The following is a 57,671-nucleotide window of genomic DNA, read 5'->3' on the forward strand; positions in this document are numbered from 1 at the left end:
ACTGTATTAACAAAAGGAGCAAATTGATAAGGATATTTTCTGTAATCTTCTTCTGTAAATATGAATGGTTTAATTGAGGGAAGACTACCATGAAGTTTAACTATTCTTGGCTGGGGTTTACCTGGAATATCTTCTGGAACATAAATGACATTATATTTTCTTTCATGAATATTTCTAGCAGCCCTCTCTAGTAGAGTATCATAATTAGTTGTGAAAACATCAGCCCAAGGTAGATTTAAAAGTAGCTGATGTAGGTCGGTTGGCTCGTAGTATCCATCAGGTATTGATTCTATAATAATTTTGTCTAACTCTTGCCGACCAAAAGAAGCTTCAAATTCACTTGCAAGCTTTAAAGGCGACTTAAATTTTGATGTGATTTTTTGATTTCTACCATCAAGTTCTTTTATTAGTTTTTTCTTCAAGTCCTGCCAGAGAGGAAACTTTTTGCTACTCTTACTATTTCTACTTGCACTTCTACTAAAACCAGAACCTATCATAACAGTAGCATTGCTAAAGTTTTCCGAGGCCCACAACTTTTCCTTGATTTTATTTACGAATACTTCATCTTTAAAATTCTTCATGATTTTTTGATACAATTCAGGTTATACCTCCACAATCAAAATCTCCTCCTCACTCAACCGTACCACTCATAACCATCTCATCAATCTCTTTATCAGTTTGGGCGATTTGGGGTTTGAGATCGCCGGCTCTGGCTTATTCCCGGTTTAAGTACTCCATCCATTCGGCTTCTTTGTTTGCAAGGTGCCTCTCATTATCATCCATCCCCGACAAATACTTCTCCAATAATGTACACTGAAATAAAGCCTTGATCCTCAATCTCTTTGAACTCTCAAGGATTATAGAAAAAGCAGATCGGATTCGAAAGAAAAGAATACAGCAACCTGACAGCATACGAACAGAGAGAGTTCCTGTCAGCTTTGCGATGCACGAAGCCGAAAATGAAGAAGTTCGAGGAAAACCATTTAATCATCAACCGAACGCTGACAGGTCTTGCAGACGCTGTCAGGTTCTCCGATTAATTCCCCGCCTCAGAAGCATCCTTTTTATGGTCAAAATCTTCCACTTCGATGATGGTATCGAAACCGCGTTTGCTCAGATCCCAGTACAGATAGCCGAGGGCGAGTAATCCCGCAACAAGGCAGAGCGCGAAGTTGGTGTAATTTCCAAACAGGAAGTGGCCAAATCCGAAGAGCGACATGTATACCAAAACCACGCCGGCAATCCAGCTATAAAAAAGCGGCATCAGATCTCCGTCGGATGAAATATCCGGGTTTTCTGCGGCAAGAGGTTTCCAGCCCGGTCCACCGGGGCGAACTTTGCGATAGAACAGTCTTAATTTATTAGGATCGGTCGGTTTTGTGACGAAGGTGACTATCAACCAAATGACAGTGGTAATAGCTACAACGTAGTAAAGATTCATCGGGAACGGATCCTGGATTCCCGGTACGGGCACGCCCAGAAGAACTAAAACCACCAGAAAAATCGGCGTTAAGGATGCAGCCAGTTCACTCCATGCATTGATTCGCCACCAGTACCATCGCAGGATCAATACAAGACCGAGTCCACCGGAAGCTGTCAGAACCAATCCCCAAGCCTCGCGGATGGTGCTTAATTGTGTGGTTACTAAAAAAGCAAGAATAGCTAATATGAATGTCACAACCCTTGAAACGAATACATAATGTTTTTCATCGCCATCCTGCTTGATGAAACGCCGCCAGAAATCATTCACCAGATAAGACGTTCCCCAGTTGAGGTGGGCAGCAAACGTACTGGTAAAGGCGGCGAGAAAAGCTGCAAACAAGAGGCCAAGTAATCCGGGAGGAAGTACATCCCTCATCACCAAAACAAATCCTTCGCGGGAATCGGCAAGATCCGGATACAGAACAAGAGAAACCAGGGCAACAATAATCCACGGCCATGGACGCAGGCAGTAGTGCGCAATGTTAAACCACAGGGTGGAAAAGAGTGCATGTTTTTCGTCTTTGGCACTCATGATTCGCTGGGCTACATAACCACCACCACCGGGTTCTGCGCCGGGATACCAGCTGGACCACCACTGAACACCAAAGTAGGCGGCAAATGCCCCAAAGCTGAGTGAAAGTACAGCGACTCCTTCAGCCGTTTGTCCAATGGTTGGCAAAAACTGAAATGTTTCGGCCGGGAGCTTTTCCTGCAGGCCGGCAATACCGCCAATCTCGGGAATATTTACAGCATATACAGCCAGAACAATACATCCGCCGAGAGCAATGACAAACTGGAAGATATCCGTTACGGCAACTCCCCAAAGTCCGGAAATCAGGGAGAAAAATCCCACGAAAATAATCAGAAGACCCACCATCATCAGGGGGGCGCTGATATGAATCCCGATAATGTTGAATGATTCCTGGCCAAAGATCGTCATGCCCGGAAACAACACATTAAAAATGGATTCCATCGCGAGTGTTACCCAGCCCAAGATGATGATATTCATCAACAGCCCGAAGTAAATGGCTTTGATTCCGCGAAGCCATGCAGCTTGTGCACCGCTGTACCGAAGCTCAATAAATTCCACATCAGTTAAAACCCCGCTTCTTCGCCAGAGCCGTGCAAAGAAAAAGACGGTAAGCATCCCGCCCATCAAAAAATTCCACCAAAGCCAGTTTCCTGCAATTCCATCCAGCGCAACCATTTCGGTGACTGCAAGTGGCGTGTCGGCAGCAAACGTAGTTGCAACCATACTTGTACCGATAATCCACCAGGGCATATTTCGTCCCGAAAGGAAAAACTCGGTTGTATTTTTACCGGCCCTGGAATAAAAATAGAGCGCAATGGAAAGAGCAAAAACAAAGTAGGATGCAACAAGAATCCAGTCCAGAGTTGTGAGAGTAGAAACCATTTCTATGCTATATTGAGATTCATGGACGTCAAAGAATTCGCTGTCTGCGATTCAGTCATTTAACCCGAAAACATCATTTAATATGTCTTAATGACGTTAAAAAAACAATGACAGACATTCCCAAAACGAACAGGTTTGTTAGCGTACTTTTCTTAACACGTCATTATCTCGAAATATAGAATTCGGTGATTGCAATGCAAACGTGGAACCGTTTCCATTTTTCAACCACCCTCTGCTTTTTATAAAAGCCCAAAACATTCCTGTTTTATGATGATATAATGCCAAAATTTCGTTTATTGGATAAATTAATTGATATCCGAACAAGCTGGATGAGTATTAGAAAGTATCATATCGGTCTGACCCAATGGGGATTCAAAGATTGGGTCGGTAATTTTTTCAGTTCGGATGCCAAACCTGATCAATTTCTTGATCAATACTCTTCTGTATTCAACGCGGTTGAAGGAAACACCACGTTTTACCGAATACCAACCCCGGACAATATTCAAAAATGGAGCAGCCAGGTTCCCTCCGATTTTAAGTTCTGTTTCAAGTTTCCGAAAGAGATTACCCATCACAAAGAGTTGAAAAATGTAACCACGGAAGTTCTCTCATTCCTGGATCTTTTCAAGCCGATTCGCACCAATCTCGGCCCGTTTCACATACAGCTTGGGCCAAATTTCTCTTATGAACAGATGGGGAATCTTGAGAAACTGATTGAAGTGCTGCCGGCTCATCTGAGTTTTGCCGTAGAAGTACGGCATCACGACTTTTTTGATAAAGGGAAAAAGGAACGCCATCTGAATGATGTGCTCTCCAGTTATGGTGTGAACCGTGTGGTTTTCGATACCCGGCGGCTTCACGAAATTAAAAGTGATGATCCTTCCATTCTGAAAGCCAAAAAGAAAAAGCCGGTCACTCCTGTTCGGTTTGATTCCACAGGTGCCAATCCATTTATTCGGTATGTTGGCGGAAATGAGGTCATTCAAAATGAATCTCATTTGAAGGAGTGGGCCATTATTATTGCCAATTGGATTCGCGATGGTAAACATCCTTATATGTTTATTCACTCGCCGGATACACTTCACGCACCCACACTTGCAAGGTTTTTCCATCACGAACTTTCCAATCTCACAGAATTAAATCCGCTGCCGGATTGGCCGGTGGATAGAATCGACAAACAGCTGGGACTGTTTTAATGAATTGCCAAAAACACCTGTTTCACCTCTCTGCAAATGAACATTACCTGAACTGCTCTTATCTCTCGCCTCTGCTGAAAACTGTTGAAGAAGCCGGAATAAAAGGTCTCCGGGGCAAAAGACATCCGTGGAATTTGAAACCGGATGATTTTTTTGAAGATGCCAACAAAATCCGACAGGAATTTGCAAAGCTGATTCATGCCGATAATCCACAACAAATTGCCTTGATACCGGCAGTTTCCTATGGAATGTCGACCGTAGCAAAAAATCTTCCGGTTAAAAAGGGTGGAAATATTGTGGTTGCCGGAGAACAGTTTCCGAGCAATGTCTATCCCTGGATGAGTTTTTGCAACGATCACAATTGTACACTTAAAATTATCGAGGCACCAAAAGAAAGTGCTGAACGAGGCAAAATCTGGAACCAGCGAATTCTCGAAGCCATTTCTGATGATACCATTCTGGTTGCTTTGGGCAGCGTCCACTGGGCCGATGGAACCCGTTTTGATCTCGAAAATATCGGAAGCATTGCACGGGAAAAAAATGCATTCTTTGTGATTGACGGTACTCAATCCATCGGGGCCATGCCGTTTGATGTAAATAAAGTTCAACCCGATGCCTTAATCTGTGCCGGTTACAAATGGCTGATGGGGCCCTACGGAACGTCACTTGGGTATTTTGGTCCGCGGCTTCTGGATGGAAAACCTTTGGAAGAAGGCTGGATTGTACGAAAAAACAGCGAAAATTTTGGCGGACTTGTGGAGTATGAAGAGGAATACCAACCCGGCGCACTCCGGTTTGATATGGGAGAACGCAGCCAATTCATCAACCTTCCCATGATAGTGGAAGCCCTGAAACAGGTGAATGCCTGGACGCCGGAAGCCATTCAATCGTATTGTAAAAAGCTATGCTCCGGGGCCATCATCGAATTACGGGAAAACGGATTTCAAATTGAAGACGAAGAGTGGCGTGGACATCATATGTTTGGAATTCGTTTATCGAAAGGTTTGAGTATCGACGCTCTTAAAGAAAAACTTTCTGAGAATCACCTGCATGTATCTGTCAGAGGTTCTTCGGTTCGTGTTTCGCCCCATCTTTATAATGATGAAAAAGATGTTAAGGTTTTGAAATCAACGTTTCTCAGTCTCCGTCATTAAAAAAGCCGTCCCTTTTTTAAAGGGACGGCTGAAAAATTTATCCGGAGTTTTGGGGCTTACTCTTCAATAACGTCGCTGCTGATATGAACCACACCGTTACTCGCCGGGATGTCTCCTTCCGTAATTTCAACTCCCAAAGATGATTCAGCGTTTGATGCGGTAACTTCTCCTTTAAAAAGGTGCGAAATTACAACGCTCTGTAAGCTGTCGGGATTGGCTTTGAGTTCTTCGAGATTGGCATCCATATTTTCAAATGCCTGATCGGTTGGGGCAACTACAGTATATGGACCTTCCTGAGATACCACGTCGCTGAGGCCGGTTTCATTCAACAGGTTCGCAAATACGGTATGATTTTCACTGTTATTGATTACTTCAATAATTGTATTGTCTTGCGCTTGCAAATTGCTGATTCCTGCAAAAAGAAAGAGGGAGACGAATAATGATGTTATGACGGATAATCGCTTCTTGTTGAACATAATTTTAAAGCTTGATTTAAGATTCAATTCATTAATGATTTAGCTCGTCATCATTTCTTCTCCAAACAGGAATTCCAAATGGATGTTCCATGATTTATTTGAGGCACAGTTTCTATTCCAATCCATTTGCCTGTCAGGTGATGGTTTTACTTCGTACGCAATGACAATCTAAAATTTCCCGGATCATGAGCCTTATATCTTGAACCTTGTCCCTCTGTATCTCAACCGTAAAATTCCTTATCTTGTAAGTCTTTGCAATTTTTACAGAATATTTTTGAAATGTCTCAAACCGAAACAGCAACCAAAAAAAATAACATAGTCGAGGAGGCGAAAAAGCGGCGTACGTTCGCTATTATTTCGCACCCGGATGCGGGGAAAACCACGCTCACGGAAAAATTGCTTCTATACGGAGGGGCCATTCATGAAGCGGGCTCAATCCGCCAGAGAAAAGCGGCCCGATATGCAGCGTCCGACTGGATGGCCATTGAAAAGGAACGGGGAATTTCGGTCACTTCTTCTGTTCTCCGGTTTGAGAAAGACGGGATCAAATACAACTTGCTGGATACTCCCGGACACAAGGATTTTTCTGAGGATACGCTTCGAACGCTTGTTGCGGCCGACTCCGGCCTGATGGTCATTGACGTTGCCAAAGGCGTTGAGGAACAAACCGAAAAGCTGTTCGAAGTTTGTAAAATGCGGCAGGTTCCGGTAATCACCTTTGTAAACAAGTGCGACCGTCCGGGCATGGAACCTCTGGAAGTACTGAGCAACGTAGAGAACAAACTCGGCATTGAAGCAATCCCTGCAAGCTGGCCTGTGGGCTATGGACAAAAATTCCAGGGAATTTATGATCTGATCGGCGGAGAATTACATCTCTACAGGAAATCAAAACATGGCGCACAAAAGGCAGAGGCTGAAGTTTTTTCATCGCTTGAAGAAGGATTGGCAGAGAGCACCCTCTCCGGAGCGGAAAAAGAAGCACTCACCGAAGAGGTCCTTTTGATTGAAGATATGTTTGAAAGCATGGATCAGGATGCATTTAAGAAAGGAGAAGCTTCTCCCGTGTTTTTCGGATCGGCTCTTAACAACTTTGGGCTGGATGTTTTTCTGAACTATTTCCAAAACCTGGCCCCGAGTCCGCAGCCTTATGAGAATTCCGAAGAACAACAGCATGATCTTGAGCAACCGTTTAGCGGATTTGTATTTAAACTTCAGGCCAATATGAATCCGGATCACCGGGACTGTGCGGCTTTTGTGCGCGTAACTTCCGGAAAATTTGAGCGCGGATTGGAAGCAACCCATGCAGGAACCGGCAAAAAAGTACGCATGTCTACTCCACATACACTAATGGGAGACGAGCGCCACATCATGGAAGAAGCCTATCCCGGAGATATTGTATCGTTATTTAGCCCGGGATTTTTCCGAATCGGATCCACCCTTTACACCGATAAACCGGTGACTTTTAATGTGATTCCGCTCTTTACTCCCGAGCATTTTATGAAAGTATCGACGAAAGATCCTTTCAAAAGAAAACAGTTGCGTGAAGGTTTAAAACAGCTTTCTGAAGAAGGGGTGGTTCACGTATTTGAAGTTCCTCACGGCGTTGGAAATGAATTGCTTTTGGGAACCGTGGGAATCCTTCAGTTTGATGTCGTCACACACCGGATGCAGGCGGAGTATGGAGTTGAGCTTCATCAGCAAGCCGTCTCGTATCATTCTGCACGATGGCTGCCAAATGAGAGTGACGATATCATCGAAAAACTTGAGAAAAGTTACTCCACGCATATCACCAAAGATATGGAGGGAAATCCTATTGTTCTGTTTGAGAGCGCCTATGCTTTAAGCCAGGCTGAGGAGAAAGTAGGGGCGGAAAACCTGTTTAAGTATAAACAAGGGTAGACAAGATTCTGAGATCAGGAAAAAAGGTATTAAAGGTCCATCATTCAACTTCCACGACAATCGTATCCGGGCCGGCATCTTTATAGATGTGACAACCGTCATTTCCGATTACAAACTCTTCCCGGATACTAAACATCTCATTACTTCCTTCGACAAGAATCTTTGACTTTTCGCCGGAAATTTCATCCTTCAAACCATCATGAAAAATAGTATATCTGCCTTTCTCTGGTTGTCCGAGTGGTTTTCCTGTTTCACAATAACTTCCCATCGCTTCACAAATATTCAATACCCTTCCGGTTTCAAGATTTGTAATGGTCATTTGATCAAAAACAATTGGCTCTTCTTCGGAAGATAATACGGATATAACAATTATTCTCAATTCATCCGTACACACTCTTCCCATGGAACTTTGTCCGGAATCACATGAACTCAATAGAACGGGAACAAGTATCAGAAATAATATGAGATCTCGCCTTTTGAACATTTTTAAATCTCACTGATAATAAGTTTTCTCAAACTAAGTACATGACAGATACACATGCATCCCGGACGACACCTATATTTAATGCAAAAATTTCTGTCTTAAAAGACTCTCAGATTTATATCTCCGTCATCAGATCGAATCGTAACTTTCGCAGAACCTCCCATTAGCTTGAAAACAGAGTAATCTTCGTCATCACGAATATTTTCAAATTCTCTGGAGGTTGAAATATCTGAATCGTCGTGACGAATATCGAATTCACCGCCACCGCCGCTAATATTAAATGTGAAATCGGCGTCGTCAATATCAACCCGATAGGCTCCGTCATCATAAAGGTCAGAAGTTATTTCAATGTCACTGTCATCGGAATCCACATCTATTTCTGAAAAATTTCCATTATGGATTTGAATGTCGCCATCATCCGCTTGGATTCGTAATCGGCCATTTCCTCCGTCCAACACCAAATCTCCATCATCTAAAGAGAAAGAAAAATCATCGCCGTTGACGTCTGAAATCTGCGCATCGGAATCGTCTGCATCCATATGGATATAACCGTCGATTCCAGTAATTTGATATTCTCCGTCATCCCCTTTTATATCCAGATTCACATCGCGTGGGATTTCAATATCAATGGTGTACTCTTCATCACTCATACCAATCATTCCTGATGAGCCAAAATTCCTGTCTTTTTCACGAATGTCCAGGTTGCCGTTTCTTTCTTCAACAATCATTTCAAACTGATTGGACCGGCCAAATGTGATTCCCCGAACCGTCAGTTTGTAATGCACTACAACACGAATATCCTGTCTGTCGGAGCTGATGATTTGCACTTCGGCCTCATCACTTTGAAGGTGAATGGTGCCATCCGAAGCTATGAAATATGTTTGGTCTAAATTGAATTCATCCGTTTGTGCAACGGCGGTTGAAATCAGGCCGCCAATAGTCAGTGTAAGAGTGAATAGAATAGTTCTCAGCATAAGTTTTTTCCTTTTTTGATGTTGGTCACATTTAAATCGTACGAATGAATAAACCATATGTTTTACAGCTTATAAAAATGATGATTAAATCTTCTGAATTCGACGTTTATCTGTTGATTTTTAAACCACTTTACACCATTATTCATAAAGAGGTTAGGAGTTTTATCTCCTGATAGATATGTAAAGGATAAGTGAATGGCTTGAGTAGACGGAGCTGCTTACAAGGAAGGGGAGACATAATTGAATACATCATCTGCAAAAGTAAAACCTGTTGATGTTTTTACAGCCTTCAATTTGTTGCTCTTTTTGATGATGTGCTTCTTTGTGTATTATGACCGGTTTGACCGATATCGCGGCCCGGGAAATATCCACGAATTTTTTTTATATGCGTTTCTTCTTACAGCCGGCATTTTTTGGGGATGGAAATATTTCCGGCATTTGCAATTCCCGGTTCATATTCTTCTGCTTATTCAGGCGGGTGTTCTCTTGCATTTTGCAGGTGGTTTTATGCCGGTCGATGATGGACGGTTATACGATACATTTCTTTTTGATATTCGGTTCGACAAAATTGTCCATTTCGCAAATGCACTCTTCGGAACCTTACTTGCAAACCATCTTTTTAATGTAATCGGCATTCAAATTCCACAATTCAGGGGAATTGTTCTCATAATGCTTGTACTGGGATTTGGAGCCGTGATCGAGATTGTTGAATACCTGGTAATGCTTACCGTACCCAACTCTGGGGTTGGGGGATATGACAATAACATGACAGACCTGATTGCCAATTTTCTGGGAAGCGGATGCTTTGTTCTTGGCAGAAGTATAGCCTTGGCCTTTGCACCGGCCAGGAAATTCACCACAAAAAAAGCTACAACATGATTCATCGTCCTGTCCATCCTTATTGGGGTATTCTTGAAATCGGGCTGTTTATTGCCGGTTCTTATTTGATTATTTGGGTTTTTGGCCCTTCCATCGGATCAGAACCAGCCCTTGAGGTTTTATTTTTACTGTTATCCATACTCGGCACCATACTCGTTCTGTGGATGTCGCCGGTATTTCTTCATCATATTAAACCGGCCGATTGGGGAATAGATTTCTTCGGAAGCCAGGATAATAACCCCGGGGCCCTGAAAAATGCATGGCCGCCATACGCAGCTTTTACACTTTTTGGCGCAACTGTTCTAATCCTCTATACGGTTTTCTTTAAACCCGAGGCCATGGAAACCATCAACTTTAAAGCCATCGCTGTAAAACTGGCCGGGTACTTCTTGTATGGCGCAATCCAGGCGGCCATTTTTTTTGGATTTTTCCTGATGCGCATTCGTGCAATTGTTGCAACGTTTACCCGGCCTAACCAGGCTTTGCTACACCGGATTTTAGTGGTTTTTCTTACATCTGTTATTTTCTCTGCATTTCATACGCCAAATTTTCCACTCATGGCATGCACCTTCTTTACCGGTTTATTTTGGGCATGGATATTTTACCAACGGCCCAATCTTCTGTTGTTAGGATTGAGCCATGCCATACTCGGCACCATCCTGCACCGGGTCGTTCAAATGCACATGCGGGTCGGACCTTTTTACGATAATCCAGACCTTTATATTCTGCGGGAAATTGTACCAGGCCTCCGCCAGTTAATTGGCAATCTCTTTTAATGATTGACAGCAAGTTCGGGATAAGTAGATTAATAACATCGATTTGTGTGCAGTTTTGGCTGCTTCCTGGACGGAGTCGTCAATCCCCATTTCCACTTTACTCTTATCCCGACCTCAGGTTAATTACTCATCATCATTATACCGATCACTGAAAAGAGATACCTTTTTCTGCGAGCCGTCTTCGAAGTAAACTTCGTATCCAACAAGCCCAAACCGGTGGTTGGCAATATATTTGATCTTGGAAATTCCAGGCATCATTTGCCCCGTTTCTTCTACCTGAATTGTTTTGATAAGGAAAAATGACCACGAATAATCATCATCAGAAGATTTGTGAGTTACCTTTCGAACCAGGTTTGAACTGCTTCTTTTTAGTTCATAGGTGTCGCCCACTTTTCCATCATACTCTACAATAGTAAAAGGTTTTCCGTCTACCGTATAAGCCTGAATACCTTTGTCGGTAATCCGAAACTTTTTAGATCCGCTGACCTGATTGCCATTCACTTCAAGAAAACTTAGCTGTTGAGCGGCGTCCAGTATAACCGGGTCCGTTATTGTCGCGGTTAATTCTATTGTAGAAACACCTCCGCTGTTTTCTGTAACTTCAATTACTTCGTTAGACACCCCGGAAACTCCGGATACACTGAATGTATTCCCAACCGCCCCCATGGGTGTTGGATCTCCTCCAATCGGTTCTGTAGCGGACTTTGAATCATCCCCAAAAATTCCACAGGAAGAGAGCGAAACCATCAAAAAAACAGCTATGATAATTTGTATAGTTAGATTTGTTTTCATTATACCTCCGATTTAATGCATACCTTGCATTTGATTCTTATTTGATGTTGTTGTAGTCAAATTTCTTCGGAGTAGCTGGAAGGCGAGGATATAGGTAACCAGAAAGAGCAAAAATATGGTGGCAGAAACAACAATCATCGGCCATCCAAATATACTTACATAAAGAAAAACCCATATGATTGCTGTTGCGTAAGCCGAATAGAGGAGAGCTCTGCCGCGGAGTTTATCAAGTTCGATGGACTCTGTTTGCTCCCGGGAAAATGCAATAAACAGGAGGGCCACTATAACGAATGCAACAGACAATTCATCGAGAAGATTGGTCTGTGAAATTACAAACCATCGTGTTTCTGCATAAGACGTTGCGATAGCAAAAACCGGTACTTCAAAAAAAGATGGCCGACCACCAAAAAAATAAAGATAGGCTGATCCGAAACTCAATAAAATCAGTATATAGCCGGCATATCTGAATCGATAAGGTAAGAGAGGCAAAGGGCGATATAAACCAGAATCTTGAGCCACGTTTCTCACCGTTGTTCTTATTAATTAAAATAAAGAACAAGTGGATAAAGTGCTTCTGCTAGGCATGTTTTTTTTAAAGATTTTCCCTTAGAAAATTTTAATAATCTACAACTTAGCTCTATCTCATTTTGGTTTTTATCAACATTTGTGAGAAATGAAAACCTCAATCAACAAGGAAAAAATTATAGTAGCCTTTTTTCGGTTTATGCCCTTGCTCCATAAGCAGCGCCTCTCCCCTGAAATCGATCACTTCGCCACCCAAAAAACGTCTGGCTGCCTGGCGTGCCGGCCATCCCAGTTCATCAAAAATTGAAAATTTTTCGTGGTCTTTCGTTCGCAGAATCCGGATTGACTGTTCCCCGCCTATATCCACTTCTACAATTCGGCCAATATTCTTCCCAAACGCTTCGCTCTCTACTTTCTGGAGAATCCTGCTGACTTTATAGGATGTTATTTCCCCTTCCTGATTCACAATTCTGTAGCCAATTGTTTGATTATTTGTGGAAGCATCAGGAAGCATGAAATAAATCAGGTCCCAGTTGTCCGCATCCTGATGGCTCACAAACCGGTAACCGCTGTCCATGAGCTTTGTGGTGGTTTCATCCTGGAAAGTGTGATCCATATACGCTGTACCGGAAACGTTTTTTCTCACTTCATTCATTGCCACATATCCGCTCACTTCGGCATACGGAATATGAGTTACGATACCAATTTCTTCACCATTCACCTGGTACGAACCGTCACCCAACTGCACCCCATTTGCAATATTTGATAAATGCAGTTCAATATCATATAAATTATCATTCTTGCTGGTTCGAATTCGGATGGTAAGCTCGTTTGGCAGTTCTCCCCTGAAATAAAGCTCCCGCTCAGGGTTTGGTCGGAAAACATAATTCTCCCGATCCTGCTGAAGTTTGTCGAGAGAATATTCGCGTGAAAGTTGATATATTTCGTCGTCGAAATTAAACACCGAAACTTTTACACCCGTAACAGGTGATTTCAGGCTTCCAAAACCAACAGCAGAAAAAACGATGTGAACCGTCATTCCGTCGTTTAAATAGAACTGATAATTCCAAAACTCATTAAAATGGTTACCTCTCAGGGTTTGAGCCCAAATCCGTTCATTGTCAACGGCTTCGAGTTCGCCTTTTGGGTTAGAAATCTGTGCAGAAAGGGACTGGGGAACCAGCAGACAGATTAAAATTGCGGGTAAACTTTTTAGAAAATTACCGTATACATCAAACTTCATATGCATCTTTATCTTTGTATTATTCTAACAAAAGAACAGCATAATACGAGAGATTTATGAATTTGATATGACCTTATTTTAAATAATCGGTCTAAAACTGAACCAAAATTAGTCAATTAAGTGTTTTTCTTTACTGGCTTTATTAAATTTTTAATAATATGAATGAATCAATCAGATATATGATTTTGTTACACATATCCTGATTGATTGATTTTGTATTGCACTAATAGTATGTACTTCGGAGGCAACATGAAGAATGAGCACACCCAAATTGATGCAGTAATTGCCTGGGTGGATGGAAACGACCGAAACCATCATAAAAAAAGACTGGACACTTTTAGAAAAGTTTCTGAAAAAGAAGAACACAGTCTGCCCACCAGTTTCGACAATACCCGGTTCAGAGATAATGGAGAATTGAGGTATTGTATTTCCTCTATCATTAAATTTGCCCCGTGGATCCGAAATATATACGTAGTTACAGATAACCAGGTGCCCGGTTTTCTTACTCCTGAAATCCAGGATCGGTACAATATTCACATTGTAGATCATAAGGACATATTTGAATCCTACGAATGGGCTTTGCCAACCTTCAACACACGTTCTATTGAAACTGCTCTTTGGAGAATCCCGGGATTGGCGCCACGTTTTATCTATTTCAATGACGATTTTGTAATCACAAATCCCGTTACACCAGAAGATTTCTTTGTTGAAGGAAAAGTTGTTCTGAGGGGACATTGGGATCCCATCAGTACATACGGTCCGGGAAGATTGATGTTAAATGATGTGGGCAGTGTAGTGGCAAAAAATGTCTTGGGAATCACACGATCCATGCATCTTCTTTTGCAGATAAAGTCGGCCGAACTTGCCGGATTTTCCGAACAGTATTTCAGGATTCCACATGTTCCCCATCCCATTGTTACCGATACTTTAAAAACATTCTTCACTAAAAATCCTGAATTATTTGAAGAAAACATCCAGTATCGCTTTCGAAACAGGGACCAGTTTTCTGCCATATTTCTGGCTCATCATCTGGAAATAAAAGAAGATAATGCTGTTTTAAGAGATGCCGGTGATTCATTAATGCTCAACGGAGAGATTGATTTTTTACCTTTAATCAACCTGAAACTAAAAAAAATTAAAGGTGATCGTATTCTATTTGTATGTTTGCAAGGGCTGGAAAAGTTTAATAAGTATTATCGCCAAAAAATAGAATATGCTTTTGATTCCATGTTTGACGCCGGCAAAAAGGCAATCCGGTTATAGTGGTACTTTTTGAAAAGAATATTATTCTTTGACTACAATACGTGATTAAAAAAGAGAAACTACGCAAAATCTGGAAAGCCCTTATTGACAGCCCGCGTGCAAAAAAAGTACAGAAAATTGTACGAAGGGTAATCATAGCAGCACTTTTTGGAGTTATTGTATACCAGCTTTTCCTGATTGGCTGGCAAGAAGTGCTCAGATCATTGCCCACCGAGCCGCTTTTCTACATTCTCTTTCTCGTCTTGTATGTAACACTTCCCATTGCAGAAACTTTTATTTACCGTCAGGTTTGGGCCATTCCCAAAGTACAACTCTTTAAAACCGTACTCACAAAGAAAATCTATAATGATGAAATTGTGGGGTATTCAGGCGAGTTTTATCTTTTTATATGGGCACGAAAACATCTCAACAAGCGCGACAGCGTAATCCTGAAAAACCTTCGCGACAACAATATACTTTCCGTTGTAACTTCAAATTTTGTAGCTCTTAGCCTTATTGGAGCACTTGTTTTTACAGGCATAATCGACATCGGGGATCTGGTTCCAAATGTGAATTTTGTTTATGTAACCATCGCCCTGATAATTGCCATTCTACTTGTTATTCTATTTATACAATTCAGAAAGTATCTGTTTGATCTGCCGCTGAAAAAAGCATTCATCATCTTTTCTATTTACCTGTTTCGCTTTGTTCTGCATAACAGTTTGCTGGTTGTTCAATGGGCTGTCGTCATTCCTCAAACACCTCTTTCCACCTGGCTGATTTTCCTTGCCATTACTATTGTAGTTAACAGAATTCCATTTTTACCAAGCAGAGATCTTGTGTTTATGTGGGCCGGCATCGAACTTTCACGTGTACTGAATATGACGACGGCTTCTGTTGCGGGAATGCTGTTGGTATCGAGCGTGCTGAAAAAATGTACCAACCTGATCTTGTTGTTATTGCTCCCTTACTTTTCTGATGCGCCGGATATTAAACAGATGAGAGAACAGAAACAGATATCTAAAATCATTCAATCGGAAACAGATTAATAATAACAGATAGATTTCAACAAAGTCTGAAGTTCTAATCCCCGTTTCTCTTGAGATATTGCCACGCAATACCGAGCAAAAACAGGTAGGCGATCAGTGCAAACATAACCACCCAAAATCCTTCTGTGGGGTCGTCAAAATAATGAACGGGAGCGTTGATAAGGATCAAAAGGGGAAAGCCAAAAACCAATGCCAGGCCACTGCCATATACAAGGTTATAACTGGCAGGAGATTTCATCCCGGAATCTACAATTCGCAGTAAAACCAGGGCCGATTGAAGAGTTCCGGTCATATTCCCAAAAATTGTTGCGAACCGCTCAAACTCAAACTGCTGGAATGCGTCTTGCGTCAGGTACTGGATAACCCCCCAGGTTGCCAGCGTAACCATAATGGAAATCGCTAAAAGTGGCAGCCAGTATTGGGCTACAACAACCAAACTTATAGCAGCAACTGAAGCCACAATCATAAAATCCATAAAAAGATTGGAGCAGCGGGTCATAGTAGTGTCATCAATAATTCTGCTGGCATTGGTAGAATCGAGGATTTTCCGGACGAAGAGAGCTACGATAGCGGCAAAAATAAAATGAAATGACCAGAGCGTTGTTACTTCGTTTTCCGCTCCTACAGCGACTAATCCCCATTCCATCAACGTAACCACACCGTATGTCAGAATAAATGTAAACCCGATCAACGCGATGTGAAACGTGAACGACTCAATATTTTCTGAAGCCGTGGTAATTTTTTCCTCTTTGTTGGGTTTGGGATTTTCCAGTATCCCTTTTTTTACCTCATCCGGCAATTCATCACCGGCATTGATATATGCGGCTCGTCCCCGCCGAATACCTCTCCTCACCAACCAGATTCCCACCGTATAGGCAACCAGGAAACCTGCAGCGGAAAATGTTAAACCTACAATCCCCCCGCTTTCAAAGCCGAACTGTTCCCAATTTGTACCAATGGTATAAGCAATACCGGGATTCATTCCGAAGCCAAGAGGCGGCAACAAACCAATACCGGCAAAAAGATCGGGAAACAGGGAATAAATGAGCAGGAATGCTATAGCCAAGCCAACAATTGCCTGAACAAGATAAACAGCAATGAAAATCAGTCCAAACTTAACGGACGATAATCCCATTTTACTTTTGGGAGCCCTCAGCCCCAAAGCTATAAAAAGAAGGGCCAGCAAATGATAGACGTAGGTTCCAAGACGATCTGAAGTCAGATCAATCCATCCCAGCAGATTCGCACCAAGAATCAACCCAAACACACCCGCAAGTAAATTGGCAGGGATCAGGTATTTTTGCAGAATGCCGATTTTGCTTCTCAAATACGTAGAAACAACCAACAACACCCCCATCCAGGCAAAATCAAGGAAAAATGCTCCGGCAGAAATATCAAGCGTCCAAGAACTCATATTAGAGCGAAGTTACAGGATTTTCGCCTTTTTTCAATCGTTTGATATATAACTGCCATTGGAGTGCGCTCTGGCCTTCCAGATTTATCTGGATGATATCGTGAGGGCTCGTTACAGTAAGCTTGTGGTTTTGTTCAACGGACGTATAGTTGATTTGATCAAAAGGAAGTTCAAATTTTTGTGAACCGACCGATACAAAAAGACCGTTTGAGGTAAGTTTTACGTATCCGCGGTCAAGTTTCTGAAGACGCTGTTCCTGATCCAGTTTATTTACCTGAGAACCACTTTTTTCCAGCAAAATATTATCCTTAGAATCCGAAAAAACCATCGGCATTTCATTGATTTTGTTGAACAGATCAATGATCGAAACGGCCTCGCCCTCAGAATCTACCAATCGGGAGGCCGTATTCATTCGATAACGAAACTCAGATTCACGACTAAAAACACTCACGCCATCCGGCGAAAATATAGCGCCGTTTACCCCCGTATCGGGGCAACGGTATAAAAACCTTTGAATGCCGGCCGCCGGTTTGCTGCATTTGACAGGAATTGCCTCTTCCGGCGGATGGTACTCATCAAAGGTGATTAACTCACGGCAATGATTTGCAAAGGTCTCGTAATCGTCAAAATCGGATGAATGAACCGGATCTAAAAAACGGAGTTCCACGCTTCCACGGCGGAGATTGTCGGCCCAGCGCGGCCAGCTAAGGTACGAGCCGTGAATCTGGACTGGATGAACCGGGATTCTCATCTTCCAAAAAAGCTTGAGCGTCGTTTCGATCAGGGGTTTTGGTTTTCCATCCCAGCGCCGGCCACCTTCCGGAAAAATGACAATCATTCTTCTTTGATCAATCATTTTTATCACACTCCGAATACTTCCCGGCTCGGGTACATACTTGCTTGTAGGTACAATCCCGATCCCGTCCATAAAAATACGTGGGAGCATTTTATGAAACTGGTCGCGGGTCATAACCCCGGCGGTAGGCTCTTGCGTCATCCCCACGTTAATCATAAACGGATCAAAGTAATTCGCGTGATTTCCGTAGATAAAACAGGGGCCGGTTAACGGCATGTTTTCCGGATTTGTGATTCGGGGTTTGAAAAGAAATTTTGTTGTTGGGATGATAGTTCTTCGCATGAAAGCGAAGGCTTTATCCGAAAACCCCCGTTCATTTTTGTTGAAGGTGAAATCGTCGAGCATCCTTTATGGCAGACTTATTTCTGAGTTTTTTCTGTAGAAAATTGTTTCATAGCCAAAGGTAGTAAAAGATTGAGTGAAACGGCAGACGTTAGGCAGCAAACGTGAGACCGGTGCACTACTTTTTTACATATTTTTTTATCTGTACTAAAATCCCATTGATATTTTTCAAAATTTCATTGTTTGAAAATCTTATGACTGAGAAACCATATCTCTGGAACTCCTTTGTACGTTCACTATCATAGTATTGCGCACATCCTGTTCATAATATCTGTCATCTCCTGCCGAAGCCGTTTTGCGTATTTGAATGGATGTTGTTCAGCACCGGCGTGAAGTGGTAGTCTGATTGTTTTTTGCCTTTTCCGCCCTCACCCCACCCCCTCTCCCGCGGAAGAGGGGAAGTCTCTTTTTCATCGTTATTTGTCATAAAATCATTTCAAATTGAACCACTTCAAACATCAAAAGTATTCATAAGAATACCTTACGTTGGGAAAGGCAGAAACCCTCAATCAATCGTTGGATACGGGTCAATCGTCTCGATCGAACCGTCCGGATTGTGGGTCAGTTCCGTCATCTTGATGTTTCGGAGATGAGTTTGACCGCCGGAAAGCTCCGTATCATGATAAAAGAGATACCACTGTCCTTCAAACTCTGCAATTGAATGATGATTGGTCCAGCCGATGACCGGTTCGAGGATTACTCCCTGGTAAATAAATGGTCCATATGGATTGTCGCCCGTGGCGTAGACAATATAGTGAGTGTCTCCGGTGGAATAGGAGAGGTAGTATGTGCCATTATACTTGTGAACCCAGGCCGCTTCAAAAAAGCGACGATCATTGTCTCCGGCTGTGATTGGATCACCGTTTTCGTCTAAAATCATCACATCGCGTACGTCCTCATCGAAACTCAGCATATCATCGCTCATACGGGCAATTTTCGGCATGATGGCCGGCTCATCATCCGCCGGATAAACATCTTCTTCAATATATTCGCCGGATTCCCATCGCTGAAGTTGTCCGCCCCAGATTCCACCAAAGTACATGTAATATTCGTCATCATCATCCTGAAAAACAGCCGGATCCATACTGTAGCTTCCTTCAATCGGTTCTGGCTGCGGCTCAAACGGTCCGGTGGGAGAATCATCCGTTGCAGCGCCAATGTAGAATACTCCGTTCTCATCTTTAGCAGGAAAATAGAAATAGTAGGTATCTCCTTTTTTTGCTGCGTCCGGCGCCCACATCTGGCGGCTGGCCCACGGCACATCATCTACATGAAGAGCCAAACCATGATCGGTTACTTCTCCACCGATGGATTCCATCGAAAAGACATGATAATCTTTCATATCAAAATGGCTGCCCAAGTCGTCTTCAGGAATGCCAGATTCATAATCGTGAGAAGGATAGATATACAGTGTGCCATCGAAAACATGCGCCGAAGGGTCGGCCGTATACATATGATTGACTAGTGGTTCGGAAATGGCCTCAAGTGTATCGCTCATCACTGAACTTAGAATGCTGTCCGATTCAGCAGAAGAATCGGACATTTCACCATCAGATTCACTCTGGCAACCCCATGCTGTTACAAGAAAAGTTAAAACTAAAATGAAAAAATGCTTCCCAGATAAGCTATTTAACATAATGTTTGGCTTAGGTTTAAGGTTGAATGTTTAACATTCCGCATTTGTAATCAAAGAAATCATCACTCCCAATAGGTGATCCCGGAGGATTGTAAGGCGCCGGTGGAGTTGAGAATGTTTCGGGATCTTTCTGATACTGCTCAATTAATCCGAGGATATAATTATAATGGGCGTTCCAGACGGTATTGTCAAGTTCAAACACTCGTTCTGTTAGTGCCACTTGGAGGTTCTGAAGTACCATTTTAGCAACTGCTTTGGCATCCGGTGAAGCATTTTCATCCGATGCAAGCTCTACCAGGTTTCGGAAAACGGCTACATTCACAGCTCGCTGAATAGCTCCATAATACCCGCTTTCACGTTCTCCCAGAAGTGTGGCATCCAGAACGGACTCGGCTACTTCCATAAGTCCGGGATAACTGCTGTTTCGGGCAGATTGAGTCATTAAACGCGCGCTTCTTTCGGAGTTGAATATCATTGAAGCTGTGATATCTGTAGCTACTTCGGCCATAGCCATCGGATCGAGCATAGGGTTGCTGTATCCCCTGAAATGTTCTCTTGATGAAGGAGTTCCCACAGGTTGAGGTGGAATCAAATCCAAAACACCTTCGGGCAGTGCCAAAACCTCCGGCTGTAGTGTTTGTACAAGAGATTCAATCGCATTTCTCTGAAGTTCTGCATCTACAATTTCAGGATTGGATTGAGTATCTCCCCGAACTTTATACGCGTAATTCACTCCGCCAATCAGCTTTGAAACAGCCTCAACCTGATATCGATGATACAGATATATCGGCACGAGTCCATTTTCCAGATCTGACATCGGCCGCCCCATTTGAATGGCTTCTTCTCCAAAATTATTCAATGCCACACTCCGGATTTCAAGAATATGATCCATTTGGTCAATCACATCTGTACCATAATCCCATAAATGTGCTGAAGGATGAACACCGCTTTGAGGCCGGGCAGCCTCATCAGAAATATATAATAAATCCATACCGAGGGTTTCCTGAATCATCTCATTCAGGGCTTCTTCTTCATTCTCATCGCCCGAAAAATCCTGGTAGCCAAATGCAATCGTTCGCTTATCCCATTCACCAATGTCTGTATCGTAAGCATTTTCGAGACTAATTCTTCCGCCGTCCAGAATCTCTGCTTGTGGATGAGGATAATCCATTACGGAAGCATCATCATTTGTGCTGGCAGCAAAATTATGGGCGAGTCCAAGTGTATGCCCAACTTCATGAGCCGATAACTGGCGAATTCGTGCCAAAGCCATCTCCAGCATTCTGTCATCTGATTCAGCGCCTTCTTCATAAGCAGCAAGTAATCCTTCGGCAATCAGGTAATCCTGGCGAACCCGAAGAGATCCCAATAACACATTTCCTTTTATGATTTCGCCAGTTCTTGGATCCACAACGGACGAACCGTACGACCAGCCCCGGGTTGAACGATGCACCCAATTGATAACATTGTACCGGATATCGAGCGGGTGAGCATCATCCGGGAGAATTTCTACCTGGAAAGCATTTTCGTATCCAATGGCTTCAAATGCCTGGTTCCACCATCGTGCGCCATCCAGAAGAGCCGATCGAACCGGCTCAGGTGTTCCGTTATCCAGATAGTAAATAATTGGTTCGACCGGCTCACTGACTTCTGCTTCCGGATCTTTCTTTTCAAGCCGATGACGAACAATAAACTGTTTGTAAAACTCTCCACCGATTGGCGCACTATAATCCTGGTAGCCGATGGCAAAATAACCTGATCTCGGGTCGAACTTTCGGGGCTTATATTCATCATCCGGCAATTCAACAAAAGAATGATGTTGACGAACGGTAACAGCATTTGAGCTGGGAGTTACCGATCGAAGCCATCCACCGGCTCCGCTTCCGGTAAACGTGAGTGTTGCTTCAAACTCTGTATTTTTTGGAAAATTAAATGTACCGGGCAAATGCAAGGCTGATCGGGACTTGTCTATCGAATAACTTCCCTGGTTGCTCTGCCTGAGCCTGTCTGAAACGCCATGCGCGTCCTGCATTAAGAAATCTGTAAGATCGACGAGAATTCGTCCATCTTCCTGTGCGGCAGCATCAAACCCAAAAAGTACCGATTGTGCAAACGCTTCGTTGATCGACTTTTCTTCAAGAGGATTGTTCGAGGTTGCGCGATAATCATAATTTGGCTGAACAAGCAGAACTTTTGGTCCCACTTTTTCGAATTTCACAATTCGTGTATCTCCAAGCTGACTTCGGTCCAGGCCTATATCATTCGAACCAATTCCGGCAGCCAGTGAATTTACATAGATAAACTCCTGGTTGAGGTTGTCCACTTCCAACCAGATTTTTCCTTCGGCATCATCCCACCAGTAATCAAAAAAACCTTCGAATTTTTCCATCCCTTCTGTTTTTTCGGAGATGGTGGTTTGTGCGTGGAGCGTAATCAGGAAAAAAGTGCTGAAAAGTAGTGTAAGAAAAGAGATTAGTAGCGTTCGTTTCATTTCGATCATTCTGTTGATTTTCGTGATATTTGAAGAAACGAAATGTTGGCGGGATTTGGAAGTTGTTATTTCAATCTCTGGATTACACGTCAACCATCCATAAAAAAAGCCCCGCATTTTTCAATACGGGGCTTCAAATAGAGATGAAATTTTTATCTCGATAAAGACGCTTCCGTCTTGTGTTTCAGTATATCGACAATGGCCGCATGACCATTTCTTTTTGCAATTTCCAGGGATGTGAAACCCATAGCATTTTTTGCATTTTCATCCGCTCCTTTTGCGAGGAGTTGCTCAACCACAAAGGTCTGGCCATGTTCTGATGCTATCATCAAAGCAGTATTTCCGGCACTATTCTTTTTGTTCAAATCCGGGTTATGTGCAAGAAGAATTCTTACAATTCTGGGATTCCCGATTTTAGCAGCAACCATCAGGGGAGTATTTCCATCCTGATCAACCGTATCGACACTTGCACCTTCAGATAGCAGTACATTCAGGCTGACCAAATCAAGATTTGACACAGCATCAATCAAGTTATCCGTGAATTCGGATTCCGTTGCTTGTAGATCATCAACTTGTGGTGAGGCAGCAAAAGACAGTGTGCTTAATAATAGGGTTAATGTTATTGTTAATAGTGTTTTCATTGTAATTTGTAATCTGTTGACGTGTTTAAAAATTTCCTGATTTTTTGCCGAATTCTTTTTGCATCGGCATATTTTATTTACCCTTCTTATAACGATTCGGCTTTGGGCAGGTTGCACTTTTTAGCATCAAATTCATAATCCATAAATATTTACCCCACAGGAGCTAAAAGCTTTTTAAAGTAAGTTTTACGTACAGATTTTTACCCGGTTTACTTCGCTAATTGCCTTTATCTCTCTTAACAAATTTTTTTTCTTCTATTAATAATAAAGTGATAGTTGAAAACCTTTTTTTGTGAAAATTTCCGATGTTTTATTACATTCTATCAGATTACAAGAATACGTTGGCTTAGCAATTTCAAAGAGTATTTATTTACCATCTTAACAATAAAAACAAGAAACTCTTAGAACGTGAATAATCGTGTACTAATCGTTGAAGACTGCCATATTCAGTCTACGGTTGTAAAAAAAATGCTTGAGAGTGAGAATTTTGTTGTTACAGCCGTTTGCCGATCTGGCGAAGAGGTTCTTAATCAATTAAAAGTTGATGTACCGGATATTATTTTGATGGATATTTTCATCAATGGAAACATAAACGGTATTGAAACCATGAGGCTGGTTCGCGAGACGCATACAATGCCTGTAATTTTTATTACCGCTTTAACCAAATCCGAGCTGCATGATGAAGCTCTTTCATTAGCACCTTCAGATTTACTTACCAAGCCGATTTCAAAAGTAGATTTGTTAAACGCTATCACCAAGCTGCTGGATCAGGTCGTAGAAGCTTAGATTAGTTTTAAATATCCTATCCTGCCAGTTTCAACACTTCTGAAATAACCACCAGATAAAACTTTTTACCGGGAATTTCTCCATCGTTCCCGTCGTTGCATTCGGCGATGGTGTATTGAATCTGGATGCGCGAATTTGCTTAATTCCTGTAATTGCTCTTCCGTCAAAACTTCATCTACATCGTCCACAAATTCTGAATACATTTCCCGCAAAATTTGTGCTTCCTCTTCTTTATGCTCTGTCATTCGGCTGAACAGAGCCTGGAAATGTTCGGATTGAATTTCAAAAAAGGGCTCAATCTGATCATCCTGAAGATCTAATCTTTCAATCAAAAAGTTTCTCATACGCTGGGGCATTTCGCCTTCCATCTGAGAAGGAAAATCTCTGTTTGTTCCCGGACCGCGTTCAAAACTCTCGGCGGGTAACCGTGGAGTAATTGCCTCATTCAGAAAAAAACCTGAAGCACCTCCAACCAGGAAAATCACCACATAGGCCAATAATGCTTTACTTTTAATATTCATTTTTTTGAATTTTATTCACCAGATAAATCTTCCAAATAGAGTACATAATTTTCGGCAATTGAATTCTCATCCACCGGGTAGAAATATTCTTCTACAACTTCTTCGCTATCTACCTGTTCTTTTCCAAACGGGATGAGGGAAAACAGCGACGTAATCGCAAAAACAGCAAGCGAAGCAGCCAGGGCATACCTTCGGAACCAATTCAAGGAAATTACTTCAAACGAATCTGGTACATAAGAAAAATCACGAATGCTTTGTTTAATGTTTTGAATGGATCGGCCAAAGTTTTCCGTTTGCAAATCTGCCGGATATAACGTTGAAAGATCGGGTAACTTCATAATCGACTGGTAATCTTCATACAAATCCGGATGCTTATGAAGTTCATTTTCCAACTTTTCAATTTCACTGGCTGTCAGTACGCCATCGGAGGCGTCTACAATGAGACGTTCGAGTTCTTCTCTTTTCATGACTGATCAACCCCCATTTGTTTTAAAGTTATAGCTAACTGTTTTCGGGCACGGAACATTCTGTTTTTCAAGGTTTGTTCATTAACACCGGTTACGTCAGATATTTCCGGGTAGCTAAGCCCGTCAATCGATTTCATGATGACAATACTTTTTAGCATTTCCGGTAGTTGTGAGATGGCTTCTTTCAGCAGTTGCACATCCTCTTTCTTATTCTCTGTGCTGTAATCATCGGATTCAATCTCAAACTCTTCAACAGGAACAGAACTTCGGTTTGATTCATACTTACGTTTTCGAAACTCATCAATACACTTATTCCTGGCAATGGAATAGAGCCAGGTATACATATTTGATTTCGCTTCAAACTGATCCAGGTTTTTATATGCTTTGAGAAATGTATCCTGCAAAATATCCTCCGCTTCAATATCAGATCCTGCAAGGTAAGCACTCATGGATCGGTGGAGGCGAGGGTAGAGTTCTTCGATCTGTTTTTCAAACCAATCATTTCTGCTCATTCCTCAATTGCCTCCACGGTTTCCATCCGTACCACACGATCTATTCACGACCGGGTTACCTGCTCCACATTCGGTATCCCCGACCGTAATTTCCCTGGCCGCGATTCCCAAATCCAAACCCGAGGTTTTGACGCAGACTTTCATATTCATCAACAGTCAAAATATTTCGAAGCTGGTCATCGGTTTCTCTCATTTGCTGGAAGTGGTCAGTCCACAAATCCTGATTCATTTCTCCGGGATTCGTAATTCGCTGTCTGGCCCATTCCAAACGATTGTTACTTTGCGCATTCAGAAGATTTAAAACCTGTTCCGCTTTATCGCCTTCAATACCGGCTTCATTTACAATGTATTCATGTCGAAATGTACGAAATTCATAGGCTTTCTCTGTTTGCTCAATCATCTTGTTTTGGAGGATTTCTACCTGATCATCGGTAAGAATATCCAAAACCTCCTGTCTGCGTGCCAATCTTGCTTCAGCATTCGCCCCCCCAAATCCAAAATCCTGGTTTCTGAAACCCTGGCCGCGCGAACCTCTTCTATTATTCCGAAAATTACCGCGATCTCCGCGTCTCATCGACCGATCAGCCGGACGAAATTGGTTTCTGTGTTCAATTTGAAGTGCGATTAATTCACTCTTTTGATCATCTGTCAAATTCAGTTCGTCACCATATTGGATGATTAATTGCTGAACTCCCGGTGTGGCTAATCCCATCCGGTTCCCTGGCTGCGCAAATACTTGGTTTACAGCAGCTATAAACATAAAAACAATTAAGAGGATTGCTTTTTTCATGGTATTCACCTTTGTCTTAAGGTTGTTTGTTTCTCTTGATTATTAGACGGTGAATTTCCCAATCCGTTTGGTTCTGCTTTCAAAATTTTTTACACCCGATTTTCTTATGCTTCATTCCATCAATTCTGTACATTAAAAGTATATGCTAACGAAATTTATTTTCCATGAAATCCATTCATCTGCTTTTCCCGGGACTCCTCATTTCACTTTTACTGTTCTCAGCATGTTCAAATTCTGAAGAAATATCATCTGCCGACCAGGAAGAATGGATTGAACTCTTTAACGGTGAAAATCTTAACGGGTGGGATATTAAAATCACTCATCATGAGTTAAACGAGAATTATGCCAACACTTTCCGAGTAGAGAACGGACATCTCATTAACCGGTTTGACGGATATGAAGAGTTTGGCGGTCAATTCGGTCACATTTATTATCAGAAGCCTTTTTCATATTACAGGCTAATTACCGAATATCGATTCCCGGGCGAGCAAGTTGAAGGTGGACCGGGATGGGCATTTATGAACAATGGAATCATGTTTCATTCCCAGCCGGCAGACAGTGTTACGCTTGATCAGGAATTCCCAAATTCCATCGAATTTCAATTGCTTGGTGTTGAAAGCGATACGCTGGAGAGATCAAACGGAAATGTCTGCACCCCCGGAACTCATGTTGTGATTGATGGAGAGTTAATCACGAATCATTGCACCAGTTCAAACGGACCGACAAATCTCGGGAGTGAGTGGGTCACGGCTGAATTGATCGCTTATGGCGATTCATTGATTCAGCATAAAATCAATGGAGAGATTGTACTGGAATATACCCAGCCACAGCTGGATGACGGAACTCCTTTAACCGGCGGATATATTGCCTTTCAATCAGAAAGCCATCCCACGGAATTCAGATCCATTCGGCTCTTGAACCTGGAAGGATGTATGGATGAAAACGCCTCGAACTATAAAACGTACTATGTAAAATCAAAGCCCGAAAGTTGTAGTTACGATTAGATATCGTTTCCGTTTTCGAGCAGATCTTCAAGGAATTCTTTCAGAAGCACCGTGCTGTTATGCTTTTCATCTTTAGAAGCATAAACCAGTGTTACCGTTTCATTCATTTTGATGATTTCGAGAAGTTCTTCAATCTGTTCCGACCCAAAAAGCTCTTTACGATAACGCCCTTTGAACTCATCCCATTTTTCGTGATCGTGATCAAACCACTTTCTGAGATCCTGGCTGGGCGAAATTCCTTTCATCCATTGATCCAGATTTGCCCGATCTTTGGTAACTCCGCGCGGCCAGAGGCGTTCTGTAAGAATTCGAACTCCATCGGATTCTTCAGGTTCTTCATAAACGCGTTTGGTTTTGATTTTACTCATGATTGAAATGTTTTTCACAATTTTCACAACTTAATTAAACTTGCCGCTCATCTCCATTTTCAGCGCAAATGATGAAGCAATTTTAGCCGCCATCTCTTTTGCATAGTCAGCTTTTTTTCCTTCAAATAATTCATCAACTGTGGATTCAAAAAGTCCAAACCACAGCGAAAAATCATCTTTTTGAATAGGGAGAGGAATATGTTGACGAAACGGCCGCCCTTTGTATTGACCGGTTTGAAACAACAAGTTCGACCAAAAATCAACCATTATCGACAGATGCGTATTCCAGTCAACTTTGGCAACATCATTAAAAATGTACCCCATGCGTTCATTATCCCGCACTTTGCCATAAAATGTATGGACCAATTCCCGCACATCCGATTCATTGCTGATATCGTGCTTAGCCATCTCTTTCTTTACTTCGTCAATATTTTATTGAGCTGTCAGGCCTCGCTTGGCACCAGGTTAAATATTTCTGCCAATCGCAGCTTCTGTTCTTCTACTGTAGATTGGAGCGAATGCAGGTTTTCTCCTTCATAAGATGAACCTTTCGCAATCTCCATACAAAGCTCCATCCCGGCATCCAGATTTTTCTTCATTCGGAGAAGTTTCTTCCATTCCGCATCTTCCGGATCAGCCAGAATTGCCAGTTCATTGATATAATCCACATACATCGTAAGTTCTTTGGCAAACATGTGTGGACGCTCTTTTGGCACAAGAGATTCTCTTCGTCCATAGATATGATCAACCATCTCATCCAGTGAATATTCCCGGTTAAACCATGCAATATTTGGCCCCGGACAAATGGCCTGCCGACCGTACGATGGTTTCATAATTCCCAGCCGAATCATTGACCCCGTTCCAAGATTGGTGCAGAGACAGGTTTTATCCATCACCCTGTTTTTTTGATTTTCTTTTTCTTCATCAGAAATATCGCTCTCCTGGATAGAGTTGATTTTCAACAGTTGATACTCTGCAGATGCCGTACAGATAGGCTCTTCAGTAAATTCCGTATTTGAAACCAAAAAACCCTTCGGACATTTTGATCCGGGCTTGCCTTTTTCGACCAATTCCCGGGTATATTTTTCTGAACCTGTACCCCTCACATTATTAAATGGCACACCAAGCGGCGATACATTACTGAGATAGAGATCTTTCTCCGCAGCATTTGCGAGAACTTTGGAAGTCAATTCATCCACACAAGTTGCTTCCGGCACAAGCAAAAACGGACTTCCCCAGCCGGTGGCATCCATTCCGTACTCTTCCAATAAGCGGCGCATCTCGCCATTATTTCCAATTCCACCTTGTACGGTGATTTTTGGTGTCGTTTCTTCTTCGCTTAACTCGGGATATTCCCAACCTTGTGATTCATAAAAACTTTGAATCATTGGTTGAAAGGTTTCTTTTAGCTGGTTTCTCTTCTCACGAAATTCATTCAATAAAACCGGCAACAAATATCCGTCTGAGGCAAACGCATGGCCACCACAATTTAAGCCTGACTCAATTCTGAACTCAGCAACTTCAAGGCCTTTCTTCGCCAGGAATTTTCCTTGTATGAGTGCAGATCGAAAATCACTCACTTTTAAGATTATTTTTTTCTTGATGTCGCCCGTTTTATCTCTGTAAAAATCCTTGAATTCGGAAAGGTAGCTGTACAGCCGCGGATTAAAACCGGCAGAAAGCACCAGTGATGATGAAAGTTTACTGTTCGCATACCCCCGTAACGCCGAACTCGCGTCGCTGTATTCACTGCTTAACGGCTGACCGTCGTCACCCATTTTCAAAGCATCCACTTTCGCCATAATGTTCACATCAATGGAGCCGAGCGTCATTTTCCCTGTTATTTCCTTAATCAGGTTTTGGCGGACCGCTTGGTTTGTCAGCGATGCAATCTTGTCATAACTTTTTCGCAAGGGATTGCTTTCCGGCAACAGCCTAAAATATCGATCCTTCTCTGTGCCTTCCAGAAGTGACATTTTCTTCAGTTCATCAAATTTTTGGCCAACAATATCAGCCATAAGATTCAGATACGCCGTAATCCTTTCGGCACGTCCGTCTGCGGCAGATTTCGGAATATTCTGATAAGCAATGTTGTGTACCGAAGAATAATGCTGTCGGATTTTCTCGCAGAGCATGTCATCAACAACAGAAACAACCGAGTTAATTCCTAAATGAGCGATGCGAATGGGAGTGTCGATGGAGTGGCCGGTTCCCATGACCGGAATGTGAAAGAGATGTTGATTTTGGATCATAAAAAGAACCTTTCTGGTTATGGAAAAATATTCTTATTAAACGGATAAAATACTCTTAATTATAATAATATGATAGCAGTTTTTTGCGTTGACTGGATACAAACGGGGATCACATATGAAATTCACACAAAATCATTCTGATTTATTTCTGTAAAGGTAAAATTCATGGAAAATTCCGCGAGGGCTTCACAAAATATTCTCTTTGATTCTGTATTTTTTGGACTTCTGTGAATGATAAATTTAATTGGATGACTGAAAGAGATAAAAAGCACGTCCGTACCTGGTATTGGAGTGGTGCAGTTCTGATTTTTGTAATGGTAGTCATTGGCGGTATTACACGCCTCACGGGTTCCGGGCTCTCTATGACAGACTGGAACCCGATTATGGGGGCTATTCCTCCACTTTCCGAAGCTCAATGGGAAGAGGTGTTTGAACAGTACAAACAGTTTCCCGAGTATCGTGAAATAAATTACAACATGACCCTTCCGGATTTTAAAGCCATCTTTTTCTGGGAATATATTCATCGGCTTTTGGGCCGAATTATAGGATTGGTTTTCATCATTCCGTTTGCCTGGTTTGTCATCAAAAAGAAAGTAGATGCCAGAAATATCAAAAGGGGGATCATCCTTTTTGTACTTGGTTTGAGCCAGGGACTGCTTGGCTGGTTTATGGTGATGAGCGGTCTTGTGGATGTACCGGAAGTGAGTCATTATCGATTAGCGGCTCACCTTTTGCTGGCTTTTTCAATCTTTGGTTTTTGTGTTTGGTACGCCCAGGATTTAACTCCATCAACCAGCCCGCATGAAAAAACCGGTCATAAATTAAAAGGGTGGCTTTATCTGCTGATGGTATTGCTGGTTATTCAAATTATGTATGGTGCTTTTGTGGCAAATTTGCAGGCCGGTCATATCTACAATACTTTCCCAAAAATGTATCAACATTGGGCACCGCCGGAATTGTGGGTGATTAAACCTGTCATCCTGAATTTCTTTGAAAATATTGTCACCATTCAGTGGCTGCACCGTGTTTTTGGAACCCTGCTTGGACTGATGGTCATCGCCATCCTGATTCGAACATTTCTGCTTGATGCAAAATCTGTAACAAAACGCTGGAGTATTGCACTATTTACCATCGTTCTGGTACAATATCTGATTGGTATCTTTACACTGCTTTTACATGTACCCATCTGGCTGGGCGTTCTGCATCAAACCGTGGCTCTTGTTCTTTTTGGAGTCATTTTGGGTTTTCTGAACTATTTGAATCAGCCCGGTTCTCTTGGTGAATTGAATGCGTAAAACTAATTTTCAGTAGAAGTTTTTTTGTTCATAAATAATAGAAAGTGATATTGAAATTATTTAATTTAAGATAAAAGAGTCTCAATAATATAAATTTGATGTTATGCTATTATCCAAATCCTGTGTATACGGCCTTCGTGCTTCGTTATACCTCGCATCAAGAAAGAACGGTGAATTTATTCCAATCCGGAAAATGAGTGATAAGCTTGAAATCTCTTTCCATTTTTTAACCAAAATCCTCCAACAGTTAACCGCCCAGGAACTTCTTGAATCTTTCAAAGGCCCGAATGGTGGTGTTCGCCTGAAAAAACCGGGAACAGAGATTCGTCTGATGGATGTTGTACTGGCCATCGACGGGCCACAATTGCTCACCGAATGTGCACTCGGACTCCCAGGTTGCGGAACTAAAGATCCATGTCCACTACACGACAAATGGGCTGAAACCCGAGATGCCATTCGCGAAATGCTGGAAGACACCAGCCTTAAAGAGCTTGTCGAAAAAGGAAAAGCAGAAAATCTCCGGCTGACAACCGACGGGGGATTTGATATTCTTTTTGAAGATGATGAATAAAGATAATCTGCCAACAAACAGGCAACTTTTACAACTGATAAACAAGTACAATGTACCGGGGCCGAGGTACACCTCGTATCCAACGGCTGTTCAGTTTCAGAGTAATTTTAACCAATCTCTGCTTACTTCCGAATTTCGGTACCGGTCAAACAATCCGGCGTTTTACTCTCTTTATATTCATATTCCGTTTTGTTTCTCGCTCTGCTGGTACTGCGGCTGCACCAAGCTGATCACCAAAGACCAAAGCCGGGGTGATACCTATCTCGATTACCTGGAAAAAGAGATGGAATTGGTTTCAGAACACATCCATCCCGAATCGAGCCTGAGACAAATCCATTTTGGGGGCGGCACACCTACATTCCTGACTCCGGATCAACTGTTGAGACTCGGTGAGTTGATTCGCAAATATTTCAGACTTCACTCAACCTGTGAATTCAGTGTAGAAATTGATCCCAGAAAAGTAACGGAAGAACATGTTATTGCACTCACACAAATTGGGTGTAATCGCGCGTCACTTGGCGTGCAGGATACCAATCCGGAGGTTCAAAAAACCATTCACAGAATACAGCCCTTTGAACAAACAAAAAAAGTTACTGAAGACCTCAGAAAACACGGCATTCAGCATATCAATTTTGATTTGATTTACGGCCTTCCCAAGCAGACTTTACAAACCTTCCAAAAAACGTTGGACGATACTTTGAGTCTGAACCCGGATCGCCTTGCTATCTATAGCTATGCTCATATTCCTAAGGTTATGCCGGCCCAAAAATTGCTAAAAGTGGAGGACTTTCCATCCACGGAAGAGAAGTTTACCATGCTCTTAACAGCTATCGAGTATTTGCAGGAAAACGGGTACGAATATATTGGAATGGATCACTTTGCCAAAGAAGGAGACGAACTGAGTAAGGCGCTTCACGAAGGTTCTCTGCAAAGAAATTTCCAGGGGTACAGCACGCATGCTGACCTGGATATGATTGCTCTGGGAATGTCTGGCATCTCACAAAGTGGCCGTTTGTATTATCAAAATGAAAAAGACCTCAACGACTACTACTCTTCTTTGGATGAAGGAATACTTCCCATCAAAAAAGCGTATTCGTTGACGGATGAGGATAAAATCCGGCGGCAAATTGTTATGCAGATTATGTGCCGCGGAGAAATTAATTATGATGAATTCAATTCCAAAACCGGGATAAATCTTCAGAAAAATTACCCGGAAGAACTTGAACAGCTTTCAACATTCGAAGGCGACGGCTTCCTGATTAAAACTCCCAATGGATTTCATATTACCGAAACCGGTCGCCTGTTCCTGAGAAATATCGCCATGGTATTTGATGAACATTTACAAAGCGCTCGGCGAAAAGCATCCTATTCAAAAACGGTTTAGTTTTAATCTCCCTGTTTTTGTAGGAAATTTTTTGTACGATAACATGTTATAAGTTACACATGAATCAAACGACCACAAATACTCCCCTCGAACAGAAGCTGAAAAGCCGCAAAATCAAACCGACAGCAATGCGGTTATTGGTTTTGGACTATCTCGTGGAAAAAGATGAAGCCGTGAATCTTTCGGATTTGGAACATCATTTTTCACGATCGGACCGTACTACTCTTTATCGCACGCTGAAAACTTTTGAAGAGCACGGGCTCGTCCACGAAATTCATGACTTGAGCGGAAGTACCAAGTATGCACTTTGTGCTGATGATTGCAGCTGTACCTATCCTAAAGATATACATGTACATTTTTACTGCAACTCCTGCCAAAAAACATTCTGCTTTCCCGACCGCACCGTTCCTGCCATTACTTTGCCCGAAAACTATCAGCCAGACTCTGGCGATTTTGTGATTAACGGGACTTGTCCCGCGTGTAAGAATTGATATCGTTACGAACCACACGAAGCAATCTCACAAAGATATTTATCATTAACATTTTATATCTGAGTCACCCTGCTTTTTGGGACGTGGTGATCTCTTTTCGTTACTGTAACTGAAATTGTACTTCTGGGGATTACCACGTCGTCGCTTTCGCTCCTCCTCGTAATGACTTTATAAAGTGTGAAATACATTTTCCTGAACTACTAACTTATCTAACTCTAATAGACGTAAATAGAGTCATCGCGAGTTCCGATTCATCGGGGCGTGGCGATCTCCTTTCGTTATTGCTGCCGCCCCAGATTGAATTACATTTGGGGATTGCCGCGCTACACTCACTCCGTTTGTTTCACTCGCAATGACTTCGTCAACATGATAAACGTCATCGCGAACGGAGTGAAGCGATCTCCTAATGAACTATTGCGGACTCACCTTTGCAATATTGTTGCATTGGTTTGATGACTAATTTTCGGATAGAAATTAATGAATCCAAAAATTCTGATTATGAGTACAAGTCACACTCACACACGCGAAAGTTGTTGCTCACCTGAGCCAGACACAGCTTCACCAGATTGTTGTTCTGCTGATGCCGGTCATGATCACAATCATTCCCACGACCAAGATGAAAATGCTTCCTTTTTGCGCAGGCACTGGCAACCTATTACCAGTTTTATCCTGCTTATCACCGGACTGATACTGGATTTCTTTATCGAGCCAGCCTGGTTTTCTGAGCCCGTGAGGATTGCATGGTACATTATTGCTTATCTGCCGGTGGGTTTACCTGTTGTTCAACAAGGGCTCACCCAGGTGAGAAAAGGAAATGTGTTCACTGAATTCTTCCTGATGGGAATCGCAACCGTTGGGGCATTCCTGATTGGCGAATACCCGGAAGGCGTCGCCGTGATGCTTTTCTATTCGGTGGGTGAAGCCTTTCAGCATGGAGCCGTCGCAAGAGCTCGCGGCAACATAAAATCCCTGCTGGATATTCGCCCGAATACTGCTCATGTAAAACGTGGAAATACCTTTTCCGTGGTTCATCCCAAAGATGTGGCTATTGGAGAAATTATACAGGTAAAACCGGGCGAAAGAATTCCTTTGGATGGAAACCTGATCACTCAACGCGCCGCTTTTGACACATCCGCCATTACCGGAGAGAGTAAACCGAGACATTTCAAAAGAGAGGAAAAAGTACTCTCTGGCTTTATCAACCAGGATCAGGTCATTGAAATGGAAGTTACCAGCACGTACGAAAACAATTCCATTACCAGAATCCTGAAGATGGTTGAGGATGCAGCTTCCCGAAAATCAAAAACAGAGCAGTTCATTCGGTCCTTTGCCAGAATCTATACGCCTATTGTCGTTCTTCTTGCAACACTTCTGGTTCTGACTCCCTGGTTTTTTGTGAATAATTACGTGTTTGATGAATGGTTCTATCGTGGCCTGGTTTTTCTTGTGATTTCCTGCCCGTGTGCTCTTGTCATTTCCATCCCGCTTGGGTATTTCGGCGGAATTGGTGCGGCTTCGAGAAATGGAATTTTGGTGAAAGGATCGAACTATCTCGATGCTCTTAAGTCCGTCAAAACCGTTGTATTTGATAAGACCGGTACCCTGACCAAAGGTGTTTTCGCTGTCCAGGATTTTCAGAGTTTTGATCACGATGAAGATGAACTCTATTCCTATCTCCACGCCGCGGAAAAAAATTCAACACACCCCATCGCAAAAGCGATCACAGCATTTACGGAAATCCGAAATGGAGCTCCTGTGAATATCACCAAACAATCTGAAATTCCGGGACATGGTATTCATGCAATCGTGGATGGCTCGGAAATCCTTATCGGAAATAAAAAGCTAATGGACCGCGAAAATATCTATCTGAATGGATTTTCCAAAGATTCGAATGAAACGGTAATTCATGTTGCTGTAAATGGAAGTCACGCCGGCCTGTTAACAATTTCAGATGAAGTGAAAGATGATTCAATCCAGGCGATTCAGAAAATCCGCGATCTCGGAGTCGAAAGGACATTTATGCTCAGCGGTGATATTCAATCAGAAGCCGACCGAATCGGAAATTACTTAAAGATCGATCAGGTTTTTGGTGAACTATTGCCGGAAGAAAAAGCTGAGAAACTCGAAAAAATCCAGCATGATTTTGAAGGTACCACTGCTTATGTAGGCGATGGAATCAACGATGCGCCGGTTCTGGCGTTGAGTGATATCGGAATTGCCATGGGGGCGATGGGAAGTGATGCTGCCATCGAAACAGCCGATGTTGTGATTCAAACCGATCAACCTTCAAAACTGGCAACAGCTATTTCTATTTCTCAAAAAACACGCAACATCGTTTGGCAAAATATTGGTTTGGCCATGGGCGTCAAAGGCCTCGTACTTTTCATGGGAGCCGTGGGAATGGCAACTCTCTGGGAAGCTGTTTTTGCGGATGTGGGTGTTGCCCTTCTCGCTGTATTGAATGCCATTCGAATTCAACGAATGAATTTTGAATAATCTTATCTAAAAGAGTTTACCAGGCTATTTTTGATCAAATTTATTATTCGATAATCACTTCCTGTCCGTTGTTTCCGCCATTTATATTTCGATTCTGAAACAGTTCGATCAGGTTCGAGATTCCATATAGCAACAGGAATGCGGCAATGAAATATGCTACCGAATCCGGATTCATAATGATAAGAATCGCAATCAGAAGAGTCAGAAATCCCATAATGGAAAGGGAAAATGTCATGAGCAGAATCAATCCAAAAAATCCCAAAAAGACAGCGAAAGTAATGGGAATCAACTCCGGAAAGGCGAAAATAAGGAGACCTGTTAAAACAGGAATCGCCGCTATAACCGGCGGCGTTTTCGCATACATAAACACCAGTCCGAGAGCCACCAGATATCCAGCCGCAATCAGGTACAGAAATGTGGGATAGGTTAGCGTCAGGATTCCCGTGGCGAGTGCCAGAATGGCATTCATGATTCTCCGTTCACGGGGTTTGTGATGGATATTTATTCGGAATGATTGAATCATACGTTAATTATTTTACACCCGCTATTTCATTACTTCTTCGATATCTTTGATTTCTTTCGGAACATCCGTCAGATTCTCACACCCATCTTCCGTGATAATCAGATTATCTTCGATTCGAATTCCACCAAAATCATATAAGGATTCGATTTTCTCTTTATTCAAAAATTTGGCTTTCTCTTCATCTTCCAGAGCTGGTTTTAACAATGCCGGGATAAAATAAATACCCGGTTCTATGGTGATAACCATTCCGGGAATCAATTCTCTACGAACGCGCAGATATTTAATTCCGGGGCGATCAATTCGCTCCACGCCTTTGGGATATCCGCCCACATCATGCGTATCCAGGCCGAGAAAATGACCCAATCCGTGAGGAAAGAAAAGCGCAAAAATATCATTCGCCATCATTTCTTCTATATCTCCTTTTACAATACCGGCATCTTTCAAACCATTCAGGATAATTCTGCATGCATTCATATGCAGTTCTTCCATTTTTACCCCGGGCCTGGAGTTTTCTATGGAGTTATTCAGAGCGTCCAGAACAATTTGATAAATGGCTGCCTGATCAGAAGAAAATTTTCCGTTGATTGGATATGTTCGCGTAAAGTCTGACGCATATCCTTTGTACTCAAAACCCGCGTCGATCAGGTACAGGTCGCCATCATTTATTTGCTGATTATTCTCAACATAATGCAAAATTGCACTGTTCACGCCACCCGCATGAATCCCGGTATATGCCGGCTGCAAAAGTCCATGTTTCTCTTGATGATAATCGAAAATAGCTTTTGTCTCATATTCGTACATACCGGGTTTTATACTCTTCATCACTTCAAGATGAGCAGCATTGTTCACCTCTGCTGCCTTACGCATCAGATCCAGTTCGTAATCCGTTTTAATACAGCGGCAGTAGGTAATGGCATCCACCAGTGTATCGATTTCGAGATTGAAATCCCGGTTTAGATCTTCCAGAAATTCGGCCTGCTCATCATCCAAACAATAGATCAAATCAGGATCCAAATCATTCAGCACAGAGAGCAGTTGATTGTCGTAATGCAAATGATCTGGCTTATACAAATCCTGGATTTCTTCCATCGGCTTGATACGACCGTGCCAAACCGCAAATTGAGAATCCCTTTTGGGAGTAAACAAGTGATAGTCTCCCGACTTGATATCTAAAATAACATGACAACCGGGCTCATTGACTCCAGTCAGGTACCAGAAATTACTTTCCTGGCGAAATGGAAATTCATAATCGGTGGCATATCGATACATAAGATCAGCTCCCTTAATGTAAATAACGCCTTCCTCTGTATCTTCAAAAAGGGACAATAACTTGCTTCGGTGTAATTGATTTGACATAGCCTAATTTTTTATAAGTGATTTCTTTTCCCGAAAGTTAGCAGATGCTGACTTCAATCAAAAAAAATTGATCAAATGCCGGGGAAGAGTTTCAATTTGTTTGGGATAGAAAGAATCAAAATCAAAAGGTAAATCACGATCACTGAGATCCGTTTGTCTCTTCCTGCCGTTGATTAACAAAATAGCTCCTTTCTCTTTCTGTTGATACAGATTCAGGTTAATCACCAGCACACCCTGATTTACCCCCCTGAAATTCAAGACAGAAACCACGTAATTATCAGACGTTCCATATCCCAAAAATGTGAGGGCCAGTTTGCGTTCGTCTCCCATATCAAAAATATTATAGTATTGATTCATGGGTACGTTCAAAAGGGTTTTTCCAAAATCGAGATATTGTTTCTGTGCCGTATTCTCTTCTTTCCAGAAAGTATTTATTGCAGGAGTCAGCCAATGTTTCATATCGGCGGGAATTCTTGAAGAACAAAATCCTCGTTGATGCCAATATTCATGATTTCTCTGCGAATTCCATTTGGTTGAGTCTTCCTCAAAAAAATTACCGGTACTTTGAATTACGTTTCCTTTTATTTCGAACCAATAATCCTCAAGGCCGTTGGTCAGCACCATGTGCCGTGCTTTTGTTTGGCTGTTGTACCTTGCTGCCTGTTCTGCAGCAGCTTGATTTAATTTTACCGAGTTGGATTTACATTCGACAAGAACCGCCGGCTCCATGTTTTTTGAATAGAGAATTAAATCGGCCCGGAGTGTATTTTTTTCCTGAGAAACCTTTATGGGAGCCTCAAATCCAATTCTTGATTTCGACCACTTTGTTTGATGAAGTATATATTCAACCCAGCACAGACGCACACGTTCTTCCGGCCGGTTTTCATATCTTTTTTTGAGGATGGGATTAAAAAGCCAAAATCGGTCGGGCCTGGCAACAACTCGTGGAAAATGATCTGTTGATACACTTTTCATAACCCACCAAACTTACGAAACATCCGATTCATTGTTGGCTTTTCAGTATCTAAACTTTGGGTACTGAAGAAGAAAAAGTTTCTCAGTTTCTCATCAGTTTTGGAAAGAGGTAAGAAAAACGAAGAGTTTCTTACTTCTTTCCTTTCTTTGAACTGTCATCATCGCTGCTGCCCTTCACCTGCTTATTAATGTAGGCTTGCTGTGCGATTGAAAGAACGTTATAAACCAGGTAATACAAACTGAGTCCGGCAGCAAAATTATTGAAAACCAAAAGCATAATTACCGGCATAATGTACATCATTCCCTGCATATTGGGGCCACCGCTTGGAGCTCCGCCACCACTCATTCCGCCAGACAACTTCGACTGGAAAAACATAGCCACGGACATCAATAGCACAAATCCGGCTATCTGGTCACCAAGTACCGGTATGCTAAATGGAAGATTGATAATATAATCCGGAGCAGACAAATCACTCGCCCATAAGAATGATTCCTGCCTGATGATCATCGAGTTCTGGAAAAAGTAGAACAGCGTAATCAAAATCGGGAACTGTAATAGCATAGGCAGACAACCGCCAAGCGGGTTCACACCGGCTTTTCTGTAGAGAGCTATCGTCTCCTTCTGTTGTTTTTGAGGATCATCCTTATACTTTTCCTGGATCTCCTTCATTTTTGGCTGCAACTCTTTCATCGCCGCCATACTTTTGAAACTCTTCTGTGTAAGCGGAAAGAGAATAAGTTTTACAATCACTCCAAACAGAATAATCAGAATTCCATAATTAGAGATGATTGTGCTTCCGAGGGCAAAGAATGGAATAATCAAATATCGAACCAACGGATCGGCAAACCATCGGAAAATAGCATACCCGATTTCAACGACATCATAAGCGTGTTCGTTGTATTCTTTCAGATCGTAGTAGCGTAGGGGACCGGCATATAACTCGTACGAAAGTTCTTGTGTTTGAACATAGCTCGATTGAACTGACGAACTGTATCGGAAATACGCCTCAGGCAAACCTGCATTTGAGATTCGTTCACCTCGCAGAATCGCTGCATTGGAATTGGTTACCGGTTTAATGTATTGGCCAAAAAACCTGGAACGGGTAGAAACCCACTCAATATTTCCATTAATTCTCTGTTCATTCTGTTCCGCTTCCGGTACCTGGAACTTCTCAAGTTCACCGCCGGCAAATACGTATGCAGCTGTGGCCTGTGCATCTTTTTGGGCATCATGTTCCGTTAGATTCAGTGCTGCGTACCATCCAAAATCAACATTCGTGCCACTGATGTAATCCTGCATGTTTACAAACTGGATATCCAAATCGTACGTGTAAACATCCCCATAAAAAGTATATGTAAAGATGATTTCGGAACCCTCTCCTACATTCAGCCTGTAGGCGAGTTCTGCGTTTTCATCTCCGGAAAGATCAAGAACTGCCGTATCCTGAAGAGGTTCAAAAACCAGGTCTCTCGTCTCAATATTATAATTCTGGCTGGAGAGAAAACCCAGTGAATACGCTGAATGACGTACCTCGCGAATCATTTGAACGGGGTTATCATCCCATGTTTGATGTTCCATCAAACTTATGTGCGATGGACCCGCGCCCACATTGGTCATTTCAATCTCAAACTCTTCAGTTCGAATGGTGGTCAAAACCGTATCAGGATAATTAGCCTGATTGAAAAGGCCGAGATTTGGGGTTTGGTTTGTTTCTCCTAAACTGGGCTGAGCTTGCTCGCCGGAATTTTGCTGATCTTCTTCATTAAGCTGATTTTGTGAATTTGCGGAATCAGCATCTGCGAATAACGAATCCTCAGCTTGTACGGCGGCTAAGCTGTCCTGCATGGCCTGTTCTGCCTGGCGTTGTGCAAGTTCTTCTTCGCTGGGCATTGTAAACCAAGCCCATCCAATGGTTATTACAAATATTAAAAGAAGCCCGGTTACGGTATTTCTGTCCAAAGTATTAAGTACGTTTAGTTTCGCTATTTGTATTGCTGCCAGACGAAATGTCTGTTTTCGAAAGGCGGCTTTCCATATTCAACAGACGATCGCGCACTTGTTGTAATAGCGGGATCATATCTTTTTTGATGTCGCTGAATGTAAGTTCAGACTTCCGGGCCAAAAAGACACCGTGAAATCCAAAAACATTCTTTGAGAAAATATCCTGTACGAAATCCTGATGGATTCGATACACTTCTCTCATAAGTCGTTTTGCCTTATTTCGCTGAACCGCGCTGCGCATTATTTTCTTGGGAGCAATAAATCCGATATAACATCCTTCGGAGGGATCGTTGTACAATCTGTATCGAAACTGGATTGAGTCGGAAGTCAGCACGGTAGATTTTTCAAACAGACGTTGGAAATTACGCCGTCCGCGTAAAATTTTTGATCGTGGTAAAGATTGATCAGGCTTGTCACCATCAGACCTATTTCGGTCCTTTTTCATTACTTACAGTAAGTTTATGACGCCCTTTGGCGCGGCGACTTTTAATCACACCTTTCCCGCCGTTGCTTTTCATGCGCTTGCGGAACCCGTGTTTGTTCGCTCTCTTTCTTTTACTTGGTTGATATGTACGTTTCATAGCCAGACACTAATATATTATTCAAAATCCTGTTTTTCGATAGACCCCAAAAATAAGAAGAAAATCATTAAATCCGAACCTCTTATTTTATGAAATTTATAACAGCCTTTTATTCAATCTTTCTGCCATTATTGCGTTAGAAGAAAAAATATAGATGATGGCATAATTATTGTACCATTTCAAACGTGCAACCTTGTTGAACACGGGAATATTTAGCTGTAACTTGCTGAACTGAATTTTAAACGCTCCTTACATACATGTTAGAACAAATATCTAAATTTCTTACCGCCATATTTGGAACCAAAAGTGAAAGAGACATCAAAAAAATATGGCCGGTGGTGGATGAAATTAAAAGCTACGAAGACGAAATAAAGGCCCTGTCTGATGAAGAGCTCAAACAAAAAACCGAGACATTTAAGCAGCTCATCAAAGAGAGAACCCAGGAAGTAACCGATGAAATTGAAGGCATTAAGGAGAAAATGGACTCCAATGATGAATCGATTACTCTTGAGGAACGCCGGGAATTTTCCGATACCATCGACGAGCTTGAAGAAGAATGGCTTGAAATTCTGGAAGATACGTTAGAAGAAATTTTGCCTGAAGCTTACGCCGTACTCAAAGATACCTGCCGCCGATTTGTCGGAAAAAAATGGAAAGTTGCAGGAAATGAGAATGAATGGAGTATGATTCCTTATGATGTGCAGCTTATTGGCGCCATTTCCATGCATAACAGCAGTATTGCCGAAATGAAAACCGGTGAAGGGAAAACCCTCTCTGCTATTTTCCCCGCTTATTTAAATGCTCTTGCCGGCCGTGGCGTTCACGTTGTTACGGTAAACTCCTATTTGGCCGAACGTGATGCGGAATGGAACGAACCGATCTTCAATTTTCACGGCTTGACAGTTGATTGCATTGATCGCTACAAACCCAATACAGAACCACGACGAAATGCCTATAAGGCAGATATTACTTATGGTACCAATAACGAGTTTGGTTTTGACTACCTGAGAGATAACATGGTGGTTGAAGAAGAGCAGTTGGTTCAGCACGGTCATCATTTTGCCATTATTGATGAGGTGGATTCCATTTTAATTGATGAAGCCCGTACACCGCTTATTATTTCCGGGCCGGTTCCGCAATCAACCGGACAGCAAAAATATGAAGAAATGAAGCCCCGGGTTGAGGCTTTGGTAAATGCTCAGAAAAAACTGGTGGCTTCGTTAGTGAATGAAGCTGAAAAATACTACAACGAAGGCAATGAAGAAGAAGCCGGACTTGCACTCTACCGGGCCGAACGCGGATTCCCCAAAAACAAGAAATTCCGCAAAATGATGCAGGAAGCTCACTATCAGCGGTTGGTGCAGCAAACAGAAAGTTACTACCTCGCTGATAATGCCAAAAAACTTCCTTTTGTTGATGAATATCTCTTTTATGCTGTGGATATGAAGCAGAAGTCCATCGAAATGACGGAAAAGGGACGAGAATTCATCACCAAAGAAGAAGAAGGAGATGAGTTTTTTGTGATTCCGGATTTGGGTACCGAGACCTCTGAAATTGAAGACCAGGTAGAAGCTCTGGAAAAAGAGAGGGTTGAAAAAATCCGAGCGAATGACGAATTCAGTGATGATTATAAAGAGAAAAAAGTTGAAGAGGCTATCTCTGAAGTAAAACAAGAGCGTGAAAAACGCTTTAACGAGCTTCACCGGCTGTTTGCTGAACGCGGTGACCGTATCCATACTGTTAACCAGCTTTTGAAAGCGTACACCTTGTTCGAACGAGAAAGCGAATACATTGTTCAGGACGGCAAGGTAAATATTGTAGATGAGCATACCGGACGTGTTCTTTCCGGACGACGATATTCCGATGGCCTTCACCAGGCGATTGAGGCAAAAGAAGAAGTGAAAGTAGAGGCCGCCACGCAAACCTATGCCACCATTACTCTCCAGAATTTTTTCCGGATGTATCACAAGCTGTCGGGTATGACGGGTACGGCTGCAACGGAGGAAGGGGAATTTAATGAGATTTATGAATTGGATGTCACAGTTATCCCAACCAATAAACCCATCATAAGAGATGATAAAGAAGATTTGATCTTCCGCACAAGACGGGAAAAATATGGTGCCACCATCGATAAAATTCGTGAGTATCACGAAAGTGGCCAACCGGTTCTGGTAGGTACAACCAGCGTGGATGTATCCGAAACCATTAGCCGGATGCTGAAACGGGCCAAAATTCCACACAATGTTTTAAATGCAAAACAACACGCCAGCGAAAGTGAAATTGTTGCCCATGCAGGCCAGGTAGGAGCCGTTACGGTTGCAACCAACATGGCCGGACGTGGAACGGACATCAAGTTGGGTAAAGGCGTGAAGGAGAAAGGCGGCCTTGCTATTTTAGGTACAGAGCGCCATGAATCACGGCGAATCGACTTACAGCTGCGTGGACGATCCGGACGCCAGGGCGATCCCGGGGAAAGTCAGTTTTTTGTTTCTCTTGAAGATGATTTGATGACGCTGTTCGGCGGAACGGATCGGATTGCCAATATCATGGAAAAACTGAATTTCCAGGAAGGGGAGGTAATTCAACACCCGTGGGTTACCAAATCCCTGGAACGTGCTCAGAAAAAAGTAGAACAGAACAACTTTAGTATTCGGAAACGTCAACTCGAGTACGATGATGTTTTGAACAACCAGCGTAATGTAATTTACGCCCGAAGAAAACACGCTCTTCTTGGGGATCAGCTTCAGAGTGATATTTTTGATATGCTTGAAGACTTGGTAGAATCCACTATTCAGGAATACTATCCTCAGGGTGAATTCGAAAAACTTCGTGATGAAATTCTCCGCTTGCTTGCCGTTGATGTAGACCTGGATCTCGATCAATGGGCCATACAGGGTGAAGATGGAATGATTGACCTGATTATTGAAAAGGCGTACGAAGCTTATCGCAAGAAAGAAGAGTTCATTGCCGAACCTCTCTTCAAAGTCATTCAACAAATCCAACAATCGGATGCAGAAAAGAAACCTACCAAAATCCAGGTGATCTTTACAGATGGTATCCGGCGAATGAGAATCATTGTGGATGTGGAACGGGCCGAGAAAAATAAAGGACGCGAAGTTGCCCGGGCACTTGAACGAACGGCTATTCTTTCCACTATCGACAATAAATGGATGGAACATCTCCGTGAACTTGATTCTGTGAAAGAAGGTATCGGACTACGATCATTCGGCCAAAAAGACCCGCTTCTTGAATACAAGCGAGAGGCTTTTGAAATGTTTAAATCGCTGATTGATGAAATTAACCAGGAAGCTATTTCATTAATCTGGAAGGCTATTCCCGAAATGCAGGCTGATCCATCCAAGTTACAACAGGCCCGCAAAGAGTCAGGAAAATACAATATGGATAAAGCCCAAACTCAACATGCCGATTCTACAAATATGGGACTAAAGGGCATGAAACAACAGGGCAACGGCAGTGAGGGCCAACAGCAGGCTTCCGCTCCCGGAGAAAAACGCCAACCGGTAACTGTTGATGACGAACCCGGGCGAAATGATTATGTGAAAGTGCAAAATATGAGCACCAACCAGGTGAAAGAGGTGAAGTGGAAATATGCCAAAAAAATGGTTGATGAAGAAGGCTGGGTATTAATAGAGAGATAAAACCCGAGCATTTTTAGGTCAGAAATACTTCCCAAATTTTGCATTACATGGAAGAGACGGATCGTCTCTTCTTCATTCATTGTGATCCCGAACTCAGGTTAAATAAAGCTGAAAAATCAGAATAAGGAACCTCTTATTCTTCTTTCCTGGTTTTAAAAAGCCCTACGTACCTCGCTCTCCAAATCCACTCTGAAATGGAATGATACAGAATGGTAATGATGGCCACCGGAATTACGAAAAAGATCATCACATTTATAAATACATCCAAAAACTTGTGATCGGTGGTTGAAAGAAACAGGTAAAACAGATAGGCAAAATAGAAAAAGAGAAATAAAGCCCCTTCCCAGCGAACAATTTTGTGACCGGTATAAAAAATAGGAATGCAAGCAATAGTCGCTGCAATCAGTACAAGAAAATCGAAATCAAGAAGTGATTGCTGAACGGGAATGGAATTGGGAGAAAACAGGCCGGCAAATCCCAGTACCGCCAGGAAATTTAAAATATTACTGCCAACCACACTTCCTACGGCAATATCCCTCTCACCCCGGATTGCGGCTACAAGGGACGTTACAATCTCCGGCAGGGAAGTTCCAATTGCTACAACTGTAAGACCAATAATCAACTCGCTGATTCCAGCCATTTCGGCAAATATCAATGAACTGTTGATGAGCCAGCGCGCGCCGGTCACCAGTAAAACTAAACCTAAACCACTGAAAAGAATGTTGGCAAGTAAACTTCCACCTTCATCTTTTCCTTCTTCCGGGACGGAAGGAATTTCTGCGTGGCCTTTCTTTCTGGACAAAAAGAATAAGTAGATAACCAGCAATAAAACGAGCAACCCGCTTTCCCAAACAGAAAGACTGCCATTTAATGACAAAAAATAGATTAGGAGTGTAATGCCCAGCATGATGGGGACATCCGACTTAATCAGGTTCTTGTGAACCTTTAAAGGGATGAAAATAGCTGATAATCCTAAAATGAAAAGCGTATTGCTGATGTTGCTACCAACAATATTCCCAAGCATCAAATCGGTCTGGCCGTCCACACTGGCCTGGATACTAACAGCCAACTCCGGCGCGCTAGTGCCAAATGCAACAACGGTTAATGCAATTACAAGTTTTGAGACACCAAGTTTAAGTGCTAGTTTGGAAACATATCGAACCAAAAGTTCCGCTCCGCCGATTAAAGAAATCAAACCGGCAACGAACCATAACAGGGGTATAATCACAAAGAGCTATTTAATTCGGGATTCGGAAAATATTTATCAGAAATAAAAAATATCAAAAAAAATTAACTGAATATGCAACAAAGCTCTGGCGGCCACGTAGTATTCAACATAAGATGTTTTGGTTAAAGAAATGTAAATGAAACCCTGTGTTGTGAAAGACACAGGGTTCTTTTTTTTATGGGAAAATTCCCATTCGTTCGTAAAGCCCACCTACTTTGTTAATGGCACTTATAAAGGCCGCCGTTCTCAAATCAACATCATGTTTTTTTCTTATTTCGTTGATTTCGTTATAGCTGTTTACCATTGTGTCCTGCAATCCTGAATCAACCAGTTCTTCTTCTCCGGCTCCGTGGGCGAGAAATTGCAGTTCCTGGTCCGTAAATTTGCGTTCGGATATGGTTTCAATTACAGAGAGTATTCGGCGAAAACTGTTTTCTTCGAACCGTTTTTCCATCCTTCCGAACCGAACATGCTGAATATTTTTTAGCCATTCGAAATAAGACACCGTCACACCGCCAGCATTCAGAAAATTATCGGGAATAATTAAAGCTCCTCTTTCTTTCATGATCTCGTGTGCCTCGGAAGTTGTTGGACCATTTGCCGCTTCAGCAATAATTTTTGCTTTTATGTTGGGTGCGTTACTCTCTTTTAATTGATTTTCGAGAGCTGCAGGAACCAGAATATCGCATTCAGCCTCAAGTACCGCGGCATTGTTTTCCAGTGTTTTGGTTCCTTCAAACCCGACAACGCCGCCGGTTTCATTTTTATATTCCATCAATTTGGCGAGATCAATTCCGTTATCGCTGTATATCGATCCATCCATCTCAGCAACTCCTACCATTTTAGCTCCGCCTTCAATCAGGTATTTTGCAGCGTGAAATCCTACATTACCCAATCCCTGGACGACGAATGTTTTGCCTTCAATCCCGGGATCTAATCCAATTGCTTTCATGTCTTCTTTATTTGAACACGCTTCCTGCACTCCAAAAAACACGCCGCGGCCGGTAGCTTCCGTCCTGCCTCGTATACCGCCCTGTCCGATTGGTTTCCCGGTAACACATCCTTCAGCATTGATATCTGAGCTGATCTGGCGATAGGTATCCAATACCCATCCCATTTCCCTGGCACTTGTACCGTAATCCGGTGCGGGTACATCGGAGCCCGGGCCAATAAAATTCTTTTTGTACAGCTGAAACGTATACCGGCGTGTAATTCTCTCAAGCTCGGCTTCAGAATATTTGGATGGATCTATTTTGATACCTCCTTTTGCGCCACCAAATGGCACATCAACAACCGCACATTTATACGTCATAAGTGCGGCAAGTGCCATGGTTTCGTCTTCATTTACCGTCATACTGTAACGAATACCGCCTTTTGTGGGAAGCTTATGATGGCTGTGCTCAACTCTCCAGCCGTGGATCACTTCAATTGAACCATTATCACGCTCCAGCGGAAATGTAATGTGCAACACATCATTACAAAATTTCATTTGCTCAAGCAGTCCCTTGTCAAACCGGGTATATTTTGCGGCTTTGTCAAAAGCTTTATTTACCTGGTCGAAAAATTTATAATCACTCATGTATCTCCTTTGGTAGGTTTATTCTTCAATCTTCTAATGGTCGGAATTATGAATTCTACTTACAAATCAAAAATTCAATTCAACCCAATTTTCTCATATATAGCGTTCTCCACGCCTCAGGCGTTCCTTTACAACGAATCAAAGCTATTCGATCCAGCAGAACTTTTGGGGGAATTTGTTCATTTAGCTGTGACACAGTCTTTTGCAGACCTCCACATTCTAACGTACTGTACAGTAATGAGATGTGTGGATATTCCGTCTTTGAATAGTCTCCGCCGAAAAGCCTGTCTGTTTCCTGATGCAGGGCATGTAACTCTTCGGTTCTCTCAACTTCAATCGTAATCTTTTGATAGGGAAAACGCTTGCACTGAACTTTTTCCAGAAATAACTCAATCGGCAAAGTGGAGCCGGAAATTTTTTGGATCTCCTTCACCATTTGTTCTTCAGTCCAGTGCGGAATACCAGCCAAGGTAAGGTGGGGCTGAAAGGGTTCTGATTGATATTTTTCAGCCAGATCCTGAATAGACTTGCCCAATTCCATTTCAGCTTGTTCTTCCGGAATCAGCCAAACGGAATAGTTGTCAGTATGTGGGAGTTTTGAAGAAATCTACTCAGCTTTTACAGTCACTCTGTCGTCGGTATGGATACTAAATACATTTACAAGAAAGAGGAACGCAATAGAACCGACGGCAGCATATAAAAGCGGCGCATACATATCCAGCCAAATAACTACAGCTCCAATAATGATGGATCCAACAGCACCCCATACAACGTTTCCTATCATTCCAATTCCGCGTTTGATCATCACGAGATCAATAATGAATCCTACAAGTAAGCCGATGGATAAGAGCCAGTAAATAGTTACGGCGTTAAATTCTAACATGAATCAATCGAAGTTTTTGAGTTATTTTTAGTACAGGAACAAAGGTACAAATTTTATTTTTTATTCCCGTTGTCCACAGCAATTTTTTTATGAGAGATTCCGAACATCCCATCCGAAAAATCATCCATGTGGATATGGATGCGTTCTATGCTTCGGTGGAGCAGCGGGATCATCCCGAATATCGCAATAAGCCGGTTATCGTTGGCGGATCGCCCCAGGGACGCGGAGTGGTTGCCGCGGCAAGTTATGAAGTACGAAAATACGGAGTTCACTCGGCCATGCCGGCAGCCAGGGCAGCCAAACTTTGTCCGCATGCCATTTTTGTAAAACCCCGGTTTGAGGTATACAAAGAAGTATCCGAACAAATCAGGGAGATTTTCTTCGAATATACCGACCTGGTAGAACCTCTTTCTTTAGATGAAGCCTATCTCGATGTCACCGAAAATCACAAAAATATTCCTTCCGGTACTTTGATTGCTCATCGCATCAAAAAACAAATCAAAGAGAAAACAGATCTGACCGCATCGGCGGGAGTATCTTTCAACAAATTTCTCGCTAAAATTGCATCCGATCTTGATAAACCGGATGGATTAAGTGTGATTACACCCGACAAAGCTGAAGAATTTATCGAAGAACTCAGTATTGCAAAATTTTTTGGCGTTGGAAAAGCAACTCAACGGAAAATGGATTCGCTTGGCATCAAAACCGGGGCAGACCTGAAAGCCTGGGACGAAGTGGATTTGGTGAAACAGTTTGGCAAATCCGGCCACCATTATTTCAGGATTGTACGGGGAATCGACAACCGACACGTAAAGCCGAACCGAACCCGGAAATCGATAGGAAAAGAGCGGACGTTTTCTGAAGATATTTCCGACCTGGAATGGATCCGGGATTTTCTGACCGGGCTTTCTGAGAAAATTTCACAATCGATGAAAAAACTGAATGCTTCCGGGAAAACAATCACTTTAAAAGTTCGGTATGAAAATTTCGAAACAGTTACGCGAAGCTATACCCTTCACCATTACACTAATAAAGCGGAGGAGTTGTCTGAAGTTGCACTTCGCCTGTTGAATGAAACCGAAGCCGGAATTCGGGAAGTAAGATTGCTTGGAATTTCCGTTTCCAGCTTAAACCTTAGAAAAGGTGGCGTCATTGGCGAACAGCTGGAAATTCCGTTTGAGAAGTTTTAAACAAAACAACTTTTAAGCGTTTCAAAACGGAGTGGAGAATCCTTAAAGCGTTGTTGATAACATGGTCTCATCGGCTGCTGAATATCTTTAGCTACCGATTTTTGGTATGATAGGCATAGAAAACTCACCAACCGAAAACACAGGCCACGCTTCAAGGAACTACGGACGCTTGAAGGTGGCTATGAATTATACGTATCCGGCAAGTCGTTTTCATAGAGAACCACATCTCCCTCGTTGCCTTCACTCTTCAGAAAATCATTCGCCTCAAAAAGAGATTTTACCACTTTAACCTGTTTCTCTCTTCCCTTTTCCGTTGATTGAATTCCTTTTAGAATAGGCTTGGTTCGTTCTTCTCCTACCAAGACGGCCACATCGATGGAGGAATTTCCAATATGCCTTCCAAACTCTTCGTTTTCCTCCTCTTCTCTATCCCCTAGTTCAATCATTCCGGGAGTGATAATAAATTTCCTGCCAATGGGAAAAGAATCCAGAATATTGACGGCGTTGGCAGCGCCCACGGGATTGGAGTTAAAGGCGTCATCAATTACAACAAATCCATTTCGATTTTTCAGCTCCAGCCGATGTTCTACGGGTTTCATATTTGAAGCAGCCAAAGCAATGGTTTTTAAACGGATATCAAATTGCCTGGCAACCGCCGCTCCCAGCAACATATTTTGGATGTTGTGCCGACCCAAAAGCTGGGTGGTAATCTTTTCCCGGTCAACCAATTGCTGTTCATCATTGTACCATTCCATCCAGAATGAAGTGCCACCCGGACCGGTTTCGATATTGGATGCCCGAACGGATCCTTCTTCCCCGATAAAAACGGTTTTTACATCGTCTCTGAGCTCAGCCATTTTTCGAACCAGGGGATCATCTCCATTTAAAATGAGAGTGCCGCCTTGCTTTAACTCTTTGGCAAGGGTCGATTTTTCCCTGGCTATGGCTTCTTTCGAGCCAAATGTTTCCAGGTGAGAAATTCCAACATTGGTGATAATGGAAATATCGGGACGGGCAATCTCACACAACTCTTTGATGTTTCCTTCATAACGCGCACCCATTTCAAGGATTAGAGCTTTATGAGTAGCTTCAAGCTGATTGTTGATCACCTTGCAAATTCCCATCGGCGTATTGTAGCTGCCGGGAGTTGTGCAGACGCTCATTCGCTCGTTCATGAAAGCATCAATCACAAACTTCGTACTTGTTTTTCCGTAACTGCCGGTAATCGCGATCACCTTGAGATGCGGCAAAGAAGCTAATTTTTTTCGCGCCTGTTTCTTGAATCCATTTTGGATGTAAAGCTCAACCGGTTTCAGAACCCATGCAAAAATCCACACGAAAGCCGGGATCAGCATATCCACCAATACCATTCCAAAACTCATGAAATAGGGTTCGATTTCCACAAATGGCTCAGCGAAATCGCGAAGTCTTAGCACCAGGTGTCCCCAATCAATCAAAACAAACCAGATAAAAAAGAGAGCAACCGCAATCGTGATTCCAAGCCTCAGCATACGTGGCGTGTAAACCAACGGCTTTTTCTCTTTTTCCTCGCGGTATCGCGATGTTCCGGCAAACCAAAAAATGGCAAAAGTTCCCATGATGATCGCGCCTGATGTGAGCGTAATTCGGTCGGCCAGCAGATACACCATCACTAAAATGAGAATATTAAAAAACAGGTGCTCTGTTGTAACTCCCCTGGAAAACAGATGGACTGAAAACCATTGCCGGAATTCGTTGGTTTTGTATCCAACCTGCTGAAACATATGCAGCATAAATCGGAGTCGATAAAGAGAATGGCGCATGAAAACAGCTATCATCAAAAAAATAAAGCCGTTTGTAAGTATTGTATAAAATTCCAAATTGAGTAATTCTTCTAATTATAGATTCTCTCGCAGGTCGAATAAGTTCAATCAAACCTTTATATTAGCGATGCTTGAGAACAATTAAAAAATTCAGCAGTAAGATATAAAACATCCTTGTAAAGATGTTTCGTTATCATACGTAAAACTTTCGGAAAGATTCTTCAGAGAGCAACTTTCCTGTAAACCAAAAAATATTATCTAACGCATGAAATTGATTATCCCCATGGCCGGCAGAGGAACCAGAGTTCGGCCTCATTCGCATACTACACCAAAACCTCTTTTGCCTGTAGCGGGAACCATGATTATTGAACGAATTGTAGAAACGTTTGCCCGCACGCTGGATCGAACCATTGATGAAATCGTCTACATTCTTGGACCCGATTTTGGAAAAGAAATTAAAGATACGCTCAAAGCTATGAGTGACCGGCATAACGCAAAAGCACACTTCCGTGTTCAGGAAGAAGCGCTGGGTACAGCCCATGCCGTTTATTGCGCCAAAGAAGATTTGGATGGCGAAGTCATCATCGTTTTTGCGGATACTCTTTTTGATTCATACGACAAAGTTTCTGTGGAAGAAGCTGACAGCGTCATATGGCTGAAGGAAGTGAAAGACCCTTCCCGTTTTGGCGTGGCTGTTCATGAAGGGGAAAAGATTACTGATTTTGTGGAGAAGCCAAGTGAACCAATTTCAAACCTCGCGATTATCGGCGTGTATTATTTCAAGGAAGGAAAGGACCTCCAAAAAGAAATCCAATACCTGCTGGACCATAAAGTGACCGGCCACGGAGATGAATACCAGCTTACGGATGCGTTAGACAGGCTTTTAAAAGACGGTAAAGTTTTCAAGAAAGCGACGGTTGATGAATGGCTGGACTGCGGAACCCTTCCCGCATGGTTGAATACCACCGGACAAATTTTGAAAAAGGAAAAACACGAATACGATTCTTATGAGGACACCGTGATTCATCCCCCGGTTTTTATTGGAGACGGTGTTACCATTACCGGCAGTGAAATCGGGCCGAATGTAAGTATTGAAGCCGGTACAAAAATCCAAAACAGCAGTATTAAGAATTCCATTATCCAAAAAGAAGCCGTATTGGAAGGCTGTGATCTGAATCACTCTACAATTGGGAAAAATACAAAAGTGCTGCGCGCGAAAGGCAAGATTCATATCGGTGATCATTCGGTTATCCAGGAAGGATAACAACTGAGTATCGATTCGTCATCGGATGAGTGAAGTAATTCACAAACAAATTACTTTGACAAAAAACTCATCTGATGAATGAATCAAGTAGCAACATCAAATAAACTCATCCAGATCCCGATTCTTGTTCGCTCCTTTTAGCACATCATGAATGTCTTCGTGGGGTTCTTCGGGTTCAAGATGAAGTGTTACCACAGCGTCGCTGTGAATGGCATCAATCAGTTTACGTTCCAGAATGGTTGCATCATCGTGGGCTTTCCTCAGGCTGACATCCCTTTTAAAAACCAGATGCAATTCTACCCAGGTTGTCTGTCCCGAAGTTCGATGCCGAAGATGATGCCAGCTATTGATGGTTCCGGGGAGATCATCCTCCAAAACTCCCAATAATGAATCATGAACATCGGGATCCCTGGTATCCATAATTCCCATAACTGAGAAGCGAATCAGTTTGAACCCTTCATAAAAAATGTAGAGAGCGATAGAAATACTTACAATGGTATCAAGGTAAATCCAGCCGATGAGTTGAATCAAAAACAGGGTGAAAATCACTCCACCACTGGTCCAGACATCCGTTAGAACGTGCCTTCCATTGCTTATGACAATCATATTGTTTTCTTCCCTGCCCACTTTTTTTAAATAAAGCCCCAGAAAAAGATTGATGATAGCCGCAAGACCCACCAGGTAGATACCCTGTGCCAGATTATCCAGTTCAAAACCATAAACAAGATTCTGGATAGAAAAGAAGAGAATGGAAAAAGCCGCCAGAATAATTACCGCTCCTTCAACACCGACAGATAAAAACTCTATTTTTTCATGGCCGTAGAGATGCTCTTCGTCGGCTGGTTTCATGCTCAGAAAAAATCCATATAAAACAAACCCGACGGCGAATACATGCACCACGGATTCTGCGGCGTCGGACATTGCCGTTGTGGAATCGGTAAGATAATAGGCCACCAGCTTCGTACAGAGTGAGAGAAAAGAAATTAAAAAACTAATCGTCAGTGCTTTTTGTGCGCGGCTTTGGTCATTCATAACCCTGTTAAAATTCAGTGTTGGTGCTCTAATTAGTTCTGAATGCTTTGCGGAATGTTTTTATTTTTACAAGCTAACAAAAAAATCACTGTTTTGATCGATATCCCAAAAGAACATAAAGCAATTTTTAAAACCATTGGCGAAGCTGCGGACTCGTTGGACCAGCGTGTATTTGTTGTCGGTGGTTATGTCCGCGATTATTATCTCAACCGCCGGAGTGAAGCCTCGAAAGATATCGATTTTGTAACGGTCGGGTCCGGAATCCAGCTGGCTGAGGAAGTCGGGAAAAAACTTGGCTCGTCAAACATTTCCATCTTCAAACAATTTGGAACGGCACAGGTAAAACACAACGATCTCGACCTGGAATTCGTTGGAGCCCGAAAGGAAAGTTATCGCCGGAATTCCCGGAAACCCATTGTGGAGGATGGAACTTTAGAAGACGATCAACTCCGGCGCGATTTAACAATCAACGCATTGTCGTGGTGCCTGAATCCTGATGCATTTGGCGTTCTTCACGATCCGTTTGAAGGAATCCAGGATCTTCAAAACAAGATTATCCGAACTCCCATAGATCCTGAAAAAACGTTTGACGACGATCCACTACGCATGATGCGTGCGATCCGGTTTGCCACTCAATTGGATTTTAATATTGAGAAACAGACGATGAATGCCATCAAAAAAATGGCACCGCGTCTCGCCATTATTTCTAAAGAACGGATTATTGATGAGTTGAATAAAATTGTTTTGGCGCAAAAACCATCCATCGGGTTTGCCCTCTTGCTGGAAACAAATTTGTTGAAGCAGTTTTTCCCCGAGATGGTAGACCTGAAAGGAGTAGAGGAGGTCAAAGGTCAGCGCCACAAAGACAATTTTTGGCATACTTTGAAAGTGTTGGATAACACTGCCGAGGTTAGTGACGACCTATGGTTGAGGTGGGCAGCAATTATGCACGATATTGCCAAACCGCCCACAAAAAAGTTTGTAAAGGGAACGGGCTGGACTTTTCACGGACATGACGCAGTGGGCGCAAAATGGGTGCCACGCATTTTCCGGCGGCTCGGACTTCCTTTGGATGATCGCATGAAATACGTTCAAAAACTGGTTCGGCTGCACCTCAGGCCCATTGCATTGGCTTCTGAAGAAGTGAGTGACAGCGCCATCCGCCGCCTCATCTTTGAAGCGGGTGATGAAATTGACGATTTAATGACTCTTTGCCGCGCCGATATCACCAGTAAAAACGAATGGAAGGTGCAGAAATATTTAAACAACTTTGATCGGGTTGAACAAAAAATCGAAACGGTTGAAGAAAAAGACCGAATCAGAAAATGGAAAAACCCGATCAGCGGAGAAGAAATCATGAAGGTACTCGATACAAAACCCGGACCCATTGTAGGGGAAGTAAAAGACCGAATAAAAGATGCAATCCTTGACGGAGAAATTCCAAATGATCATGACAAGGCCTTCCAATATCTTCTTCGATTAAAAACTGAATTAATCGACAACAAAGAATAATTATTTATATCCAATGAACCTTTTTACCCTTATTGGTCTTGCCGCAGGCTTTTGTACAACCATTGCTTTTTTGCCACAGGCAATTAAAACGTGGAAATCAAAATCGGCTAAAGATCTTTCTTTAGGAATGTATTCCGTATTTTGCCTGGGTGTTCTTTTATGGCTTGTCTATGGAATTTTGACTGACGATTTGCCAATCATTATCACAAATTTGGTTACAATTATTCTCGCGGCGAGTATTTTATATTTCAAGCTCAGTTTTAAAGATTAATACCGTTCATTTTATGTGGATTGCTAATTCGTATGCAAAAATTAATCTCGGCCTTCAGGTGCTGGAGCGTCTGCCGACCGGTTATCACAATATCGAAACGGGATTTTGTTTTATTGAATGGAATGACCGTTTTGAGGTTAACAGAGGTGAATCTTATCAACTAATTTTATCTGACGATTCCATCCCAAACGATGACAACAATTTGATTTCAAAGGCATACAACGCGTTTGACAGATACATCGGGCTGAAAAATCACTATTCATTTAATATCACAAAAAATATACCGGCCGGCGCAGGCCTGGGCGGCGGAAGCAGCAATGCCGCACTGACACTCAGAATCTTAAACAAGCTAGAAGAAACAAATCTTTCTGATGAAGATCTTGTAGACCTGATTCGTGATTTGGGCGCTGACATCCCTTTTTTCATTAAAGGTAAACCCGGTTTGGGAACCGGATTAGGTCAACAAATCGACCCACTTGACATTCAACCCGATGGATGGATTCTGACGGTCTATCCCGGATTTGAATCCTCAACCGCCGATGCCTATGGACATTGCGAGCCGAATCCAAATCCGGAATTTTCAATAAAACGAATTCTAATGGAAGAAGAGATGGATGAATGGCAATATCTTCTCCAGAATGATTTGGAGCCGCCGGTTATAACACGGAACCATCTTATTGGAAATATTAAAGATCAGCTGTACGATTTTGGCGCCGTCTACTCAGCCATGAGTGGAAGCGGTTCTTCTGTTTTTGGCATTTTCGAACAGGATTTTGTTGCAATTCAGGCTTATGAGTCGTTTCATGAACTTGATTTTAAAACGAATTTAACCAAACCGAACTTTACTCCCGATCACGGAATTTATTTAAAAGATGTCTAGGGGAAGCGACCAACAGGAAAAGAGAAACAGGTTGGGCGACTCACATTTTCACTTAATAGAATTTTAATTGATACAAATATAGCATGAATAAAAAACAAGATATTAATCCACGTAGTGGAATGGATGTTGATTCCTTCCGGGAAGATATAGAACAACACCTGCGATATACCCTTTCAAAAGATAAATATTCGGCTACTGAGTGGGATAATTACAGGAGCGTGGTTCTCGCTGTGATGGATCGCTTGCACGAGCGCTGGATTAACACTCAACAGGGATATTATGACAATGACGTAAAGCGGGTGTACTATCTCTCAATGGAATACCTGATTGGGCGATTATTGGATAATATGCTCATCAATCTTGGCCTACAAGATGTAGCCGCCGAGGCAATGGACGAAGTAGGTTTGGATTATGATAAGGTCCGTGAAGCCGAATGGGATGCCGGCCTTGGAAACGGGGGTCTCGGCCGTCTTGCAGCCTGTTTTCTGGATTCAATGGCTACCCTTGGAATTCCCGCAACGGGATACGGGATTCGATATGACTATGGAATTTTTTACCAATCCATCCAGGATGGTTATCAAATTGAAAAGCCGGATTTATGGCTGAGATATGGAAATCCCTGGGATATTGTACGCCCTAAAATTCAGTACAATGTGCCTTTCTATGGGGAGTCACACGCCTATCATGATGAAGACGGCGAATTGGAATTCGAATGGCGAAATACCCATGATGTTCTGGCCGTGGCCTACGATACTCCCATTCCCGGGTTCAGAAACAATGTTGTGAACAACCTGCGTTTGTGGCGGGCTTCCTCATCTTCATCTATTGACCTCAAAAGCTTTAACCAGGGGCAGTACATTGACGCCGTTCGGGACACACAACTGAATGAAAATATTTCGCGTGTTCTTTATCCGAATGACAAAGTATTTGTAGGGCAGGAGCTCCGTCTGAAACAGGAATTTTTCCTCGTGGCTGCATCTATGCAGGATATTCTGCGCCGCTTCAAAAAAACCGAAGATGACTGGAGAAAAC

Annotated in this window: 53 protein-coding genes and 1 pseudogene (2 of these 54 only partly in view); 21 read left to right on the plus strand and 33 right to left on the minus strand. The window is 42.5% G+C overall.

Annotation, left to right across the window (positions count from 1 at the left end; genetic code table 11):
* Positions 1-581: the 5' end (the start) of an SIR2 family NAD-dependent protein deacylase gene (locus L0B18_RS01465; RefSeq protein ID WP_234567347.1), read on the minus strand. The gene continues 3,328 nt to the left of window position 1, outside the view; 581 of the gene's 3,909 nt are visible here — the first part of the coding sequence; the start codon lies at positions 579-581; its stop codon lies beyond the left edge, outside the window.
* A 455-nt stretch (positions 582-1,036) separates the two neighbouring features.
* The gene (locus tag L0B18_RS01470) at positions 1,037-2,896 is read right to left on the minus strand and encodes a sodium:solute symporter family protein (RefSeq protein WP_234567348.1); all 1,860 of its coding nucleotides are present in this window, start codon (positions 2,894-2,896) and stop codon (positions 1,037-1,039) included.
* 278 nt (positions 2,897-3,174) lie between these two features.
* Between L0B18_RS01470 and L0B18_RS01475 the strand changes: the two genes are divergently transcribed.
* Positions 3,175-4,092, plus strand: coding sequence for a DUF72 domain-containing protein (locus L0B18_RS01475; RefSeq protein WP_234567349.1), 918 nt, complete (start codon positions 3,175-3,177; stop codon positions 4,090-4,092).
* Positions 4,092-5,246 (plus strand): aminotransferase class V-fold PLP-dependent enzyme, encoded by a 1,155-nt coding sequence (locus L0B18_RS01480; protein WP_234567350.1) that lies wholly within the window; start codon positions 4,092-4,094, stop codon positions 5,244-5,246. Before L0B18_RS01475 ends, L0B18_RS01480 begins: the two co-directional genes overlap by 1 nt.
* A 56-nt stretch (positions 5,247-5,302) precedes the next feature.
* Here L0B18_RS01480 and L0B18_RS01485 read toward each other — a convergent pair whose 3' ends face one another.
* Positions 5,303-5,722: a fasciclin domain-containing protein gene (locus L0B18_RS01485; RefSeq protein WP_234567351.1), complete on the minus strand. Its 420-nt coding sequence runs from the start codon at positions 5,720-5,722 to the stop codon at positions 5,303-5,305.
* Between the two features lie 279 nt (positions 5,723-6,001).
* On the opposite strand from L0B18_RS01485, the gene L0B18_RS01490 reads away from it, so the two are divergent.
* On the plus strand, positions 6,002-7,621 hold the full coding sequence (locus L0B18_RS01490; RefSeq protein WP_234567352.1) for a peptide chain release factor 3: 1,620 nt from the start codon (positions 6,002-6,004) through the stop codon (positions 7,619-7,621).
* A gap of 40 nt (positions 7,622-7,661) precedes the next feature.
* On the opposite strand, the gene L0B18_RS01495 is transcribed toward L0B18_RS01490, so the two are convergent.
* Together L0B18_RS01495 and L0B18_RS01500 are read right to left on the minus strand one after the other, a co-directional pair.
* On the minus strand, positions 7,662-8,024 hold the full coding sequence (locus tag L0B18_RS01495; RefSeq protein ID WP_234567354.1) for a hypothetical protein: 363 nt from the start codon (positions 8,022-8,024) through the stop codon (positions 7,662-7,664).
* 179 nt (positions 8,025-8,203) lie between these two features.
* A complete protein-coding gene (locus L0B18_RS01500) occupies positions 8,204-9,079 on the minus strand; it encodes a DUF4097 family beta strand repeat-containing protein (protein ID WP_234567355.1) in 876 nt (291 codons plus the stop codon).
* Between the two features lie 240 nt (positions 9,080-9,319).
* On the opposite strand from L0B18_RS01500, the gene L0B18_RS01505 reads away from it, so the two are divergent.
* Entirely contained in the window at positions 9,320-9,958 is a 639-nt protein-coding gene (locus tag L0B18_RS01505; RefSeq protein ID WP_234567356.1) for a DUF2238 domain-containing protein, read from the plus strand.
* On the plus strand, positions 9,955-10,734 hold the full coding sequence (locus L0B18_RS01510) for a CPBP family glutamic-type intramembrane protease (protein ID WP_234567357.1): 780 nt from the start codon (positions 9,955-9,957) through the stop codon (positions 10,732-10,734). The genes L0B18_RS01505 and L0B18_RS01510 overlap by 4 nt, the downstream gene beginning before the upstream one ends.
* Positions 10,735-10,857: 123 nt before the next feature.
* Here L0B18_RS01510 and L0B18_RS01515 read toward each other — a convergent pair whose 3' ends face one another.
* From L0B18_RS01515 to L0B18_RS01525, 3 genes are all read right to left on the minus strand, one after another.
* Positions 10,858-11,526: a hypothetical protein gene (locus tag L0B18_RS01515; RefSeq protein WP_234567358.1), complete on the minus strand. Its 669-nt coding sequence runs from the start codon at positions 11,524-11,526 to the stop codon at positions 10,858-10,860.
* Positions 11,527-11,538: 12 nt separating this feature from the next.
* Positions 11,539-12,045, minus strand: a complete 507-nt coding sequence (locus tag L0B18_RS01520; protein ID WP_234567359.1) for a hypothetical protein — start codon at positions 12,043-12,045, stop codon at positions 11,539-11,541.
* Positions 12,046-12,208: 163 nt separating this feature from the next.
* The gene (locus L0B18_RS01525) at positions 12,209-13,294 is read right to left on the minus strand and encodes a carotenoid 1,2-hydratase (protein WP_234567360.1); all 1,086 of its coding nucleotides are present in this window, start codon (positions 13,292-13,294) and stop codon (positions 12,209-12,211) included.
* A gap of 249 nt (positions 13,295-13,543) precedes the next feature.
* Between L0B18_RS01525 and L0B18_RS01530 the strand changes: the two genes are divergently transcribed.
* Both L0B18_RS01530 and L0B18_RS01535 read left to right on the plus strand, forming a co-directional pair.
* A complete protein-coding gene (locus L0B18_RS01530) occupies positions 13,544-14,557 on the plus strand; it encodes a stealth family protein (protein ID WP_234567361.1) in 1,014 nt (337 codons plus the stop codon).
* 41 nt (positions 14,558-14,598) lie between these two features.
* Positions 14,599-15,585, plus strand: coding sequence for a hypothetical protein (locus L0B18_RS01535; RefSeq protein WP_234567362.1), 987 nt, complete (start codon positions 14,599-14,601; stop codon positions 15,583-15,585).
* A gap of 34 nt (positions 15,586-15,619) precedes the next feature.
* Here the strand turns inward: L0B18_RS01535 and L0B18_RS01540 are convergent, their stop codons facing one another.
* From L0B18_RS01540 to L0B18_RS01560, 6 genes and pseudogenes are all read right to left on the minus strand, one after another.
* Complete coding sequence (locus tag L0B18_RS01540) at positions 15,620-16,999, minus strand: hypothetical protein (RefSeq protein WP_234567363.1); 1,380 nt, start codon at positions 16,997-16,999, stop codon at positions 15,620-15,622.
* 1 nt (position 17,000) lies between these two features.
* On the minus strand, positions 17,001-18,200 hold the full coding sequence (locus tag L0B18_RS01545) for a lysophospholipid acyltransferase family protein (RefSeq protein ID WP_234567364.1): 1,200 nt from the start codon (positions 18,198-18,200) through the stop codon (positions 17,001-17,003).
* A gap of 115 nt (positions 18,201-18,315) precedes the next feature.
* Positions 18,316-18,435: pseudogene (locus L0B18_RS19790) on the minus strand (DUF559 domain-containing protein); the annotation flags it as partial.
* A gap of 267 nt (positions 18,436-18,702) precedes the next feature.
* Entirely contained in the window at positions 18,703-19,695 is a 993-nt protein-coding gene (locus L0B18_RS01550) for a glycoside hydrolase family 43 protein (RefSeq protein ID WP_370647518.1), read from the minus strand.
* Positions 19,696-19,849: 154 nt separating this feature from the next.
* A complete protein-coding gene (locus tag L0B18_RS01555; RefSeq protein ID WP_234567366.1) occupies positions 19,850-22,324 on the minus strand; it encodes a zinc-dependent metalloprotease in 2,475 nt (824 codons plus the stop codon).
* 152 nt (positions 22,325-22,476) lie between these two features.
* Entirely contained in the window at positions 22,477-22,965 is a 489-nt protein-coding gene (locus L0B18_RS01560; protein WP_234567367.1) for an ankyrin repeat domain-containing protein, read from the minus strand.
* 408 nt (positions 22,966-23,373) lie between these two features.
* Between L0B18_RS01560 and L0B18_RS01565 the strand changes: the two genes are divergently transcribed.
* The gene (locus L0B18_RS01565; protein ID WP_234567368.1) at positions 23,374-23,751 is read left to right on the plus strand and encodes a response regulator; all 378 of its coding nucleotides are present in this window, start codon (positions 23,374-23,376) and stop codon (positions 23,749-23,751) included.
* A gap of 65 nt (positions 23,752-23,816) precedes the next feature.
* On the opposite strand, the gene L0B18_RS01570 is transcribed toward L0B18_RS01565, so the two are convergent.
* Genes L0B18_RS01570 through L0B18_RS01585 form a run of 4 tightly spaced genes read right to left on the minus strand, consistent with a single transcriptional unit; the run spans position 23,817 to position 26,041 of the window.
* Positions 23,817-24,272 (minus strand): hypothetical protein, encoded by a 456-nt coding sequence (locus L0B18_RS01570; protein WP_234567369.1) that lies wholly within the window; start codon positions 24,270-24,272, stop codon positions 23,817-23,819.
* An 11-nt stretch (positions 24,273-24,283) separates the two neighbouring features.
* Positions 24,284-24,739, minus strand: coding sequence for a hypothetical protein (locus L0B18_RS01575; protein WP_234567370.1), 456 nt, complete (start codon positions 24,737-24,739; stop codon positions 24,284-24,286).
* A complete protein-coding gene (locus L0B18_RS01580; RefSeq protein WP_234567371.1) occupies positions 24,736-25,251 on the minus strand; it encodes an RNA polymerase sigma factor in 516 nt (171 codons plus the stop codon). The genes L0B18_RS01575 and L0B18_RS01580 overlap by 4 nt, the downstream gene beginning before the upstream one ends.
* Before the next feature lie 55 nt (positions 25,252-25,306).
* A complete protein-coding gene (locus L0B18_RS01585; RefSeq protein ID WP_234567372.1) occupies positions 25,307-26,041 on the minus strand; it encodes a hypothetical protein in 735 nt (244 codons plus the stop codon).
* Between the two features lie 164 nt (positions 26,042-26,205).
* Between L0B18_RS01585 and L0B18_RS01590 the strand changes: the two genes are divergently transcribed.
* Positions 26,206-27,045, plus strand: coding sequence for a 3-keto-disaccharide hydrolase (locus tag L0B18_RS01590; RefSeq protein WP_234567374.1), 840 nt, complete (start codon positions 26,206-26,208; stop codon positions 27,043-27,045).
* Here the strand turns inward: L0B18_RS01590 and L0B18_RS01595 are convergent.
* The 3 genes from L0B18_RS01595 to L0B18_RS01605 are packed head-to-tail and all read right to left on the minus strand — an operon-like array spanning position 27,042 to position 29,665.
* A complete protein-coding gene (locus L0B18_RS01595) occupies positions 27,042-27,413 on the minus strand; it encodes a DUF488 domain-containing protein (RefSeq protein ID WP_234567376.1) in 372 nt (123 codons plus the stop codon). The genes L0B18_RS01590 and L0B18_RS01595 overlap by 4 nt on opposite strands.
* A 30-nt stretch (positions 27,414-27,443) precedes the next feature.
* Complete coding sequence (locus tag L0B18_RS01600; protein ID WP_234567377.1) at positions 27,444-27,821, minus strand: group III truncated hemoglobin; 378 nt, start codon at positions 27,819-27,821, stop codon at positions 27,444-27,446.
* 35 nt (positions 27,822-27,856) lie between these two features.
* Positions 27,857-29,665, minus strand: coding sequence for a hypothetical protein (locus L0B18_RS01605; protein ID WP_234567378.1), 1,809 nt, complete (start codon positions 29,663-29,665; stop codon positions 27,857-27,859).
* Positions 29,666-29,913: 248 nt separating this feature from the next.
* Between L0B18_RS01605 and L0B18_RS01610 the strand changes: the two genes are divergently transcribed.
* The 5 genes from L0B18_RS01610 (at position 29,914) to L0B18_RS01630 (ending at position 35,902) form a co-directional block, all read left to right on the plus strand.
* Entirely contained in the window at positions 29,914-30,960 is a 1,047-nt protein-coding gene (locus L0B18_RS01610; RefSeq protein ID WP_234567379.1) for a COX15/CtaA family protein, read from the plus strand.
* 103 nt (positions 30,961-31,063) lie between these two features.
* Positions 31,064-31,531 (plus strand): RrF2 family transcriptional regulator, encoded by a 468-nt coding sequence (locus L0B18_RS01615; RefSeq protein ID WP_234567380.1) that lies wholly within the window; start codon positions 31,064-31,066, stop codon positions 31,529-31,531.
* Positions 31,521-32,915, plus strand: coding sequence for an oxygen-independent coproporphyrinogen III oxidase (hemN, locus tag L0B18_RS01620; RefSeq protein ID WP_234567381.1), 1,395 nt, complete (start codon positions 31,521-31,523; stop codon positions 32,913-32,915). Before L0B18_RS01615 ends, hemN begins: the two co-directional genes overlap by 11 nt.
* A gap of 59 nt (positions 32,916-32,974) precedes the next feature.
* Positions 32,975-33,406: a Fur family transcriptional regulator gene (locus L0B18_RS01625; RefSeq protein WP_234567382.1), complete on the plus strand. Its 432-nt coding sequence runs from the start codon at positions 32,975-32,977 to the stop codon at positions 33,404-33,406.
* Positions 33,407-33,904: 498 nt separating this feature from the next.
* Positions 33,905-35,902 (plus strand): heavy metal translocating P-type ATPase, encoded by a 1,998-nt coding sequence (locus L0B18_RS01630; RefSeq protein ID WP_234567383.1) that lies wholly within the window; start codon positions 33,905-33,907, stop codon positions 35,900-35,902.
* Between the two features lie 43 nt (positions 35,903-35,945).
* Here L0B18_RS01630 and L0B18_RS01635 read toward each other — a convergent pair whose 3' ends face one another.
* The 6 genes from L0B18_RS01635 to rpmH all read right to left on the minus strand — a co-directional run bounded on the left by L0B18_RS01635 (position 35,946) and on the right by rpmH (position 41,339).
* The gene (locus tag L0B18_RS01635) at positions 35,946-36,425 is read right to left on the minus strand and encodes a hypothetical protein (RefSeq protein WP_234567384.1); all 480 of its coding nucleotides are present in this window, start codon (positions 36,423-36,425) and stop codon (positions 35,946-35,948) included.
* Positions 36,426-36,446: 21 nt separating this feature from the next.
* Positions 36,447-37,781: an aminopeptidase P family protein gene (locus tag L0B18_RS01640; RefSeq protein WP_234567385.1), complete on the minus strand. Its 1,335-nt coding sequence runs from the start codon at positions 37,779-37,781 to the stop codon at positions 36,447-36,449.
* Positions 37,782-37,838: 57 nt separating this feature from the next.
* Positions 37,839-38,756: a type I restriction enzyme HsdR N-terminal domain-containing protein gene (locus tag L0B18_RS01645; RefSeq protein WP_234567387.1), complete on the minus strand. Its 918-nt coding sequence runs from the start codon at positions 38,754-38,756 to the stop codon at positions 37,839-37,841.
* Positions 38,757-38,886: 130 nt separating this feature from the next.
* Positions 38,887-40,716, minus strand: coding sequence for a membrane protein insertase YidC (yidC, locus tag L0B18_RS01650; protein ID WP_234567389.1), 1,830 nt, complete (start codon positions 40,714-40,716; stop codon positions 38,887-38,889).
* 4 nt (positions 40,717-40,720) lie between these two features.
* Entirely contained in the window at positions 40,721-41,203 is a 483-nt protein-coding gene (locus tag L0B18_RS01655) for a ribonuclease P protein component (RefSeq protein WP_234567390.1), read from the minus strand.
* Positions 41,184-41,339 (minus strand): 50S ribosomal protein L34, encoded by a 156-nt coding sequence (gene rpmH / locus L0B18_RS01660; RefSeq protein WP_234567392.1) that lies wholly within the window; start codon positions 41,337-41,339, stop codon positions 41,184-41,186. The genes L0B18_RS01655 and rpmH overlap by 20 nt, the downstream gene beginning before the upstream one ends.
* A 269-nt stretch (positions 41,340-41,608) precedes the next feature.
* Between rpmH and secA the strand changes: the two genes are divergently transcribed.
* A complete protein-coding gene (gene secA, locus L0B18_RS01665) occupies positions 41,609-44,998 on the plus strand; it encodes a preprotein translocase subunit SecA (protein ID WP_370647519.1) in 3,390 nt (1,129 codons plus the stop codon).
* Between the two features lie 133 nt (positions 44,999-45,131).
* Here the strand turns inward: secA and L0B18_RS01670 are convergent, their stop codons facing one another.
* The 4 genes from L0B18_RS01670 to L0B18_RS01685 all read right to left on the minus strand — a co-directional run bounded on the left by L0B18_RS01670 (position 45,132) and on the right by L0B18_RS01685 (position 48,688).
* Positions 45,132-46,226 carry a calcium/sodium antiporter gene (locus tag L0B18_RS01670; protein WP_234567395.1) on the minus strand — a complete coding sequence of 365 codons (1,095 nt, stop codon included), beginning with the start codon at positions 46,224-46,226 and terminating at the stop codon, positions 45,132-45,134.
* 175 nt (positions 46,227-46,401) lie between these two features.
* Complete coding sequence (locus L0B18_RS01675; RefSeq protein WP_234567396.1) at positions 46,402-47,805, minus strand: Glu/Leu/Phe/Val family dehydrogenase; 1,404 nt, start codon at positions 47,803-47,805, stop codon at positions 46,402-46,404.
* 79 nt (positions 47,806-47,884) lie between these two features.
* The gene (locus L0B18_RS01680; protein WP_370647520.1) at positions 47,885-48,412 is read right to left on the minus strand and encodes a 2'-5' RNA ligase family protein; all 528 of its coding nucleotides are present in this window, start codon (positions 48,410-48,412) and stop codon (positions 47,885-47,887) included.
* Positions 48,413-48,688 carry a hypothetical protein gene (locus L0B18_RS01685; RefSeq protein WP_234567398.1) on the minus strand — a complete coding sequence of 92 codons (276 nt, stop codon included), beginning with the start codon at positions 48,686-48,688 and terminating at the stop codon, positions 48,413-48,415.
* 89 nt (positions 48,689-48,777) lie between these two features.
* On the opposite strand from L0B18_RS01685, the gene dinB reads away from it, so the two are divergent.
* Positions 48,778-49,878, plus strand: a complete 1,101-nt coding sequence (gene dinB, locus L0B18_RS01690; protein WP_234567399.1) for a DNA polymerase IV — start codon at positions 48,778-48,780, stop codon at positions 49,876-49,878.
* Positions 49,879-50,057: 179 nt separating this feature from the next.
* Here the strand turns inward: dinB and L0B18_RS01695 are convergent, their stop codons facing one another.
* On the minus strand, positions 50,058-51,695 hold the full coding sequence (locus tag L0B18_RS01695) for a UDP-N-acetylmuramoyl-tripeptide--D-alanyl-D-alanine ligase (protein ID WP_234567400.1): 1,638 nt from the start codon (positions 51,693-51,695) through the stop codon (positions 50,058-50,060).
* Positions 51,696-51,945: 250 nt separating this feature from the next.
* Here L0B18_RS01695 and L0B18_RS01700 point away from each other — a divergent pair, with 250 nt between their 5' ends.
* On the plus strand, positions 51,946-52,944 hold the full coding sequence (locus tag L0B18_RS01700) for a sugar phosphate nucleotidyltransferase (protein WP_234567401.1): 999 nt from the start codon (positions 51,946-51,948) through the stop codon (positions 52,942-52,944).
* A gap of 96 nt (positions 52,945-53,040) precedes the next feature.
* On the opposite strand, the gene L0B18_RS01705 is transcribed toward L0B18_RS01700, so the two are convergent.
* On the minus strand, positions 53,041-53,976 hold the full coding sequence (locus L0B18_RS01705) for a cation diffusion facilitator family transporter (protein WP_234567402.1): 936 nt from the start codon (positions 53,974-53,976) through the stop codon (positions 53,041-53,043).
* Between the two features lie 54 nt (positions 53,977-54,030).
* Between L0B18_RS01705 and L0B18_RS01710 the strand changes: the two genes are divergently transcribed.
* The 4 genes from L0B18_RS01710 to L0B18_RS01725 all read left to right on the plus strand — a co-directional run.
* A complete protein-coding gene (locus L0B18_RS01710) occupies positions 54,031-55,488 on the plus strand; it encodes a CCA tRNA nucleotidyltransferase (RefSeq protein WP_370647468.1) in 1,458 nt (485 codons plus the stop codon).
* 13 nt (positions 55,489-55,501) lie between these two features.
* The gene (locus L0B18_RS01715) at positions 55,502-55,759 is read left to right on the plus strand and encodes a SemiSWEET transporter (protein WP_234567404.1); all 258 of its coding nucleotides are present in this window, start codon (positions 55,502-55,504) and stop codon (positions 55,757-55,759) included.
* Between the two features lie 13 nt (positions 55,760-55,772).
* Positions 55,773-56,639 (plus strand): 4-(cytidine 5'-diphospho)-2-C-methyl-D-erythritol kinase, encoded by an 867-nt coding sequence (ispE, locus tag L0B18_RS01720; protein ID WP_234567405.1) that lies wholly within the window; start codon positions 55,773-55,775, stop codon positions 56,637-56,639.
* Positions 56,640-56,722: 83 nt separating this feature from the next.
* Positions 56,723-57,671 carry the 5' end (the start) of a glycogen/starch/alpha-glucan phosphorylase gene (locus L0B18_RS01725; RefSeq protein ID WP_234567407.1) on the plus strand. Its footprint extends 1,511 nt past the window's final position, so the window shows 949 of its 2,460 coding nt (coding positions 1-949); it begins with the start codon at positions 56,723-56,725; its stop codon lies beyond the right edge, outside the window.

The sequence above is a fragment of the Rhodohalobacter sp. 614A genome, assembly GCF_021462415.1.
GTDB lineage: Bacteria > Bacteroidota > Rhodothermia > Balneolales > Balneolaceae > Rhodohalobacter.

Bases quoted from the DNA above. Each gene is read 5' to 3' on its own strand.
- L0B18_RS01655 (WP_234567390.1), bottom strand. From the start codon at position 41,203: ATGAAAAAGGACCGAAATAGGTCTGATGGTGACAAGCCTGATCAATCT.
- L0B18_RS01705 (WP_234567402.1), bottom strand. From the start codon at position 53,976: ATGAATGACCAAAGCCGCGCACAAAAAGCACTGACGATTAGTTTTTTA.
- L0B18_RS01470 (WP_234567348.1), bottom strand. From the start codon at position 2,896: ATGGTTTCTACTCTCACAACTCTGGACTGGATTCTTGTTGCATCCTAC.
- hemN (WP_234567381.1), top strand. From the start codon at position 31,521: ATGATGAATAAAGATAATCTGCCAACAAACAGGCAACTTTTACAACTG.
- L0B18_RS01580 (WP_234567371.1), bottom strand. From the start codon at position 25,251: ATGAGCAGAAATGATTGGTTTGAAAAACAGATCGAAGAACTCTACCCT.
- L0B18_RS01560 (WP_234567367.1), bottom strand. From the start codon at position 22,965: ATGAAAACACTATTAACAATAACATTAACCCTATTATTAAGCACACTG.
- L0B18_RS01500 (WP_234567355.1), bottom strand. From the start codon at position 9,079: ATGCTGAGAACTATTCTATTCACTCTTACACTGACTATTGGCGGCCTG.
- L0B18_RS01490 (WP_234567352.1), top strand. From the start codon at position 6,002: ATGTCTCAAACCGAAACAGCAACCAAAAAAAATAACATAGTCGAGGAG.
- ispE (WP_234567405.1), top strand. From the start codon at position 55,773: ATGTGGATTGCTAATTCGTATGCAAAAATTAATCTCGGCCTTCAGGTG.
- L0B18_RS01710 (WP_370647468.1), top strand. From the start codon at position 54,031: ATGTTTTTATTTTTACAAGCTAACAAAAAAATCACTGTTTTGATCGAT.
- L0B18_RS01695 (WP_234567400.1), bottom strand. From the start codon at position 51,695: ATGATAGCTGTTTTCATGCGCCATTCTCTTTATCGACTCCGATTTATG.
- L0B18_RS01640 (WP_234567385.1), bottom strand. From the start codon at position 37,781: ATGTCAAATCAATTACACCGAAGCAAGTTATTGTCCCTTTTTGAAGAT.
- L0B18_RS01530 (WP_234567361.1), top strand. From the start codon at position 13,544: ATGAAGAATGAGCACACCCAAATTGATGCAGTAATTGCCTGGGTGGAT.
- L0B18_RS01625 (WP_234567382.1), top strand. From the start codon at position 32,975: ATGAATCAAACGACCACAAATACTCCCCTCGAACAGAAGCTGAAAAGC.
- L0B18_RS01600 (WP_234567377.1), bottom strand. From the start codon at position 27,821: ATGGCTAAGCACGATATCAGCAATGAATCGGATGTGCGGGAATTGGTC.
- L0B18_RS01545 (WP_234567364.1), bottom strand. From the start codon at position 18,200: ATGCTCGACGATTTCACCTTCAACAAAAATGAACGGGGGTTTTCGGAT.
- L0B18_RS01525 (WP_234567360.1), bottom strand. From the start codon at position 13,294: ATGAAGTTTGATGTATACGGTAATTTTCTAAAAAGTTTACCCGCAATT.
- L0B18_RS01540 (WP_234567363.1), bottom strand. From the start codon at position 16,999: ATGAGTTCTTGGACGCTTGATATTTCTGCCGGAGCATTTTTCCTTGAT.
- dinB (WP_234567399.1), top strand. From the start codon at position 48,778: ATGAGAGATTCCGAACATCCCATCCGAAAAATCATCCATGTGGATATG.
- L0B18_RS01495 (WP_234567354.1), bottom strand. From the start codon at position 8,024: ATGGGAAGAGTGTGTACGGATGAATTGAGAATAATTGTTATATCCGTA.
- L0B18_RS01585 (WP_234567372.1), bottom strand. From the start codon at position 26,041: ATGAAAAAAGCAATCCTCTTAATTGTTTTTATGTTTATAGCTGCTGTA.
- L0B18_RS01515 (WP_234567358.1), bottom strand. From the start codon at position 11,526: ATGAAAACAAATCTAACTATACAAATTATCATAGCTGTTTTTTTGATG.
- L0B18_RS01570 (WP_234567369.1), bottom strand. From the start codon at position 24,272: ATGAATATTAAAAGTAAAGCATTATTGGCCTATGTGGTGATTTTCCTG.
- L0B18_RS01700 (WP_234567401.1), top strand. From the start codon at position 51,946: ATGAAATTGATTATCCCCATGGCCGGCAGAGGAACCAGAGTTCGGCCT.
- L0B18_RS01480 (WP_234567350.1), top strand. From the start codon at position 4,092: ATGAATTGCCAAAAACACCTGTTTCACCTCTCTGCAAATGAACATTAC.
- L0B18_RS01645 (WP_234567387.1), bottom strand. From the start codon at position 38,756: ATGAAAAGTGTATCAACAGATCATTTTCCACGAGTTGTTGCCAGGCCC.
- L0B18_RS01595 (WP_234567376.1), bottom strand. From the start codon at position 27,413: ATGAGTAAAATCAAAACCAAACGCGTTTATGAAGAACCTGAAGAATCC.
- L0B18_RS01610 (WP_234567379.1), top strand. From the start codon at position 29,914: ATGACTGAAAGAGATAAAAAGCACGTCCGTACCTGGTATTGGAGTGGT.
- L0B18_RS01715 (WP_234567404.1), top strand. From the start codon at position 55,502: ATGAACCTTTTTACCCTTATTGGTCTTGCCGCAGGCTTTTGTACAACC.
- rpmH (WP_234567392.1), bottom strand. From the start codon at position 41,339: ATGAAACGTACATATCAACCAAGTAAAAGAAAGAGAGCGAACAAACAC.
- L0B18_RS01590 (WP_234567374.1), top strand. From the start codon at position 26,206: ATGAAATCCATTCATCTGCTTTTCCCGGGACTCCTCATTTCACTTTTA.
- L0B18_RS01630 (WP_234567383.1), top strand. From the start codon at position 33,905: ATGAGTACAAGTCACACTCACACACGCGAAAGTTGTTGCTCACCTGAG.
- L0B18_RS01615 (WP_234567380.1), top strand. From the start codon at position 31,064: ATGCTATTATCCAAATCCTGTGTATACGGCCTTCGTGCTTCGTTATAC.
- L0B18_RS01685 (WP_234567398.1), bottom strand. From the start codon at position 48,688: ATGTTAGAATTTAACGCCGTAACTATTTACTGGCTCTTATCCATCGGC.
- L0B18_RS01475 (WP_234567349.1), top strand. From the start codon at position 3,175: ATGCCAAAATTTCGTTTATTGGATAAATTAATTGATATCCGAACAAGC.
- L0B18_RS01550 (WP_370647518.1), bottom strand. From the start codon at position 19,695: ATGAGCGATACACTTGAGGCCATTTCCGAACCACTAGTCAATCATATG.
- L0B18_RS01605 (WP_234567378.1), bottom strand. From the start codon at position 29,665: ATGATCCAAAATCAACATCTCTTTCACATTCCGGTCATGGGAACCGGC.
- L0B18_RS01635 (WP_234567384.1), bottom strand. From the start codon at position 36,425: ATGATTCAATCATTCCGAATAAATATCCATCACAAACCCCGTGAACGG.
- L0B18_RS01675 (WP_234567396.1), bottom strand. From the start codon at position 47,805: ATGAGTGATTATAAATTTTTCGACCAGGTAAATAAAGCTTTTGACAAA.
- L0B18_RS01485 (WP_234567351.1), bottom strand. From the start codon at position 5,722: ATGTTCAACAAGAAGCGATTATCCGTCATAACATCATTATTCGTCTCC.
- L0B18_RS01575 (WP_234567370.1), bottom strand. From the start codon at position 24,739: ATGAAAAGAGAAGAACTCGAACGTCTCATTGTAGACGCCTCCGATGGC.
- L0B18_RS01510 (WP_234567357.1), top strand. From the start codon at position 9,955: ATGATTCATCGTCCTGTCCATCCTTATTGGGGTATTCTTGAAATCGGG.
- L0B18_RS01555 (WP_234567366.1), bottom strand. From the start codon at position 22,324: ATGAAACGAACGCTACTAATCTCTTTTCTTACACTACTTTTCAGCACT.